At 35.9% G+C, this 57,671-nt stretch carries 40 protein-coding genes (2 of these 40 cut by a window edge); 13 read left to right on the top strand and 27 right to left on the bottom strand.

Annotated features, from left to right (window positions below; all coding sequences use genetic code 11):
* The 3 genes from IE051_RS10770 to IE051_RS10760 form a co-directional block, all read right to left on the bottom strand.
* Positions 1-50, bottom strand: the beginning of a protein-coding gene (locus IE051_RS10770; RefSeq protein WP_189360781.1) for an LETM1-related biofilm-associated protein. The gene continues 1,123 nt to the left of window position 1, outside the view; the window shows 50 of its 1,173 coding nt (coding positions 1-50); it begins with the start codon at positions 48-50; the stop codon falls past the left edge of the window.
* 118 nt (positions 51-168) lie between these two features.
* Positions 169-819 carry a TMEM175 family protein gene (locus tag IE051_RS10765; protein WP_189360780.1) on the bottom strand — a complete coding sequence of 217 codons (651 nt, stop codon included), beginning with the start codon at positions 817-819 and terminating at the stop codon, positions 169-171.
* Positions 820-1,117: 298 nt separating this feature from the next.
* Positions 1,118-1,753 (bottom strand): YceI family protein, encoded by a 636-nt coding sequence (locus IE051_RS10760; RefSeq protein ID WP_189360779.1) that lies wholly within the window; start codon positions 1,751-1,753, stop codon positions 1,118-1,120.
* A gap of 124 nt (positions 1,754-1,877) precedes the next feature.
* Here IE051_RS10760 and hemN point away from each other — a divergent pair, with 124 nt between their 5' ends.
* Positions 1,878-3,242 carry an oxygen-independent coproporphyrinogen III oxidase gene (gene hemN, locus IE051_RS10755; protein ID WP_189360778.1) on the top strand — a complete coding sequence of 455 codons (1,365 nt, stop codon included), beginning with the start codon at positions 1,878-1,880 and terminating at the stop codon, positions 3,240-3,242.
* 18 nt (positions 3,243-3,260) lie between these two features.
* A complete protein-coding gene (locus IE051_RS10750; RefSeq protein ID WP_189360777.1) occupies positions 3,261-4,094 on the top strand; it encodes a universal stress protein in 834 nt (277 codons plus the stop codon).
* A gap of 69 nt (positions 4,095-4,163) precedes the next feature.
* Here the strand turns inward: IE051_RS10750 and IE051_RS10745 are convergent, their stop codons facing one another.
* The 12 genes from IE051_RS10745 to IE051_RS10695 form a co-directional block, all read right to left on the bottom strand.
* On the bottom strand, positions 4,164-5,582 hold the full coding sequence (locus tag IE051_RS10745) for a TolC family protein (RefSeq protein ID WP_189360776.1): 1,419 nt from the start codon (positions 5,580-5,582) through the stop codon (positions 4,164-4,166).
* Positions 5,579-6,937, bottom strand: coding sequence for an HlyD family secretion protein (locus IE051_RS10740; protein WP_189360775.1), 1,359 nt, complete (start codon positions 6,935-6,937; stop codon positions 5,579-5,581). Before IE051_RS10740 ends, IE051_RS10745 begins: the two co-directional genes overlap by 4 nt.
* A 10-nt stretch (positions 6,938-6,947) precedes the next feature.
* Complete coding sequence (locus tag IE051_RS10735) at positions 6,948-8,606, bottom strand: peptidase domain-containing ABC transporter (protein WP_189360774.1); 1,659 nt, start codon at positions 8,604-8,606, stop codon at positions 6,948-6,950.
* A 2-nt stretch (positions 8,607-8,608) separates the two neighbouring features.
* Positions 8,609-9,283, bottom strand: a complete 675-nt coding sequence (locus IE051_RS10730; RefSeq protein WP_189360773.1) for a TetR/AcrR family transcriptional regulator — start codon at positions 9,281-9,283, stop codon at positions 8,609-8,611.
* 279 nt (positions 9,284-9,562) lie between these two features.
* The gene (locus IE051_RS10725) at positions 9,563-10,264 is read right to left on the bottom strand and encodes a sulfite exporter TauE/SafE family protein (protein WP_189360772.1); all 702 of its coding nucleotides are present in this window, start codon (positions 10,262-10,264) and stop codon (positions 9,563-9,565) included.
* Position 10,265: 1 nt separating this feature from the next.
* Positions 10,266-10,712: a FixH family protein gene (locus tag IE051_RS10720; RefSeq protein WP_189360771.1), complete on the bottom strand. Its 447-nt coding sequence runs from the start codon at positions 10,710-10,712 to the stop codon at positions 10,266-10,268.
* Positions 10,713-10,860: 148 nt separating this feature from the next.
* A complete protein-coding gene (gene ccoG / locus IE051_RS10715) occupies positions 10,861-12,285 on the bottom strand; it encodes a cytochrome c oxidase accessory protein CcoG (protein ID WP_189360770.1) in 1,425 nt (474 codons plus the stop codon).
* Positions 12,286-12,466: 181 nt separating this feature from the next.
* A complete protein-coding gene (locus IE051_RS10710; protein ID WP_189360769.1) occupies positions 12,467-13,408 on the bottom strand; it encodes a cbb3-type cytochrome c oxidase N-terminal domain-containing protein in 942 nt (313 codons plus the stop codon).
* Complete coding sequence (locus IE051_RS18615) at positions 13,405-13,593, bottom strand: CcoQ/FixQ family Cbb3-type cytochrome c oxidase assembly chaperone (protein ID WP_229796784.1); 189 nt, start codon at positions 13,591-13,593, stop codon at positions 13,405-13,407. The genes IE051_RS10710 and IE051_RS18615 overlap by 4 nt, the downstream gene beginning before the upstream one ends.
* A gap of 18 nt (positions 13,594-13,611) precedes the next feature.
* On the bottom strand, positions 13,612-15,804 hold the full coding sequence (gene ccoN / locus IE051_RS10705; protein ID WP_189360768.1) for a cytochrome-c oxidase, cbb3-type subunit I: 2,193 nt from the start codon (positions 15,802-15,804) through the stop codon (positions 13,612-13,614).
* Positions 15,805-15,806: 2 nt separating this feature from the next.
* The gene (gene ccoS, locus IE051_RS10700; protein ID WP_189360767.1) at positions 15,807-15,998 is read right to left on the bottom strand and encodes a cbb3-type cytochrome oxidase assembly protein CcoS; all 192 of its coding nucleotides are present in this window, start codon (positions 15,996-15,998) and stop codon (positions 15,807-15,809) included.
* A 76-nt stretch (positions 15,999-16,074) separates the two neighbouring features.
* Entirely contained in the window at positions 16,075-18,450 is a 2,376-nt protein-coding gene (locus IE051_RS10695) for a heavy metal translocating P-type ATPase (protein WP_189360766.1), read from the bottom strand.
* A gap of 106 nt (positions 18,451-18,556) precedes the next feature.
* On the opposite strand from IE051_RS10695, the gene IE051_RS10690 reads away from it, so the two are divergent.
* Positions 18,557-19,234: a Crp/Fnr family transcriptional regulator gene (locus IE051_RS10690; protein WP_189360765.1), complete on the top strand. Its 678-nt coding sequence runs from the start codon at positions 18,557-18,559 to the stop codon at positions 19,232-19,234.
* Between the two features lie 97 nt (positions 19,235-19,331).
* On the opposite strand, the gene IE051_RS10685 is transcribed toward IE051_RS10690, so the two are convergent.
* Positions 19,332-22,508 carry a VPS10 domain-containing protein gene (locus IE051_RS10685; RefSeq protein ID WP_189360764.1) on the bottom strand — a complete coding sequence of 1,059 codons (3,177 nt, stop codon included), beginning with the start codon at positions 22,506-22,508 and terminating at the stop codon, positions 19,332-19,334.
* A 108-nt stretch (positions 22,509-22,616) separates the two neighbouring features.
* On the opposite strand from IE051_RS10685, the gene IE051_RS10680 reads away from it, so the two are divergent.
* The 6 genes from IE051_RS10680 to IE051_RS10655 all read left to right on the top strand — a co-directional run bounded on the left by IE051_RS10680 (position 22,617) and on the right by IE051_RS10655 (position 32,437).
* The gene (locus IE051_RS10680) at positions 22,617-23,744 is read left to right on the top strand and encodes a vWA domain-containing protein (RefSeq protein ID WP_189360763.1); all 1,128 of its coding nucleotides are present in this window, start codon (positions 22,617-22,619) and stop codon (positions 23,742-23,744) included.
* A gap of 2 nt (positions 23,745-23,746) precedes the next feature.
* Positions 23,747-25,213 (top strand): MoxR family ATPase, encoded by a 1,467-nt coding sequence (locus IE051_RS10675; protein WP_189360762.1) that lies wholly within the window; start codon positions 23,747-23,749, stop codon positions 25,211-25,213.
* Between the two features lie 225 nt (positions 25,214-25,438).
* A complete protein-coding gene (locus tag IE051_RS10670; RefSeq protein WP_189360761.1) occupies positions 25,439-27,526 on the top strand; it encodes an HAD-IIB family hydrolase in 2,088 nt (695 codons plus the stop codon).
* Positions 27,527-27,546: 20 nt separating this feature from the next.
* Positions 27,547-28,827 carry a glycosyltransferase gene (locus IE051_RS10665; protein ID WP_189360760.1) on the top strand — a complete coding sequence of 427 codons (1,281 nt, stop codon included), beginning with the start codon at positions 27,547-27,549 and terminating at the stop codon, positions 28,825-28,827.
* 46 nt (positions 28,828-28,873) lie between these two features.
* Positions 28,874-29,755, top strand: coding sequence for a carbohydrate kinase family protein (locus IE051_RS10660; RefSeq protein WP_189360759.1), 882 nt, complete (start codon positions 28,874-28,876; stop codon positions 29,753-29,755).
* A gap of 303 nt (positions 29,756-30,058) precedes the next feature.
* The gene (locus IE051_RS10655; RefSeq protein WP_189360758.1) at positions 30,059-32,437 is read left to right on the top strand and encodes a zinc-dependent metalloprotease; all 2,379 of its coding nucleotides are present in this window, start codon (positions 30,059-30,061) and stop codon (positions 32,435-32,437) included.
* 114 nt (positions 32,438-32,551) lie between these two features.
* On the opposite strand, the gene IE051_RS10650 is transcribed toward IE051_RS10655, so the two are convergent.
* The 8 genes from IE051_RS10650 to IE051_RS10615 form a co-directional block, all read right to left on the bottom strand.
* Positions 32,552-33,118 (bottom strand): YdeI/OmpD-associated family protein, encoded by a 567-nt coding sequence (locus IE051_RS10650; RefSeq protein WP_189360757.1) that lies wholly within the window; start codon positions 33,116-33,118, stop codon positions 32,552-32,554.
* A gap of 3 nt (positions 33,119-33,121) precedes the next feature.
* Positions 33,122-34,768: a M1 family metallopeptidase gene (locus IE051_RS10645; protein WP_189360756.1), complete on the bottom strand. Its 1,647-nt coding sequence runs from the start codon at positions 34,766-34,768 to the stop codon at positions 33,122-33,124.
* 39 nt (positions 34,769-34,807) lie between these two features.
* Entirely contained in the window at positions 34,808-36,139 is a 1,332-nt protein-coding gene (locus tag IE051_RS10640; protein WP_189360755.1) for a M28 family peptidase, read from the bottom strand.
* A 99-nt stretch (positions 36,140-36,238) separates the two neighbouring features.
* On the bottom strand, positions 36,239-38,041 hold the full coding sequence (locus IE051_RS10635; RefSeq protein ID WP_189360754.1) for an acyl-CoA dehydrogenase FadE: 1,803 nt from the start codon (positions 38,039-38,041) through the stop codon (positions 36,239-36,241).
* 20 nt (positions 38,042-38,061) lie between these two features.
* On the bottom strand, positions 38,062-39,252 hold the full coding sequence (locus IE051_RS10630; RefSeq protein WP_189360753.1) for an acetyl-CoA C-acyltransferase: 1,191 nt from the start codon (positions 39,250-39,252) through the stop codon (positions 38,062-38,064).
* A gap of 3 nt (positions 39,253-39,255) precedes the next feature.
* The gene (locus IE051_RS10625) at positions 39,256-41,661 is read right to left on the bottom strand and encodes a 3-hydroxyacyl-CoA dehydrogenase/enoyl-CoA hydratase family protein (RefSeq protein WP_189360752.1); all 2,406 of its coding nucleotides are present in this window, start codon (positions 41,659-41,661) and stop codon (positions 39,256-39,258) included.
* A 10-nt stretch (positions 41,662-41,671) separates the two neighbouring features.
* Positions 41,672-42,115 carry a MarR family winged helix-turn-helix transcriptional regulator gene (locus IE051_RS10620; RefSeq protein ID WP_189360751.1) on the bottom strand — a complete coding sequence of 148 codons (444 nt, stop codon included), beginning with the start codon at positions 42,113-42,115 and terminating at the stop codon, positions 41,672-41,674.
* Between the two features lie 101 nt (positions 42,116-42,216).
* Positions 42,217-43,992 (bottom strand): AMP-dependent synthetase/ligase, encoded by a 1,776-nt coding sequence (locus IE051_RS10615; protein WP_189360750.1) that lies wholly within the window; start codon positions 43,990-43,992, stop codon positions 42,217-42,219.
* A gap of 441 nt (positions 43,993-44,433) precedes the next feature.
* On the opposite strand from IE051_RS10615, the gene pflB reads away from it, so the two are divergent.
* From pflB to ppdK, 4 genes are all read left to right on the top strand, one after another.
* Positions 44,434-46,659, top strand: coding sequence for a formate C-acetyltransferase (gene pflB / locus IE051_RS10610; RefSeq protein WP_189360749.1), 2,226 nt, complete (start codon positions 44,434-44,436; stop codon positions 46,657-46,659).
* Positions 46,660-46,714: 55 nt separating this feature from the next.
* On the top strand, positions 46,715-47,494 hold the full coding sequence (pflA, locus tag IE051_RS10605; protein ID WP_229796783.1) for a pyruvate formate-lyase-activating protein: 780 nt from the start codon (positions 46,715-46,717) through the stop codon (positions 47,492-47,494).
* A 53-nt stretch (positions 47,495-47,547) separates the two neighbouring features.
* A complete protein-coding gene (locus IE051_RS10600) occupies positions 47,548-48,816 on the top strand; it encodes an L-lactate MFS transporter (RefSeq protein ID WP_189360748.1) in 1,269 nt (422 codons plus the stop codon).
* A gap of 217 nt (positions 48,817-49,033) precedes the next feature.
* Complete coding sequence (ppdK, locus tag IE051_RS10595) at positions 49,034-51,763, top strand: pyruvate, phosphate dikinase (RefSeq protein ID WP_189360747.1); 2,730 nt, start codon at positions 49,034-49,036, stop codon at positions 51,761-51,763.
* Positions 51,764-51,915: 152 nt separating this feature from the next.
* On the opposite strand, the gene IE051_RS10590 is transcribed toward ppdK, so the two are convergent.
* The 3 genes from IE051_RS10590 to IE051_RS10580 all read right to left on the bottom strand — a co-directional run.
* Positions 51,916-53,295: a T9SS type A sorting domain-containing protein gene (locus tag IE051_RS10590; protein ID WP_189360746.1), complete on the bottom strand. Its 1,380-nt coding sequence runs from the start codon at positions 53,293-53,295 to the stop codon at positions 51,916-51,918.
* A gap of 67 nt (positions 53,296-53,362) precedes the next feature.
* Complete coding sequence (gene purL / locus IE051_RS10585; RefSeq protein WP_189360745.1) at positions 53,363-57,085, bottom strand: phosphoribosylformylglycinamidine synthase; 3,723 nt, start codon at positions 57,083-57,085, stop codon at positions 53,363-53,365.
* Between the two features lie 285 nt (positions 57,086-57,370).
* Positions 57,371-57,671, bottom strand: the 3' portion of a protein-coding gene (locus IE051_RS10580) for a DUF4345 domain-containing protein (RefSeq protein ID WP_229796782.1). The gene runs 95 nt beyond the window's last position; the window shows 301 of its 396 coding nt (coding positions 96-396); its start codon lies off the right edge, out of view; it ends in the stop codon at positions 57,371-57,373.

Raw genomic sequence — 57,671 nt, 5'->3', positions numbered from 1 at the left:
GGGACCTCATTGAGTATTTTTTTTATCCAACCAGTTGATGATGGGTTCATAACTTGTGTGCAATTATACTGTAAATGTAATAATTAAGGACAATACTTGTATTTCTAATTGAAACCTTTTAAAAATTATAAATCAAGCGTGCGTTTGATTACCCAAATGTAAGGGCCTTTAATTTTTTTTAAAGTATTTTATTTTAACTAATTTTTTTCTAAGCATGAATAAAACAGGAACTAAAATAAATGATATATCCCAAAGTATGGGGTTTAAGTAAACTAGTCCAGCAGCGAGAATGGCAATTAGAGGCTCCGTTAAAATCTGTAGTTTTGTATTTGAAATTAGTTCTTTAGAAATGTCATCATGGATAAGTTGATGCTTTGGGTTTGAGGCATAATTAAGGCTTAGAAAAGAAAAGAGCCCAATAAGTACCATATTAAAACTTAATAATACTTTTATAGCAATATTGTCAGGAAAACGATCCATGTAGGTGTTCCAAAATGGTATAAGCATGATAAAACTTAAAAATAGAAGTTGAAGCCAAATAAAATTTTGATCAACAATTTTAACACAGCTAAAATGTTCCAAATGTTTTAGCCAATATACTGCTATAACGATGAAGGAAATAAAAAAGCCTAGCATATTATTCAGTTCATTTATAAGGAATTTTGTTAGCGCACCGGCACTAGTAATGTGTCCAAAATCAGGAATATTAATATTTAAAATCATGATCGTCATGGCCGTAGCAAAAACAATATCACATAAAAATTTTAACCGATCGCGCCATTCCTGGATTTTTATACTGTCGTAGGAGTCATTACTCATTTTTATTGAAGTTAATTGATTGTTTTCGGAGGAAATTACAAAAAAAGAAGTTTCTATAACGCGGGCACAAGCTAAGCTGTCGTTTGTAAAATATGATGTTTCAGCAATTACATGAAATGATATTTGAATTATTGGCTTTAATAATCATTCCTATCCCCAACTTTCATGATACACTTAAATGGACTAATATTCATAAATCCCAACACTTCTTAATTCTACAAATTTAATGGAGAAATGCTGGGACTATTTTACGTTTATAAGGCCATACTAAGTTTAATTATGGCCTGAATTCTTCTTCTTAACTTTTACGTAAAAAGGTGTTCACTTCAATAGCCACATCTTCCCAAGTTTTACTCACGCCATCAGGTCCTTTATGCAAATCAAAGCACACTTTATTTAGTGCAGCAAGGGCATCTAATGCATTCCAATCTGCAAGATTCATAGTGCCTGTAATAGAAACACGTCTTTCATCAGTGATTATAATATCCATGGGTAAATTATGGGTAACGCCATTCATGTTAAGAGCAACAACTACAATATCACTTGCGTCTTCATAGGTAATGGTTCCTTTAAGTAAGTCTGTGTCTAACATTTCACCAAAAAATGATGTTTTAATCTTTCCATCCCTAGTGTTTGTTGGGTCATTGGTAAATAAACTGCTAATAGGAATTGAAAAACTTAATGTATTTAATGCTTCCTGTGGCGTAGATCCTGATTGTTCCTCAAAATTTATAGTGGTAAATTCACCACCAACACCAATTTTATCAGTGGTCTTGTATGCAGTCCATGTTACTGAGGTGGCCTCTGGTTTTATTATAAATTTTTCAGATGTTGTTGCTTCTACATTAGTATCGGTATTACTTTCTTTTTTTTCGTTTTTACACGCTGTAAACCCTAAGACTAAAACAATTAGTAAGATGCTTAATTTTTTCATTTTTCGATGTTTTTTATTTAAGCGAAAGTTACGGGATATATGAACCAATTGCAAATATCTCCCATGACATATATCATATTTTAAAGGCATTAAAAAATGTAATTTTGAGGTTTAAATGTTAGGTATGTTTAATTCATTAGTCAATAAATATAATATTGCGGGTCCTCGCTATACCAGTTATCCAACGGTTCCTTATTGGGATAATGCAACTTTTTCTTTGGATAAATGGAAAAGTTCTTTAGTGAAATCGTTTAAAGAAAGTAACAGCAAGGAGGGCATAAGTCTCTATATTCATTTACCATTTTGCGAAAGCTTATGTACGTTTTGTGGATGTAATAAACGTATCACTAAGCAGCACAGTGTTGAGTCGCCTTATATTCAGGCTGTTTTAAAAGAATGGCATTTGTATTTAGCCTTATTTGATAAGAAGCCCATTATAAAAGAACTGCACTTAGGTGGTGGAACCCCCACGTTTTTTAGTCCAGATCATTTAAAGGTTTTGATTAAGGGGATTTTAGAAGGAGCAGAACGCGCGGGGAATTATGAGTTTAGTTTTGAAGGGCATCCTAATAATACAACTCGAGAACATTTACAAGCCCTTTATGATTTAGGGTTTAGGCGAGTAAGTTATGGTGTTCAAGACTATAACCCAACAGTGCAAAAAGCTATTCATAGAATTCAACCGTTTGAAAATGTAAAAGCGGCCACTGATTTAGCTCGAGAAATTGGTTATACCTCGGTAGGACATGATATTATTTTTGGTTTACCTTTTCAAAGTTTAGCACATGTAAAGGAAACAATTTTGAAAACTAAATCTTTATTGCCTGATAGACTTGCTTTTTATAGTTATGCGCATGTACCTTGGATAAAGGGAAATGGACAACGCGGGTTTAACGATAGTGATTTACCTTCAGCCGATTTAAAAAGAAAGCAATACGAACTTGGTAAGCAATTATTGGGACAAGTAGGTTATGAAGAAATAGGGATGGATCATTTTGCTTTGCCTACTGATGGATTGCATAAATCCATGTTAGATGGTAATTTGCATAGAAATTTTATGGGCTATACAGCCTCTAAAACGCAAGCTATGATTGGCTTAGGTGTATCATCTATAAGCGATAGTTGGTATGGCTTTTCTCAAAATGTCAAGGATATTGAAAGTTACTATAAGCTATTAGAAGAAGATACTATTCCGGTATATAGAGGACACATATTAAATGAGGAAGATCTGAAAATAAGAAGACATATTTTAAATTTAATGTGTCAATTTAAAACCTCATGGCATTCTGATGATTTATATTTTACAGAATTACCTGATAGTTTAATTCTTTTAAAAGAAATGGAAAAGGACGGATTACTTCAAATAGGAAATAGAACTATAGAAGTTACTTCAAAAGGTCAGCTATTTGTGAGAAACATTTGTATGGCATTTGATGTGTTATTACAGAGAAAACAACCGGATTCACAGTTGTTTTCAATGACGGTTTAACCAATTAAAAACAGAGACATGAAAAAAATTATTGTACCTATAGATTTTTCTGAACATTCGGAATATGCTTTAAAAACAGCTGCTAAATTAGCAAAGCAATATAATGCGGAGTTAATGGCGTTGCATATGTTAGAAATGTCCGATGTTATGCTTTCGGCTTCAGATGGTTTACAGAACCAGAAAGCTGCCTTTTTCTTGCAATTAGCAGAACAAAAGTTTGAAACGTTTTTGAATAAAGCGTATTTGAAAGGTGTTAATGTCTCGCCCATAATCAAACACTTTAAAGTCTTTAGTGAAGTTAATGACGTTGCCATAAAAAATGATGTCGATTTAATAGTTATGGGGTCTCATGGTGCTAGCGGGATGAAAGAGTATTTCATAGGATCAAATACTGAACGGGTAGTGAGAAATGCAGATATACCAGTTTTGGTTGTTAAAAATGAATTGCACGATGTGAATTTTGGAGTCGTTGCTTTTGCATGTGATTTTTCAGAAGAATGTATTAAGTCTTATTTAAATGCGACGAGTTTATTCAATAAAATGAACTCCAAAGTTTATATGGTCTACGTGAATCTGCCGAATGACAGGTTCAGAAATTCACTAGAAATTGAAAAACGCGTTGTAAATTTCTTTACAAAGGCTGATGGCAATTTAGATAAAATGAAAGATGTCCATTACGTTTCTGATTATAACGTAGAAGACGGTGTGTTGACTTTTTCAAATAAAATTGGTGCCGATTTAATTGCGGTTCCAACGCATGGCAAAAAGGGACTTGCTCATTTTTTTGAGGGTAGTATTGGTGAAGATGTTGCCAATCATGCTACGCTTCCAGTAATAACATTTAAAATTTAATATAGAATTTTTAGAAGGATATACTAAGTTGAAAAGGAGGTGGTTTTTGAAACCCCTCCTTTTTTATTATTAATAAGTTGAAAGTGCAAGAACATTGAATAAATTGGCTTTTGAATTGAAGAATTCATTTTCAATAGAAATGGCCTTGAGTTTGGCATCTATTAATTTAGATTCTCTGGAGTTTACTAAAAATAAAGAGCTTTCCCCTAAAAAGAATTTACGTTCTTCGGCTGTGAGCATTTTGTCATAATCATCCACAATTATCTTGGTGTAATCATTTTGTAATATAAAGGAATTCAATTCTTGATTAATGGCACTAATTTTATTTTTTAAGGCGACTTTGGTCGATTGAATTTCATACTCGGTATCTTGTATTTTTATTTTGGCAAGCTTTAAATCACCACGCTCTTTTCTTAAAAATAAAGGGAAACTTATGTTTACACCACTTTTATAGTTTGCCGAATTAAAAGAGTTTAAAGATTCAGGGGTTTCAGATAGAAAATTGTACTGTAAATCAATTTGAGGTAATAGGTTGTTCATTTTTAAACGTTTTTCTATCGTTAAACCTTGAGATTTATAACCTAATGATTGAAGTTTAGGATGCTCATCTAAATTCATGTTTTCAATATCCAAAATGGATGTATTAAGCGTATTATCTATGGTGTCAAAGGTGTTGATGTCAGGAATAACACCATCGTTAATTTCAATGGGTGTATTTTCGTTTAACCAGAGATAATTAGATAATTCTAAGGTTGACTTTATGAACTTAATTCTTGATTTTTCAAGATTTAACCTTCTGTTATTTAAAGTGATCCTAGCTTCAAGCGTATCAATAGCTGGTTTGTCACCAACCTCATAACTCTTTTTAATGCCATCAAAACGTATTTGCGCATTACCCAAAAAATCCTCAAAAACGCGTTTTTCGTTATACCTTTTTAACCAATTAAAATAGGCTACCGTAGCATCAAAAAGAATATTATTAATAAGCAATTGACGATCTGCTTTAGCTTGATTAACAAAAATTTTGGCCTGCCTTAACATAGCCATTCGTCTATTGGTTAAAAGTCCTTTAGCTACAGAAACTGATACACCTACACTGTATAAACCATCGGCAGGGACAGTAGATTCAGGGTTTAAATAGGCTCCAGTATTTTCTTCAAAATTTCCTTTAAGCTCAATGCCGTACCATGTTGGGATTTTAAATGCTGCATTAAGTTTATCGTAATACTCGGTGTTTTTAAACTTTTTTCGGTCAAAATCTACCTCTAGTTTTGGGTCGAAAGCGCCCCTAGATTTCATTAATTTGGCTTCACTTTCAGTAATGATTAGGTTGGCTTGTTTTACAATGGGATGAAATGCCTTTATGTATCCGAGATACTCAGACAAGCCTATTATGGATACACTATCTTTTCCAAAAACAGGAAAGTTGTCCTGCGCTGAAAGTATCATACAGGAAAACATTAGAATGTTTAAGAGGATTGCTTTCATTTTTTATCTTTTTTTGAAGCTGTTTTGTTACCTTCAGGTTGATAATAATTAGGCGGGAAGCTGTTAATCTGGCGCCAAAGCTCAAACCAAATAGGTACATCTTCTAATAAAGCTATTGTTTTTGCACCAGAGCCAACACGAACAGCATTTGGCCATTTATGGTCCGTTTCATCGGGCGCTAATAAAATTCTGTATTTTCCATTAGAACTTATAAAGCGTTCAATGGCGACTACTTTTGCACCATAAGTTCCATATGATACATTGGGCCAACCACTAAAAACAATTGCAGGCCAGCCATCAAATTGAACACGTACTTTTTCGTTTATATGAATTAGGGGTAGGTCTATAGGTCTAACAAAAGTTTCTACCGCCATATCATAATTGGCAGGCATTATACCTACTAATTCAGTGCCTTCTTTAAAAGTAACACCAATACCGCCGGTCATTACTTTATTGATATACCCGTCTTGAGGTGCTGTAACATATAATAAGCTATTTCTTCTTTTGTAGTTAGAGTAGGCGTTTTCTAGCTTTGTAACTTGAGCCTGTGTATCAAAACCACTAGATTGTGCCGTGTACATATCACTTTGGGCCTTGGAGATTTTATCGGCAAAAACGGCGTTGGTTCTTGAAAGCTCTATTCTGGCATTAATGACTTCATTTTGGCTGGTAAGATATTTATTGTTTTGAGAAATAAACTTAGCCTGACTTTCCTGAAGTTTTAAACGTTTTTCTTCTACATCTTTAACCGCTTTCAACCCTTCTTCTTGTAGAGTTTGAATACGATTAAATTGGGTTTCGGCAATTTTTAAGTTTGTCTTAGTAGCTTCTAAATCAATGCTATCACTTTGAACTTTTAATCGTGATTGCATGAGCTTATTTCTAGTTTGCGCTATCTTTAGTTTTTGCTCTTCTTTAAGGGCGTCAATCTGTCTGTTTAGTGCCTCTACCTTGCCTTCATAAGCGGTAACTGAAGAAGATTTCGCTTGAATTTGATCATTTGTTCTTTCTACTAACTTATCATCAAAGTAGTCACTTTTTATTTCAGAAATTCTTACTATGGTGTCACCTTTCTTTACAAAATCGCCTTCTTGAACAAACCATTCTTCAATTCTACCAGGTATTTGAGATTGTATATGTTGCGGACGTTGATTAGGTTTTAAGGTGGTTACAACACCTTGTCCTGTAATGTTTTGTGTCCAAGGTAAAAACAAAACGATAAACAAAATTATGGCAGCCGCTAAAAGAAAACGATTAAAGTATTTATAATAAACTTTACCCATTAAATTTTGGCCTGACTTAAATTGGGAAAGGTCTATTTTTTTATTTAATTGGTTATGAGATATATTGAGCATAGTCTGTCTTTTAATTTTTAACGCTTCCTTTTTCTAAGGTTATCACCTTCGTACATTTTTTAAGCCAAGCATCACTACTGCTAACTACAACTAAAGCCCATGGTCGGTCTTTATGTGCGATATAATCAATTATAGCGTTTGTTTCGGCTTCATTAAAACGGTCTAGGGCATCTTCAAGTATTAATACTTTAGGTTGTTTTAAAATGGCGCGCGCCAAAACTATTTTTTTAGCAAGGGTAAATGACATTTGTCTACCATCTGGATAGAGTATGGTTTTTAGACCATTAGGTTGTTCTTTAATAAAATCTTTAAGGCCTACTATTTCCAGTATATGGCGAATTTCTTCATCAGTAATGTTTTTATTTCCAAATGTAAGATTCTCTTTTATGGAGCCTTCAAAAGGGGTTTCATCCGACAATGATAATCCTAGTTGGGACCTGTAATAGTTTAAATTCAAACTATTGATGGACATGTCATTGATGTAAAGGTTTCCTCCTGTAGGCTGAACAACGCCAGAAATTAAACGCAGTAAGGTTGACTTTCCTGAACCGCTTTCTCCTCTGACAAGAATACGACTTTCTGGCTCTATTTTCAACTCGATATCTTTTAAGATGTGCTTATCTCGATTAGAAACTTCATAAGTGACATGGTCTAATTCAATATGAATGCCTTTGCTTAGGGTAGGTGTTTCACCATCTTGACTTTCCATTTTTTTGTCTACAATCTGTCCAATTTTTTCCAGAGAGGTTAGTGTATCATAAAAAGATTCTAAGCCAAGAATGAGTTTTTCAACCGAGGCAATTACGAGAAGAATAATAATCTCTGCTGCAACAAACTGCCCAATATTCATTTCTTGATTTAGTACTAAGGCACCCCCTATCAATAACAAACTAGCTGTTACAATGACTTTGAAACTTATCATTTGAATGTATTGGAAGATCAATACTTTAAAATGACTTTCTCTCGCCTTTAAGTACTCATTGACTAGAACATCATTTTTTTCAATCCCTAAATTTGTACTACCCGATAATTTAAAACTAATCACAGAACGGGCAATTTCTTGTATCCAATGCGCCACTTTATATTTGTTTTTTGATTCTTTTAGGCTCGTGTCTAAACCTTTCTTTGCTGTAAATTTAAAAACTACAAAGATGAGGACTAAAAGGAGTAATCCAAATATGATGAAGAATGGATGGTAAAATGATAATAGGATGAGTGCAAAAAGAATTTGCAATACGGCGGTAGGAACATCTATAAGTATTTTAGAAAGACTTTTTTGAATGGTTAAGGTATCAAAAAAGCGATTCGCAAGCTCTGGCGGATAATAATTACGCAGTTCAGACATTTTTATTTTGGGGAATCGGTAGCTTAATTCGAATGATGAACGCGTAAAGATGCGCTGTTGAATGGTCTCAATTATTCTTAATTGCATAAGTTGTAAGGCCCCAGCAAATGCGACACCTATTGTAACTAGTGTGACTAGTACTACCCAAGAGGTGGAAACCTGAGCACCTTGTATTAAGTTTATAATGGCTTGAATACCTAGAGGTAAAGAAAGTGAGATTGCACCCGAAAAAACGGCATAATAAAAGATTTGTAGAATGTCTTTTTTTTCTAATTGCAATAATCCCAGTAATCTTTGCCAAGGGGTCATAGACGGTTGTGCCATAATTATAGTTTTAGGGTGTTTAGGGTTAAGTCAATATAGAAGTCTACAGGTGAAATATCTTCTTTACAGTCGGTCATAGAAGAAAAGTGGTCTTTTAAAAAGTGTTGATGTAGACTGCCCTCAATAATAGTACTTGCCAAAGATGACGGATACTTATAATTAGGAGTAGCTTCTGTAATAATATCTCTTAAACGGTGTATTACGCGTTTGTAGATAACAAAATAACCGTCTCTATTTTCTTGATCAACTTCTTTGGTTAAGAAAGATTTTGAATTTTCATTAATGATGATTCTATTTAATACAATTTCATTAATGTGTGTAAAGTTGGTATCTTCTTTTGTAGCTCTGCATAAAATACTAATTGCTTTTTTTAATTTTTGTGTGGTATCATTAATACTGTAGGTTTCAAATACCAATTGGTATTCAATCCATGCCCAATACCAAGAAGATAAGTAAAGTAATAACTTGTGTTTGCTCTCAAAATAGCGATAAATGGAGCTTTCATTAGAACCAATTATTACCCCTAATTTTTTAAATGTAAAACTATCAAAACCTATTTCATTAATTAATAAAATACTATTCTCTATAATGCGTTTCCCGAGTGAAGAGGATTCTGGGTCTTTTACAAAGATTTTTTCGGGTACTGCAATTTTAAGATTTGAAAGTAGATTATGCATAATTAAAGTATTTGTCTTCAAATATAATAGTATTACTATTATTAATGAAAACAAAGCTATTGTTTTTATCAATGTACAATCAGGAATTACTATGATGATAGAAGAATATCTACTTAAATTTGCAGTTATGGTATTGCTTAGGTTGATTTTAGGTTATTGATTGTTAGTAGTTTATGGGTCTTGAGGTAATTAGAATTGCCCAATGTAGGAGTGTCAATAACATCGAGTTCCTAAGTTATAGAACTTTTGAACCTAAGATGTCTCAAATAGTCTGGACGCTTAATGACAATCTATACCACTCGATACAGTGTCCAGAATTGGAGCAGGGGATAAGTAAGGAATGCCTAAGCCTAAGCCTCTAACAATGAAAAGTAAACCAATTAGAACAACAAAAACAGGAATTATTTTTTGAATACGCTGTCTAGTAGTGCCTTTTAGAACGTTACTCAAATAAATTGCAGTGGTCATCAAGGGGATTGTTCCTAAACCAAAAACAGCCATATATAAGCTGCCATTTAACGCACTACCAGATCCAATGGCGGCAAATACGGCCATATATACCAGTCCACAGGGGAGAAATCCATTTAAAAAGCCAATAGTTAAAAAAGTATCTAGTGATTTCCTTTTCATAGCTTTTCCCAGCCAAGATTTCACATTGGATATGAGTCCGTAAATAGGTTTTGAAAAATTATATTTGCTTAAAGTTTTTTGTGGAATAATAACAATCAAGATCATAATAACACCAATAGCTATGGAAAGTTGTTGCTGAAAACCGAAAAGATAAAGGCCTTTTCCTATGAGTCCAAAAACAAGACCTAATACGCTATAAGTGAGTAGTCTACCAATATGGTAAATTGCAATTTGAGATACTTTATTTATTTGGCTGCTGCGGTCTACAGGTAACATAAAAGCAATTGGGCCACACATGCCTACGCAATGAAAACTTCCTAATAGTCCCAATAAAAATGCCGAAATAAGCATATTAATAAGTTATCGACTCTTTAAATAAATAAGATTTTCCCTTATATTGCCAATCTATTTTAATGTTCCAACGACCATCTACCAAACGATTGTCAGGTATGAGCAAATAAGAATTAGACAATGAAATAGCAGTTTCAAAGTCTAGTTGTTTGTTAGATGGTCTATATAGGAACACTTTTCCCGTAATACTTTTATAATCTAGATTTTCTGGGAAGTTAATTGTTAACCCTGCGGAAGATCTATGATAAGCTATATTTTCACTTAGGGATTTGGCATGATTTAATTTGTCTATATCATCTTGATATTTCAACTCATCTGCATAATAATCTTCGCTCACCAGTTCGTGCTCAAAGCGTTCATCAGTCATCATGGTTATGATGAAATATAAGATAAACGAGATAAATCCTATAAACGCAAAAACAATACCTGTACCCCAGTTAAACTTCATTATTTTTTAATTTTCTGGCATTAGCCTTAATTCTCTATTACAGGCACAATGCTATATTTCCTGCTTGAAAAGTAAAAAGAGGGTTTATTCATGCCTTAATTTACAATTCGGTCAATACTCTCAATCAAAATTCCCAATAAGATGCGCCTTACTTAAAACTTCTAGGGCCAAGAAAATTAGCCGTAGTTGTTTCAATTAATTCATCACCTTGATAAATTCCAATTTTAATTTTATTTCTATCTCCAGATAAATCTGAATTATTAATTTCTATAAATAAGGTACCTTTTGCAATCTCCTGTTTTGGGACATTAAAACTATCGCTTGTCGCTACAAGCTTTAGAATCCCCTTATGCGACATAAGCTTCATGCTCACATTGTCAATGTTATTAGATGTTTTATTTACCAATTTATAAGTAAATACATTGCTAATAATATTATTGTCTTTGTGTTCATATAACTGTCCTGGTAACCTTAAAACAGTAGCTTCTAGATCATTTCTTAAAAATAACATACCTATTAGAAGTCCGGTCATTATAGCCAATACAGCGATGTAGCCTTTCATTCTAGCTGTTATTTTAAAAGGCGCTTTCTCATCAATGTTTTCTTCACTTGCATAACGGATAAGTCCTTTTGGCAAGTTTATACTTTCCATAATATGGTCGCACTCATCAATACAAGCCGTACAATTCACACACTCAAGCTGCGTCCCATTTCTTATGTCTATACCCGTAGGGCATACATTAACACATTGCATACAGTCAATGCAGTCACCATGTCCTAAAGCTTCTCGGTCTTCATGCTTTCTAAATTTTTTCCTACCCGATTCAGCTTCTCCACGTTTGTGATCATATGCCACAACAATAGATTTTGTGTCTAATAAAACACCTTGTAGTCTTCCGTATGGACAAGCAATTACACAAACTTGCTCTCTAAACCAAGCAAACACAAAATAGAAAACTGCTGTAAAAATAAGTAGGGATACCAGTGTGCTTAGATGTGAGGTTGGTCCATCTGTTATGTAAGCAATAAGTTTATCACTGCTTATTAAATAGGCCAAAAAAACATTAGCGATGATGAAGGATATAAAAGCAAAAATTATAAATTTTAATCCTCTCTTTTTTATTTTTTCTGCATTCCAAGGTTGTTTAGCTAGGCGCATTTGTTTGCCTCGATCGCCTTCAATCCAATATTCAATTCTCCTAAAAACCATTTCCATAAATATGGTTTGCGGACAAATCCAACCGCAAAAAATACGTCCAAATGCTACGGTAAATAGGGTAATAAAGATTACAAAAATGAGCATTGAAAGTACAAATAGGTAAAAATCTTGTGGCCAAAACGGGAATCCGAAAATGTTAAATCGGCGTTCTAGGACGTTGAACATTAAGAATTGGTTCCCATTTATTTTAATGAATGGCGAAAAGAGAAGAATACTTAGTAAAAAATAACTGACTAACTTTCTGTAATTATAGAATTTGCCAGAAGGCTTTTTAGGAAATACCCAAGCCCGTTTTCCGTCTTCAGTAATCGTACCGATACTGTCTCTGAATATTTCGTTTTCTGGGGTTTCCAAACCGTTATCCTTTTTATTTAGTAAACATAACCTTGTTTAATTCTAAGATATGCTCTAAGTGCTTTTTGGGTATATCCTTAATAGAATTGTATCTACTATTATCCTATATATTGCCTTAAACAAGGACGCTTAATCCTTTGGTTTCAGGTGATCTAATTTTCTAATGTTATTAGCGTTCTATCTATTGTACCTCAACTGCGGGTGTTTCACTACCTTCAGTCTGAGCTTCTTCAGGACCTTCAGGATCTTCAGTGTTAATCATTATTTCTCCTTCAGGAGCCTTAGGATTAGCTGGTGTGGTACCTTGAAAGGTCATAACATAACTAGCCACTTGAGCCATTTCAAGAGGTTTTAATTGTGCTTTCCATGAAATCATACCTTTACCTGATCGGCCACCTTCAGAAATAGTTTTAAAAATGCTTTTAATATCACCACCTAAAATCCAATGCTCATCAGTAAGGTTTGGCCCAATACCTCCGCCGCCATCAGCCATGTGACAAGCCACACAATTGGCCTCAAAAACTTTCTTACCCGCAGCTAAATCTCCCGCTTCAGTAAGTTGGGTTACAGTATTAATATCAACCAAGCCTTTTGCTGTTTTTTTATAGGCTTCAATGGCTGTTTTAGCTTCAGCTAACTCTGTATCTAATTCTTCTATTTGATTTGGACCATTAAACACATGGTATCTTAAAAGGTAAACGGCTGCAAAAATGATGGAAATATAGAACCCATAAAGCCACCATGGTGGTAAATCATTATCTAGCTCTTTAATACCATCATAGTTATGATCTAAAATGATTTCACCTTCTTCTTCTATGGGTTTTTGTCCAAGAAGTTTAGTGTAGGTTTCACTTAACCATGTTAGTTTTACTGAACTTTCTTTCTCTGCTAGGAAACGTGCCTTAGCCTCTTCATCAAGTTTATGAAGCATGACATTTTCTAAGGCTCCAATAATAGCTTCAATGGCAATTAATATTAGTAAGACTAAAAGTAGGAATAATAAAACTACAGGGTATTCTACAAATGCAGGCTTATCTCCGGAGTCAATAAAGAATTCTACAGCTCCAAAAATGATAAAAAATACTATTGGAACTCGAATCCAGGATGGAACTAAATTTCTCATAATATATCGTCGTTTTGTTGGTTGTCTAAAGGAATGTTACTAACGGTTTTTATATAGTCTTTTTTAGCTGTAAACACCCAAAGAAATAGTGCTACAAAGAAGATAAAAAAGATTAGTAAAGAGATAATCGGGTAAATTTCAATACCTGCGATACTCTCCATATGATTTTTTACAAATTTTAACATGGTTAATAGTTTACAGGGTTATTGTTGTGCAACGTCAACTTTAATATCAGTTCCTAATCGCTGTAAATAAGCAATAAGCGCAACGATTTCTCTATTTTTCATTTCCACAAAATCTTCGCCATTAGCTGAAGCCGATTTTTTATCAGCTTCATAAGCGGTCACAAAATCAGGGTCAGAATAAAGGTTCTTTTCAATTTGCGCCCCTTGTTCAAGCATACTCGCTTGCGCATTGGCGATATCCTCTGGCGTATAAGGCACGCCTAATGTAACCATAGCTTCCATTTTAGCCTCAGTCTGAGATTTGTCTAGTGTGCTACTGCTGCCATTGATTAACCAAGGGTAGCGAGGCATAATAGATCCTGACGACGTACTTTGAGGATCATACATATGATTAAAGTGCCAATTGTCTGAATATTTCTGACCTAAGCGATGTAAATCTGGTCCAGTACGTTTACTTCCCCAAAGGAATGGATGGTCATAAACATATTCACCTGCTTTAGAGTATTCTCCATAACGTTCTACCTCATGCCTAAATGGACGTACCATTTGCGAATGACAGCCAACGCAACCCTCTCTAATATAAATATCACGGCCTTCTAATTCTAAAGGAGTGTAGGGTTGTACACTGGCAATAGTTGGAATATTAGATTTCACCATAATGGTAGGTACTATTTGAATAACACCTCCAATTAATATAGCTACTGTAGCTAATAAAGTTAATTGAATTGGTCTACGTTCTATCCAAGTGTGCCAGCCTTCATTAGCAGTTCGTTTGTTGGTTACTTTTTCTAAAGCCGGAGCTTCAGCAAGTTCGTCTTCAACTTTAGAACCTTGTTTTACAGTAACAATGATGTTGTATACTAAAATAAACATACCAATAATATACAAGGAACCACCAATAGCACGCATCCAGTACATAGGCATGATTTCTGTTACGGTTTCTAAAAAGTTTCCGTATACTAAAGTACCGTCAGGGTTAAATTGTTGCCACATGGAATACTGAGTAAAACCAGCAACATACATTGGTAATGCATATATAATGATACCTAAAGTTCCTAACCAGAAATGCAGATTAGCTAAAGCTAAAGAGTAAAGTTTTGTTTTAAATAGCCTAGGAATTAAATAATATATAATACCGAATGCCATAAAACCATTCCATGCTAAGGCACCTACGTGGACATGGGCTATAATCCAATCGGTGAAGTGCGCAACAGCATTAACACTTTTTAATGATAGTGTTGGTCCTTCAAAGGTGGCCATACCATAACCCGTAATGGCTACAACCATAAATTTTAAAACGGGATCTACACGTACCTTATCCCAGGCGCCACGCAAGGTTAAAAGGCCGTTTATCATACCTCCCCATGAAGGCATAAGAAGCATAACTGAAAATGCAACGCCTAAATTTTGAGCCCATTCAGGTAATGCTGTATATAATAAGTGATGCGGTCCTGCCCAAATGTAAATGAAAATTAATGACCAAAAGTGAACAATAGATAGTCTATACGAGTAAACCGGTCTATTTGCTGCTTTAGGTACAAAGTAGTACATCAATCCTAAAAATGGCGTGGTTAAAAAGAATGCCACGGCATTATGACCATACCACCATTGAACGAGTGCATCCTGAACTCCGGCATATACCGAGTAACTCTTCATAGCGCTAACAGGGAGTTCTAAACTATTGAATATATGCAGTACAGCAACGGTGACAAATGTGGCTATATAAAACCAAATAGCAACATATAAATGACGTTGTCTACGTTTTAAAATGGTCCATATCATATTAACACCAAAAACAACCCAAATAAGTGCAATGGCAATATCAATGGGCCATTCCAATTCGGCGTATTCTTTTGATGTAGAATAACCTAAGGGTAGTGAAATGGCGGCAGCGACAATAATTAATTGCCAACCCCAAAAGTTAATATTACTTAACAGGTCGCTAGCCATACGTGCTTTTAATAATCGTTGTAGCGAATAATAAATCCCTGCAAACATGGCGTTTCCTACAAAGGCAAAAATAACAGCATTGGTATGTAAAGGTCTTAGCCTACCAAAACTTAGCCAAGATATGCCATCTGTAAGGTTAGGGAATAGAAACATAAAGGCGAGTAGTAAACCTACTGCCATTCCTACAACGCCAAAAATTATAGTCGCATAGAGGAACTTGGTCACGATCTTGTTATCGTAATGAAACTGTTGCATTTCCATAATTAATTATTAGTCTTTTTGGTTAGTATTGTTTTTTCTGGTTTTTCTTTGATTAGTTCGTCTTCAAACAACATTCGGACGGAAGGGGTGTAGCTGTCATCATACTGACCGCTTTTTACAGCGACAATAAAAGCTATAAAAAAGCCAATAGCAACTATGATGCTGATTGCTAGCAAAATATATATAACGCTCATACCTATTTGAAGTTATGTTTCAAAAGTACTTTTATACCCATTTGTAAAATATGATTTTTGTCATGTTTTTCCAAGCTTATTTTAGTTTTTTGCCTAATAAATTTGTGGCTATTGTTGTAAAACCAACAATACTTATTGAGCTTAATGGCATTAAAATGGCTGCAATAACAGGTTTTAATTGACCCGTAACCGCAAAATATAATCCGATGGCGTTATAAATAAATGATAATACAAAACTCCATTTGATAATTTTAATGGCAGATTTTGAGGCTTTAATAAATTGATATAAGTTATTAAATTTGGAAGCATCTAAGATGGCATCACAGGCCGGTGAAAAAACATTCACGTCTTCAGAGATAGCAATGCCTACATTACTTTGCGCAAGTGCTCCAGCATCATTCAAGCCGTCACCTACCATCAATACTTTTGCTCCAGAGATTTGATGATGTTTTATATACTCTAATTTATCTTCTGGCTTTTGATTAAAGAATAGCTTAGTTTTTGCAGGTAATAATTTAGTTAGATTTTCCTGCTCCCCAGAATTATCACCAGATAGAATGACCAGATCATTTTCCTTTTTTAACTGATTAAAGAGTTTAGAAAGTCCCTTCCTGTATTGATTGTAAAATGTGAACTTACCCTTGTAAATGTTATTGCTACTTACATGAACGGCCGTATTTAAAACCCTGTTTTCAGGACTTAGACCAACATAAGAGGCAGACCCCACTTTTATTGAATCTTGATTTTTTTGCGATTCAATGCCTTTACCTATGTATTCTTGATAGTTATCTAAAGTGATGATATCATGTTCATCAAGAAGGTTGTAAAGCGACCGGCTTAATGGGTGATTAGAGTTTCTTAAGGTGCTTTTAAGTAGTATTTCTTCGTCAGTGGATAAGTTATAGCCTTCATAGGTAATGGCTGTTTCTTTATTGGCAGTTATGGTACCTGTTTTATCAAAAATGATGGTGTTAATTGCTGCCAACTGTTCAATGACCAAGGCGTTTTTTGCATATAATTTCTCTTTTCCAAAAATGCGTAATAAATTCCCAAAAGTAAAAGGTGCAGCTAATGCAATGGCACATGGGCAGGCGATGATTAAAACAGCGGTAAATACATTTAATGCCTTAGAACTATCCGCAAATAACCAGTACGTTGTGGCAACAATAGCTATAGCTAATAAGGCTATGGTAAATCGCTTGCTAATCATGTTGGTTATATTGGTAAAACCATCCGCTTTGTTCTTATTAAAAACGTCATTACTCCAAAGTTGAGTTAAATAACTTTGCTCTACTGTTTTTAAAACATCAACTTCTATACTGCCTTGCAATTGTTTGCCCCCTGCGAATAATTTATCCCCAGATTTTTTCGAAACGGCTTCTGATTCGCCGGTTACAAAACTATAATCAATTTGAGCTTTGCCTTTAATTAAAATGCAATCTACTGGAATCAGCTCTTCATTTCTTATGAGTAATCGATCGCCTTTCTTAATGTCATACACCTGAACAGATTCCTCTTCACCACTGTTTTTGATTTTAGTAATACCAATAGGGAAATATGATTTATAATCTCGTTCAAACGACAAAAAGCTATAGGTCTTTTGCTGAAAGAATTTACCAACTAAAAGGAAAAATATTAATCCAGATAAGCTGTCAAAAAAGCCTGTGCCCAAATTTAAAGAGATTTCAATGGTACTTCTAATGAAAAGAACCGATACACCTAAGGCTATCGGCACATCAATATTCAGAATTCCAGAGGTTAAACCTTTGTAAGCTGAAATAAAATAATCTCGAGCACAATAAAAAACAACAGGAAGTGAAAAACTAAACATGAGCCACCTAAAAACAGGTGCGTATTGTTCAATCCAAAATCCGTTCACTTGAAAATATTCGGGAAAGGATAAAAACATGATATTGCCAAAAGCAAAACCGGCAACCCCAAGTTTGTAAATAAGTGACCGGTCTATATTTTTTTTTCCAATACTATAGTCGTCTAGACTAATAAAGGGTTCGTAACCAATTTTACTTAATAGTTTGACTAGGTTTTTTAAGCTGAGGTGATCACTTTGATATGTGACTCGAACATTTTTCTTACCAAAATTTACGATGGATGCAGAAATGGCAGGGTTAAGTTTATTTAAGTTTTCAAGAATCCAAATGCAGGAGCTGCAGTGAATATGTGGGATGTACAGGGTAACAATTTGTGTTTTGTCATCGTTAAATTCTAGTAGGCTATCAACAATTTTTTGATTGTCTAAAAAGTTGTATTTGCCCTCTACTTCCTTAGGCGTGGCTCCTGGAGAATCTTGTAAATCGTAATAGCAGGTTAAATCATTGGCAGAGAATATCTCGTACACGGTTTTGCAACCGTTACAACAAAAAGATTTATTATCATAGACTACTTCAGAATCAGAAAAATCTAATCCACAGTGGAAACATGATTTATGCTCCATAAAAATTTGCTCAATTATACCTATTACAAAAGTGATAAGTTAATGAATAATTAAATATGATATCTGTCATGTTTTATTTATTTTTACGCTATTATAATTTATTCCTATGAGCAAATGTGAACAATGTATAATTAAGCAGTTTAACTCTTTAAAAGCGCTTACAAAAGATGAGCTTGTGCGTATTTCTGGATGCAAAACATCAAGAATTATTAAAAAAGGCGAAATTATTTTTGATGAAGGAGAAACATTAAACGGTGTTTTTTGTGTTAAAGAGGGCATTTGTAAACTGTCTAAATTAAGTGAAAACGGGAAAGATCAGATTGTTAAAATGGTAGTTAAAGGCCAACTTCTTGGTCAACGTTCTTTGATTAGCGAAGAGGCCTCTAATTTACAGGCTATCGCTTTGAATGATATGGAGGTTTGCTTTATTCCAAAAAGTGAAATTTTTGCAGATTTACAAAAGAACTCAAAGTTTTCTTTTGAGGTGTTAAAGGATATGGCTCATGATTTAAGAGATTCAGATGATATTATTGTTAATATGGCACAAAAATCTGTGAGGCAACGTTTAGCAGAAACTTTGGTCTATATAAGAGATAGTTTTGGTACTAATCCAGATGGCACTTTAAGTGTGCTATTATCTCGTGAAGATTATGCGAATATTGTAGGTACTGCTACTGAATCTGCCATTAGAGTACTTTCACAATTTAAAAAAGAGAAATTAATTTCTACTGTTGGGAAGTATATTAAAATTGAAGACTTGGCAGGATTAAAACGCGTTGAATAGAGATTAAAATCTAAAAGCGATCTGCACAGTAATAAAGTATAAAAATAAAAAAGACTCTAATTTTAGAGTCTTTTTTATTTATTCTATGCTTGTTTTCTTACTTAAAACTTTTTAGTGTTTGGAAAGGAGATGTTTCTACGTTTTCCATTAACTCTTGATATGCATCCCATGAGGTGTTGATGAGTGTATTGGTTTTTTCAAGACCATGGTCTAAAGCATCTTTTGCCTGTTTAATCAACTCGTTTTCTGTTTTTGTGATGCCGTTTACTCGGCTTTCTACATAATATCGGGCAGATTTTAATCTAGAATTTATATTAGGAATAGGGCTTCTTACAATGCCCTGTCTTTTGTCCTGTTTTCCTAAAAACAAGTCTATGACGGCATTTATTTCTTTTATTATTTCATTTGAAGCCTCAATTTCTTTTTTATATTTTTCCTTGTCTAATTCCTGGAAACGAACTTTAAAATCTTTTGCTATTTTTTTTCTTTGATTCAACTGTTCTAGGGCATCGGCCATAGTTTTTTGCATGCTTTCAATAGTTTTACCGCTTTCATAAATGGCATTAATTGATGCAAGGGTTTGTTCAATCCTAGGATCTTTTTTTACGGTGATCCAAGCTTCGGATGTAAGGTCCTTATAATGGAGTACAATTTTGTATTTCCCAGGTTTAACTTTTAGACCGGAAGGTTCTTCTTTGGTTTTAGAGATTTCTCGAGTCGCTTTCTTTGGACCTTTTTCCTTAAGTTTCCATTGTATTTTATGTAGCCCACTTGCTTTGGGAGCGACTTCCTTTTTTGTTCTAATTAAGCGATCACCGTCATAAATTTTTAATGTGATAGAATCTTTTTTAATCACTTTGTTTTCGGTCTCAGTACTATCTGTTACTGTAGAAGCCTCGTTTTGGTCAATGGTTATTAAATACGATAATTCAGCACCTGTTTTCCTATTATCACCATTGTAAATGGCATCTGCTCCAAAGCGTGATCCAGAAGGTCTTTGAAGGGCAGCTAAATAGGCAGCAGGCGGGGTAAATAGTTTTAATTCTGTTTTTAAAACTTCGTTATTTATCGCTATTTCTCGTAAGGGGCGAATATCATCTAAAACCCAAGCTGCACGGCCAAACGTACCTATAATTAAATCATTTTCTCGTGGATGAATAACTAAATCTTTTACGGGTACCGTTGGAAAGCCTTCAGTCCATTTTTGCCAATTGGTTCCAGCGTCAATTGAGACATATAAACCATCATCAGTTCCTAAAAATAAAAGATTGCTAGTTTCAGGGTCTTCAACTATGGCTAAGGCATAACTTTTAACATCAGTGGCATCTACTATTCGTTTCCAGGTTTTACCGTAATTAGTCGTTCTATACGCGTAAGGCATATAATTAAAGCGTCTATAGTCATTGGCTATAAGCAATGCTTCTCCTTTGTTTTTATTAGAGGCTTTTATCTGTGGTATCCAACTGCCTTTAGGAAGATCTTTAATGTTTTGCGAAACGTCTGTCCAAGTATCACCGCCATCTTTTGTAATATGCACTTTGCCGTCATCTGTACTTACCCAAAGCATATCATTTTCAATAGGCGAAGGTTCAATGACCAGTATGGTACAGTGGTTTTCAGCCCCAGTAGCATCAATTGTCAATCCGCCACTATTTCTTTGATTAAGCTTATCAGGATTGTTAGTTGTTAAATCTTCTGAAATGATAGACCATGTTAAGCCTTTATCGGTAGATTTATGAACGAATTGACTCCCAAAATACAACGTGTTGTAGTCATAAGGATCCATGCTTATGGCAGCGTTCCAATTAAACCTTAAAAGTATATTGGGATCTGGGTGTGTAGGTTGTACTTTAATATTATTACCCGTTTCAGAATCATAATAGCTAACCGAGCCCTGTTGGCTCATAGACCAACCATATCTTGAATCTTCTTTATCAGGAATAACATCAAACCCATCACCAAATGAAATTTCTTGCCAGTATGCATTTCTTATGCCTTGATGACGCCAAACATAGGCAGGTCCTTTCCAAGAACCATTGTCTTGCATGCCACCATAAACGTTGTAAGGAATCTCGTTATCTACATTAATATGGTAAAACTGAGCAACAGGTATATTACCAATAAATCGCCAAGTTTTACCACCATCATGAGAAATGTTTAAGCCACCGTCATTACCATCAATCATAAAATTTCCATGGTATGGGTGAATCCAAAAGGCATGATGGTCTGGGTGTACACCGCGGTCTGTATTATAAGCTGGCATAAGTTGACTAAAATGTTTTCCGCCGTCCTGACTGACATTAACATACGTGAAAATGGAATAAACCCGATTTTCATTTTGTGGGTCTACATAAATTTCAGAATAATAAAATGGACGGTCTCCTTTGTCTTTTTTATCATTTACTAGATGCCAATTAAAACCGCCATCCTCACTTTTATAGAGTGCATTCTTTTTTGCCTCAACAAGGGCGTAAATAACATCAGGTTTATTAGCTGCAATGGCAATACCAATCCTTCCTAAATCACCCTTAGGGAAGCCGTCGTCTTCAGTGATTTTTTTCCAAGTATTACCACCGTCATGTGTAATGTGAAGCCCTGAACCTTCCCCTCCTGAATTAAAAAACCAAGGGTCTCGCTTATGCTCCCACATCGCGGCGATCAATTTATTAGGGTTTTTTGGGTCCATAACCAAATCTGCCGCTCCCGTTTTATTATTAATAAATAGTATGTTATTCCAGGTTTTACCACCATCCGTTGTTTTGTAAACACCACGCTCAGGATGTTTGCCCCATGGTGATCCTATCGCTGCGGCATATATAATGTCTGGATTATTTGGGTCTATTATAACACGATGAATATGTCGCGTCTGTTCAAGTCCCATTAAAGTCCAAGTTTTTCCGGTATCTAATGATCTATAAATACCGTAACCGCCATTTAAACTATTCCGAGGATTACCTTCTCCGGTACCCACCCAAATAACACTTGGGTTTGATTGTTGAATGGCAACCGCTCCAATCGATGCTGTAGCCTCTTTTTCAAATATGGGAGTCCATTTAACACCGCCCGATGTAGATTTCCATAATCCGCCAGAGGCAGTGCCAACATACATAATATCCTCATTACTGTTAACAACATCTATGGCAGTAACTCTTCCAGACATACCTCCTGGACCAATATTCCGAGGGGTCATGTCTTTAAATAATTCCATTTCTAATTTTTGTGCAAATAAACTTGTTGATATAAAAAGAGATATCAGTAGGTAGGTGTATTTCATGTGGCTATTTTTTAGTCGAATAAAAATAATAAAAACTTATGAAGTCATTGTATAAATAAATGTTAACGCCTGAATAAAGTTTGTGAAAAGCACTATTTTTATAACGCTATGGATAATAAGAAAAAGAAAAGAAAGGGTTTTGTATTCAAAAAGTATGAAGCGCCTCATCAATCACCTTTTGATAAACTATTTGAGATATTTAAAGAACTTATAACGCACACCTCGGGTGATTTTGATGAAGCCATGGATTGGCTTCGTGAATTAGACAAAGAGTATAAACTAACAACTCCTGAATATACCTTAGAAGACTTTATTGAAGATTTAAAGAAGAAGGGGTTTATTAAAGAAGAAATTGATCCTGATGGCAATGGCGGAATGGCCATTACAGCAAAGACTGAACGTGCCATAAGGCAGCAGGCACTTGATCAAATATTTGGAAAAATTAAGCGCAGCGGACAAGGTAATCATAAAAGTAAAAGTCCTGGTATTGGCGATGAACATACCGGAGATTTTAGGGGGTACCAGTTTGGAGATGCTTTAGATAAGGTGTCTATGACCGAGAGTTTAAAAAACGCTCAAATTAGTCATGGTATTGGTGATTTTACTTTATCTGAAGCCGATTTGGTAGTTGAGGAAACCATGCATAAATCACAGATGAGTACGGTGCTTATGATAGATATCAGTCATAGTATGATTTTATACGGTGAAGATCGCATTACACCGGCCAAAAAAGTGGCTATGGCTCTTGCTGAACTCATTACAACGCGTTACCCAAAAGACACGCTGGATATCATTGTTTTTGGAAATGATGCATGGCAAATAGAAATTAAGGATTTACCCTATTTAAAGGTTGGTCCATACCATACCAATACAGTAGCAGGTTTGCAATTGGCTATGGATTTACTGAGACGAAAACGGAATACGAACAAGCAAATTTTTATGATTACAGATGGAAAGCCAAGTTGTTTAAGGCTTCCTGACGGCGAATACTATAAAAACAGCATGGGTTTAGATACCCATATAGTGAATAAGTGCTATGCCATGGCGCAACAGGCGAGAAGGTTACACATTCCAATAACAACATTTATGATTGCACAAGATAACTACCTCATGCAATTTGTAAGAGAATTTACTTATGCCAATCAAGGAAAAGCATTTTATACTGGTCTTAAAGGACTTGGAGAAATGATTTTTGAAGATTATGAAACAAATAGAAAAAAAAGAATTAGAGGATAAATATGAAAATAGAAAATATAAAAAGTTTAGGTGACTTAAAAGAATTTGGGTACACGAGTAAAACAATCAAGGATGAATTGAGAGATAATTTAATTCAAAAGATAAAAGACAAAGAAACCACTTTTGAAGGTGTTCATGGTTATCAAAACACTGTTATTCCGGAATTGGAACGCGCTATATTGTCTAGGCATAATATAAATTTATTAGGCTTAAGAGGGCAGGCAAAAACACGTTTAGCACGCCTAATGTTAAACTTGTTAGACGAATATATTCCCTATGTTAAAGGTTCAGAAATTAATGATGACCCATTCAACCCCATTAGCAGATATGCCTTAGAGCTTATTACAAAGGAAGGTGATCAAACACCAATTTCATGGTTGCATAGAAGTGAGCGTTTTGCTGAAAAGTTAGCAACACCAGATGTTACAGTTGCCGATATTATTGGCGATGTAGATCCAATAAAAGCCGCAAATTTAAAACTGAGTTATGCGGATGATCGTGTGATACATTATGGGATGATACCAAGGGCTAACCGTTGTATTTTTGTAATTAATGAGCTTCCTGATTTACAGGCAAGAATACAGGTAGCACTTTTTAATATTTTACAGGAGGGTGATATTCAAATAAGAGGCTTCAAGCTAAGGTTGCCACTCGATATTCAATTTTTGTTTACTGCAAATCCAGAAGATTATACCAATAGAGGCAGTATTGTAACACCTCTTAAGGATAGAATTGGTTCGCAGATTTTAACGCATTACCCTGAAGATATAGAAACAGCTAGAATGATAACACAGCAGGAGGCGAGTATTGTAGAAAGTCAGAAGAGTACTGTTATTGTTCCTGATTTAGCGAGAGATCTATTAGAGCAAGTTGTTTTTGAAGCTAGAGAATCAGAATTTATAGATGCTAAAAGTGGCGTAAGTGCGCGGTTGAGTATAACGGCTTTAGAAAACCTCTTAAGTACAGCCGAAAGGCGTGCATTGATTGCTGGAGATCGGTTAACATGCTTACGTTTATCAGATTTTGTTGGCATTATTCCTTCCATAACGGGTAAGGTTGAGTTGGTTTATGAAGGCGAACAAGAAGGCGCAGCCGTAGTGGCTTATAATTTAATAGGAGAGGCAGTTAAAAGTTTATTTCCAGAGTTTTTTCCTGGCATTGAAAAACTTAAAAAACAGAATGAAGAAGGTCCTTATGACGATATTATTTCTTGGTTTTTTAATTTAAAGGATGGTTTTGAGCTTATGGACGATTTACGGGATAAGGAATATATGGATTTGTTAGATTCCGTCACACCTTTAAATGATTTATTGGGAGAATATCAACCAAATTTGTCAAAACAAGACAGTTATTTTGTAAAGGAATTTGTGCTATGGGCATTGGTTGAATTTAAGCAATTGAGTAAAAAAAGATTTACAGAAGGCATTCAGTTTAAAGATCCATATGGTAGTTTTATAAATGGAATTTAGAAGGTTTTAAGGTTTTCAAATTCATATTTTAATGCCGTTTAATTTTATTATATGTATTTACAACCCGGTATTTTGTTATTCTCTTAAAAATAATATTCATACACATTATAAAAGCGATTTTTAACGATTATGGGCAATTTTTGGCTAAATTAAGTCAATAATCGTTCGTTTTTTGTGATTTTTTAGTTGAAATTCACGTAAAACGATAAATCATGTTTTTTATATATGGATGCAAATCTTGCCAAGAAGAGTGCTATAAAGCTCTTGTCTTTTGATATTGATAACACATTAATAGACTTTCATACGTATAAGAGTAATTTTCGTAAAGTTTGGAAAAAGTATAAGCCTTCCAAGGATGTATTATTAACTTATAATACTGGTCGATTAATTGATGATGTGCTCCACCTCATTGAGACGCGTGTTCTACCTGAGCCAGACTATATTATTTCGGGTGTTGGTACACATATTTATAATTTCAAAACAAAAAGTCTGGTCAAAGAATTTAATGATGTCTTAGATGACGGATGGAATTTGGAGGCCGTTGAAGAGGTTATAAAGAATATAGAGCACCCCATTAGTGAACAGCCAACTAAATTTCAGCATTCATATAAACGGAGTTACTTCTTTCATAATGCTACTGTAGCCTCTATTGAAAGTGTGGAACAGGGTTTTGTGAATGCCAATATGGATATTAATGTTGTGTATTCTGGTGACAAGTTTTTAGATATACTTCCAAAATTTGCAAATAAGGGTAATGCCCTGCAGTGGTTACTTAAGAAATTGGATATTAAGTCATCCGAAACTTTGGTAGCTGGTGATAGTGGCAATGACTCTGCCATGTTTGACTTAAGGGATGTAAAAGGCATTGTTGTTGCTAATGCACACGAAGAGTTGTACCAATATACCAAGCACCGTCAAGTTTATCATTCAGAAAAAGAGAAAAGTGATGGTATTATTGAAGGTTTGGTCTATTATGAAATACTTTCTGAGGACGCTATTATTGCAAGCAATGTTGATCATACTGATGACTTTTTTATAAAGCAAGAATTAAGTCATGTGGCTGATGAAGATGAGGATGAGAAGGTCGCTTTTATTAGAGAAGGCTATAAAAAAGCTATTGATGCTTTAAAAAAGAACATAACACCTTTAGGTTTTTCGGCATGTTCAATAAAAGACAATGTGGCTCATGGTACTGATGAAAATTATTATAGTGTTTGGGCGCGTGATGGGGCCATAACCGTAATAGGAGCCTTGCCTTTAATTTATAAGGATGAGGAGATACATCAATGTGCCCGTCAAACGCTTATAACTTTATTTGAGCATATTTCTAGAAACGGACAAATTCCATCAAATGTGCGTATTAAAGATAATATTCCCGATTACTCGGGGGTAGGAGGTATTTGTTCTATTGATAGTGGTATTTGGGTAGTTATCGCGTTTTACGAGTATGTGAATGTGACTAAGGATATTGAATTCCTTAGAAAATATATTTCTGATATAAAGGAAACCATGCGCTGGCTAGGAGCTCATGATAGTAATAATGATGCTTTGTTAGAAATACCAGAAGCAGGCGATTGGACCGATTTATTTGGAAGAAGTTATAATATTCTTTATGATGAAATTCTTTGGTATCGCTCTAATGTGTGTTTCGGGCGTATGTTAGAAATGCTCGGCGATTCTGAGCAAGCAGGAGAGTTCATTCGCTGGTCTCAAGTCATTAAAAAAGAGATTGTTCAAAATTTTTGGCCTTCTACACAACAACAATTATTTCAATCTGTTTCTTTTGCCGAAAAGCAATTTACTCTTGGGGATACATCCTATTTAATTGCGCAAACTACACCTTTTGATTTTAGTTGGAGATGTGATGTTTTCGGTAACGTACTAGCCTTTTTACATGGCACTATAGACGCAGAAAAAGCGCACCAAACCTTTCGTTTTATGCTAGGAGTTGGTGTGAATGATCCGTTTCCTGTAGCCAATGTTTACCCTGTAGTAAGTCCAGGAGATCCAGATTGGCGACCATACTATACAGTAAACTTATTAAATCTACCAAATCATTATCACAATGGGGGAATATGGCCGTTTGTTGGCGGTTTTTGGGTGAAGTTTGTTAATAAACTAGGCTTTAAGGAAATGGCTATTTCAGAATTGTATAAACTGGCTCAAATAAATAAAGAAGGTATTACAGAAGAGTGGGAGTTTACAGAATGGGCACACGGCACTACCGGAAAACCAATGGGGAAAGCGTATCAGGCATGGTCGGCGGCTCAATATATATCTGCCTGCCATGATTTAAAGATTATAAAAAAATAAATTAAATTAAACTAAATATTATGAAGTCGATACTAATGATCTCCTTACACGGATATGTTGCTGCAAACCCAGAACTTGGAAAACCAGATACAGGTGGCCAAGTGGTTTATGTTTTAGAATTAGCTGAGCGCTTTAGTCGGCTTGGTAAACGCGTAGATCTGGTAACACGGCAGTTTGAGGATCAACCCGAATATGATGTTGTTGATGAAAATTACAGTATTTGGCGCATTCCTTTCGGAGGCAAGAATTTTATCCGAAAAGAAGATATGCACGAGCACTTGAAAAAGTTTGTTACCAATACGCTGGCAGCCATCAAAAAGGAAAACAAAAAGTATGATGTTGTGTATTCTCATTATTGGGATGCCGGTTGGGCTGGACAAAAAATAGCCGAAGAATTGGGGATATCGCATGTGCATACACCACATTCGGTGGGATGGTGGAAACAGCATACCATGGGAAGCGATATGGATGAGAAGGAAATGGAGAAAACGTATCGTTTTAAAGAACGCATTAGAAAAGAGTATTTTGTATATCAAATGTGTAACCATATTATTGCGACAACCTTGCCTCAGGTAGATTTGTTAACCAAGCAATATGATGTACTGCCAAAAAACTGTACCATGATTCCTCCTGGTATTGATGAGAATCGTTTTTTTCCTGTGCCTTCTAAAGAGAATGATAAAATACGGGTGAAGTATGACATTCATCCCACTGATATATTAACCTTGGGTAGAATGGCACATAATAAAGGTTATGATTTGTTAATACAAGCATTACCTACCGTCTTCGAATTATGTCCTGAGGCACGCTTGGTGGCTGCCATTGGAAGCGATAATTCCAATCAAGATGATCAAGGGGTGAAAACCCTCAAGAAACTGGCAACGGAATTAGGTGTGATGGATAAAATAAAATGGAAAAGTTATATTGCTGATGAAGACTTAGCGAATGTGTATCGCTCGGCTAATATTTTTGCTATGCCTTCGCGTTATGAACCTTTTGGGATGGTAGCTATTGAGGCTATGGCTTGTGGTACGCCTAGTGTGATTACGGTACATGGCGGCCTTTACGATTTAATAGACTTTGGGAATCAAGCCCTCTTTGCAGATCCACATAGATCAAAGGAATTTGGTGCCATGATGGCTATGCCATTGCTATACCCTAAAATGCGTAATGAATTATCAGTTGAGGGGGCACGCTTCGCTAGACGAAATTTTGGATGGACCGGTATTGCTAAACGCATGATTCAAGTATTTAAGAGCTCTATTAATCAAAATACAATGGAGGCCAACATATTTTATTAGACCGATAATTTTTTAAGTAATTTTAAAGCATTGAATACACAAAACAATGAGTCACATAGTTTGCTTTGGCGAAATTTTATGGGATATTTTTCCTGATACTAAAAAAATTGGTGGTGCACCCTTAAATGTGGCTTTGCGTTTGGCATCCTTTAATCAAAGGGTGAGTATGATTAGTGCGGTTGGTCAAGATCGTTTAGGTGATGCCTTAATCACCTATTTAAAAGATAATCAGGTGGAGTCTGAATGTATTCAGCAATTGAATACCTTTAAAACGGGAGAGGTATTGGTAAAGCTCAATGCTAAAGGGGTGGCCACTTATAACATTGAATACCCTTGTGCATGGGATCGTATCGCGGTTACAGAGTCTGCAACTGCAATTGTAAAACAGGCCGATGCTTTTGTTTATGGAAGTTTAATAGCAAGAGATAACGTCTCTAAAAACACCTTATTTACTTATTTGGAATTGGCCAAATATAAAATATTTGACCTTAATCTTAGAGCACCATTTTATTCTAAAGTACTATTGCAGGAATTGATGCAAGTAGCGGACGTTATTAAATTTAATGATGAAGAACTCTTTGAGGTAAGTGCTTTTTTAGGTTCGCCATATCGAGGTTTAGAACAGAACATAAATTATATTGCCCGAAAAACAAATACTTCAAGTATTTGCGTTACTAAAGGGGCTTTTGGTGCGGTATTGTTGCACCAAGAACGGTTGTACTATAATAGCGGATACAAAGTTGAGGTTGTAGATACTGTTGGGGCAGGTGATTCTTTTTTAGGAACCCTTGTTAGTCACCTCATGGATGAGGTGTCTCCTCAAATGGCCATTGATATGGCCTGCGCTGTTGGTGCTATGGTGGCTCAAAGTGAAGGTGCCAATCCTAAAATAAGTGTCTCCGAGATTACGGACTTTATGGGAGAATGACTATATAGTTATACAGATTTTGAATACTCTACTTTTTCTTAAGGAAAACTCCTGAAAGAGGGTTTATGTGCAAGTCTCTTTACGTATATTTATATGGTTTTATGTCAAGGATAATCATTTTAAACGGTTTTTATTTAGCATCATTAGTTATACATTGGTGGGGTATATGACAGTTTTAAATATTCTTTTTAGTGACATAGGTTTATCTTAGAAGTGCCTACAGTTTTATGATGTGTGCTGTTTGGATATAACCAGTTTACCAACCGTATTTGGGTATTCTCAGAATAAATTATTACGAACACTATGAAAAACACGCTATTTCTTATTTTATTTAGTCTTTCAATTTCAGCGCAACAATATAACGGCCTGTTCAACTTTACCTATTCAGAGAAAGGATCCCCTTATAATGAAACTGGGACTACTGAAAGTTTAATCCTTGAAGTCAATGACTTAGAATCTAATTTCCTCTATGTAAACTACCTGAGTCAAGGCCTTGGTAATAATGATTTAGGATTAGATAGAGGGAAAATTGGGAGTCAACAAATTGTCTACTTTCAAAAAGCAGGAAACAAACTCCTGCTTATTCAACCTAACCTTAAGTTTCGTGCAACTACAAAAAACCAACTCGAAAAAGCATCAGTAGAGCAAGCTTTTGGGAAAAGTGTTTTGTTTGGTTTTCCAATTTTAGGTAAAACCGAAAAAGGCTATGAAATTGATTTAACGCCTTTTTTAATGCAAGATGTCTTTAATGTAGCAGGTCAATTACAAAAAAGTAAACAAGGAAATTACAGTATTAATAAACAACGTTCTGCTTTGAATTTAGAGCGAACCAAAGCATTTCCTAAGAATGTTGAATTCGAAACGTTAATTACACTACAAGGTAAGCCCACGGGGACTAAATTGAAATCGGTTGTCCCGAATACCCATTATGTCACCACTTACCAGCACCACTCATTTATTGCCTTGCCTGAGCCCGGTTATGAAACCAGAGCGTACCACCCCAATTGTGGATCATGGGATTTTAGTTACTACGATTATGCAACACCTATTGAAGAAAATATTAAAAAACAACTTATCGAGAGACATCGTTTGGTAAAGAAAAACCCTGAAGAGGCCATTTCTGAAGCCGTAGAGCCAATCATATATTACCTTGACAATGGAACCCCTGAACCAGTTCGTTCAGCCTTATTGGAAGGAGGAGCTTGGTGGAATCAAGCTTTTGAATCAATTGGCTATAAAGATGCTTTTCAAATTAAAATATTGCCTGACGATGCTGACCCTTTGGATGTGAGGTATAATGTTATTCAATGGGTTCATAGATCGACCAGAGGTTGGAGTTATGGCGCATCTATAACAGATCCTAGAACAGGAGAAATAATAAAAGGACATGTGAGTCTAGGTTCTTTGCGTATTAGACATGACTATATGATTGCCAAAGCTATAAGTAATAAACCTTATGCATCAACAAACAACAAAGAGCAAGAGATGTTGAATATGGCTGTTGCAAGAATTAGACAACTCTCTGCGCATGAAATAGGGCATACATTGGGGTTTCAGCACAATTTTGCGGCTAGTGTTAATGACAAAGCTTCTGTAATGGATTATCCGCATCCTACTTTTGAATTGCGTGGTGATGAAATCACTTACAATGCTGCATATGCCACAGGTATTGGTAAATGGGATAAAATTGCTACGGCTTTCGCCTATGGCACCGGAAGTCATTCAGAGCGCGTAAGCAGTCTTAATAAAGCATTAAAAGACGGCTTTAAAAACATGAGCGATAGTGACGTTATTCCCGGGGGAGTTAGCAGCACGGGCCACCGTTGGGACAATGGTGCAGATGCGACGGCCGAACTAGAACGTATTTTAACTGTCCGTCAAGTTGCAATGCATCAATTCTCTATTGATAATATTGATGAAGGTGAAGCCATAAATACATTAGAAGATCTTTTTGTTCCCATCTACTTTATGCATCGCTACCAAATCGAGGCAGCCGTTAAATCTGTTGCCGGAATGGACTACCACCGTGCCACTAAAGGTGATGGTGGAAAGGCTGCCAGCATCCTACCTAAAAACCAACAATTATCAGCCTTAAATGTAATTTTGAAAAGTATTAGTCCTAAGGAACTTGCTATACCAATAACACAATTACCCCTTTTTCCCCCACGCCCTTCTGCGACAAAGTCTAACGAAAATTTCAAAGGAACTACAGGTATTGCTTTTGATGCCATAAGCGCAACTACAATGAATGTTTCCCATACACTTAAACTACTCTTGCATCCCCAACGGGTTTCGAGATTATATCAACAGCACGTGCTAGATAATGAACAATTGGGATTAGAAGAAACCTTAGATACTATTTTAGTAAATAGTATCTATACCGCAATGCATAAAGATAGCTACTACCAAAGCATCCAACAAAATACAAGCTACATAATATTAGACCTATTGATGGGCTTATCTCAGAGTGATAAGATCTTACCACAGGTGAAGAGCATAATTGACCATAAGCTCAAGGAGGTTCAAAATCAATTAGCTAAGACCAAAAATAAATCGGTATTTAGTTTAGCTATTCAAGAACGTATAGCCAACTACTTTGAGCATCCAAATGCTATTAAGTCCTATAAAATTCCAGATATACCAATGGGATCACCTATTGGGTCATATTGTGATACCTATTAAAATAATGTTTGATTCCCTTGGAAATTGAAACGAACTAATTGATCAAAATACGATTTGCCTAACACCAAATTCATTCAAACGCCTTAAGGCAGACTTGATCTGCCTTCATTTAAGTTACCGCGATTTAATATTAGCCTCACAGAGCCTTATGATTTCCTTTATCCGTTTTTGGATAGTAGCTTCTCGCTTGGCATTTTTTATCCAGGATAAGTAACTTTTTTGATACCCTTTGGCGAAGTTTTGGTAGTTCTCAAAGGCCTTAGGATTGTTGTTAAAAGCAGCTTGTAAATTATCCGGGATAACGCCATTTTCTACATCATCCATCGCGGTCCATGTCCCTGTTCTCTTAGCTAATTCAATCATTTTATAGCCAGATTCTTGCATTAATCCGTCTTGGATTAAAGCCGTTACATATTTTTTGTTCAGCGCACTCCAAGTGCTTTTAGGATTTCTTGGGCAGAAATATTGCCGTCTTTTACCATGGCCCAAACTTTTTACAGTAGAATCTATCCAGCCAAAACAAATGGCGACTTTTACAGCTTCGTCCCACCGCATCGTTGGTATATTCATTTCAAGTTTGTAAAAAATAAGGTAAACCGCTTTTTCCTTATCATGATTTTTTAGCAACCATGCATACCAATCCGTATCACGTTCAAAGTGTATTTCTTGAAAATCTGACAAGGCTTATAGTTCTTTATGGTTTACATAAAAATCCTCGTCAATACTGAAGGCTGATATCTTTGAATCGGTTTTAAGTTGTTGCCATTCTGAATTTGGATACAACCATTGTTCAGTGCCATTAATTTTAATTTGAATAGGCATATCAAAGTCATTAACAATATTAGTCCATCGGTATTTTATTTCATTTTTATCAATGGCGTACTCTAATGCGGGGATTTGAATTGTTCTCAAGTATTGATTAAAAAAAGCCGTTAAATCAATCTCAGAATGTTCACTAATATAGTTTTCAATCGCTTTAGTAGTTACTGTTTTATGATAAAAGGTCATATTCAGTCCTCTCAATATTTTGCGCCATTTTTCATCATCTTCAATCAACTGTCTTAATGTGTGCAGCATATTGGCGCCCTTGAAGTACATGTCTGGTGATCCTTCTTTATTCACATCATACACTCCAATAATTGGTATTTCGTTAGCAATACTCTTTCGGGTGCCAATAACATATTCAGAAGCAGCCTGTTTCCCATAATAATAGTCCAAAAACAAACTTTCAGAATAGGCTGTAAAACTCTCATGAATCCATAAATCGGCAATGTCTTTTGCTGTTATGCTATTTGCAAACCATTCATGCCCGGATTCATGAATGATGATAAAGTCAAATTTTAGGCCCCATCCAGTACCCGAGAGGTCTCTGCCCAGGTAGCCGGTCTTATATTTATTTCCATAAGTCACTGAACTTTGATGCTCCATCCCAAGATAGGGCACTTCTACTAATTTGTAACCATCTCTATAAAATGGATATTGTCCAAACCAATATTCAAAAGCTTTCATCATTTTTGGAGCATCCTTGAAGTGTTCCTTAGCCTTTTCAAGATTATATTTCAATACGTAATAATCCATATCTAAAAGGCCTCCCATGCCATTGTATACTTCAGAGAAATTTGTGTAATCTGCAATATTTATATTGACGCCGTAATTATTAATAGGACTTTTAACAATCCACGTATAAGTTTTAGTGTCATCAATACGTTCCACACGTCTTAGTCTGCCGTTTGAGACATTCATTAATTTTGCGGGCACATTGACACTTATTTGCATACTGTCTACTTCATCATACATATGGTCTTTACATGGCCACCAAACACTTGCACCTAAGCCTTGACAAGACGAGGCTACAAAGTGATTGTTATTTTCATCTTTTTTCCAAGATATACCGCCATCCCAAGGCGCATTTACGGCTTCTTTTGGATGCCCTTCGTAATACACATCTAGGCTATTAATGGCTGCTAATTCTTGCTTGCTGTCTAGGTGAATAAAATGTGCATTACCATCATGTATTATTTTTAGTTCCTTTTCATTTTGAACCGCTTTAATAAGGGTTAATGGCGCTTGCAAATCTATTTGCATGATAGAATCTTGTTTCAATACTTTATATTGAATGGTGTTTTTACCAGAGATAAATTTCTCATCAGGATTGACTTTTATGTCTAAATGATAATAGGTTAAATCCCACCATTCGCGCTCAGGGGTAATACTTCCTCTTAAGGTATCCTGTCTAGTGAAGTTGGACTTATCCGAAAGTAGATTTTGAGCATGGCCAATTTCAAATAAAAAGAAAAGCACTAAAAATGAGCGTAGAAATTGTTTTTTCATATTGAACTATAAAATTTTAATGTAAAAATTAATTGAAACTTATCGCATAATTTGATTAGGAAAAGTGACTACACTTTCAAAGTTGTTTTCGCCAATAGCACTTACACCGAAAAAGTAGTTATCAATAACGATACCTTCAAGTGTAAATTCCGAAATATCACCCACAGTTCTGCTGTGATCCCAAGTAGGGGAAGTAGTATCACGCCAATAGATTTTATAACCTGTTGCACCGTCAACCTTGTCCCATTTTAATTTTACAGAAGCTTCTACAATACCTCCAATGGCAACCGTTTTTGGCGCTGGAGGAGCCCAAGCTAAACTGGCAAGGTTAATTGCATTTACAGCCGTTAATTTTTTGGTGTAGCCAAAGTTAACATGCTCAATAACGTCCCCGTATTTAATGCCGTTTTCTTCCCTAATATCTTGATGCTGTTGTGTGTAGTTTTCATGAGCTTCCATAATACGTATGCCGGCAAAACCTAAATCATTAAAAGGCCTATGATGACCACCTCGGCCAAAACGATCCAGCCTATAAACCATCATGGGATTCATTTCTGGTAAATAGGTTTTTGTTGTTTTGTGAATGTAACGGGCCAGTTGTCTTGAAATACCATCTACTTCACCGCCATAAAACCGTCTAAGACGTCTTTGTTTTTCTGTTTCATTAGGGGGTGTAGGCTCAGAAAAAATTCTGAAGGTTCTATTATCAATAATGCCATCTACACCCTCTATATTACCAATCATATCATTGTTTAGAACGCCAATAATATCCCAATCTTTATTCTTAGCATATTGGGCTAACCCTTTGCCCCCAAATAAACCTTGTTCTTCTCCAGATAGTCCAACATACACAATGCTGTTTTCAAATTTGTACTGACTTAAAACTCTGGCAGCTTCTAGGGTGCCAGCCATGCCAGTGGCGTTATCATTGGCACCAGGAGCATCGGTTGTGAAGTCCATAGTGTCACTTGCTCTTGAATCAATATCCCCGCTCATTATAATATATCGGTTTGGGTATTTAGTTCCCTTTTGAACCGCAACAACGTTGACAACCCAAGCATCATGAGGAACCCTGCTATTTCCTTCTTTGGTAACAAAATCTTTTTGGTAGAAAACTTCCAGGCAATTATCACATGAATTAGAAATGGTTTCAAATTCCGATTTTATCCAGCGCCTAGCAGCACCTATTCCGCGTGTGTTAGATAGGGTGTCGCTAAAGGTGTTTCTAGTTCCAAAGTCAACCAAGGTCTGTACCTTATTGCGTAATTCATCTTCAGAGATATTATCAATGATTTCATAAATTTTTGGAGAGGTTTGACCCCAAGTAAAACTAAAACAGCAAAGCGTAAAAAAGGTAAGTATGAATTTCATTTTTTTTTGTTTAAAAATAGCGAAAATAAAAACGCCCCGAAATAAATTCAAGGCGCTTTTTAAAATTGAGTTAGTCACTACTCTAAATAAATTTTTCTTTTAAAAACAGTATTTGTTTTCTTTAATTACTTTTTCAGCAATAATATGTCTTAATTCAATAATATTTGGCATGTTTACATACTTAATATAACGTTTTAAGCCCATAAGCATCATACGTTGTTCGTCCCCTGTAGAGAATGAGATAATGGAATGTTTTCCAGCAGTTTCAATAACATCAATAGCATGAAATAAATTAAGTTTAGCCATGGCTATTTGTTCCTTAGCTGAATCTTCTCCATCTTTCTTGGCCATTTTCTCAGCCCTAAGAATAGCGGACTCCGCTAAGTATATTTGAATTAATATATCAGAAGCTGCCAGCATTAATTGTTGCTGTTGTTCAATTTTTTCTCCATATTTCTGAAGCGCGGCACCTGCCACCATTAAAAACAATTTCTTTAAGTTTTTAATAATATTTTTTTCTTCAGAAAATAACTCAGAATAGTCAGGTACTTCAAAAGATGGTATGCCAACCAACTCATCTTTTACGGCCATAGCAGGAGTTAACACATCAACATGGCCTTTCATCGCTTTTTTTATGAGCATGCCAATGGAAAGCATTCTGTTAATTTCATTAGTACCTTCATAAATTCTCGCGATTCTGGCGTCCCGCCAAGCTGATTCTATTGGCGTTTCCTCAGAGAAGCCCATACCACCATAAATTTGAATGCCTTCATCAGAACATTTTTGAATAAATTCGGATACTGCTACTTTAAGAATAGAACATTCTATAGCATACTCTTCAACACCTTTTAGTTCGGCCTCTTGATGCGAGTCTTTGCCATTGTTTTTTCTTAATTCAATTCTGTCTTCAATATTTTTGGAAGCGCGATAGGTAGCAGCTTCGCCAACCCAACAGTTGGTAGCCATTTCAGCTATTTTTTGACGAATGGCACCAAAACTCGATATTGGCGTTTTAAATTGAATACGCTCATTCGCGTAATTAACAGATTCTGAAATGACACGCCGTTGCGCATCTAAACAGGCTGCTGCCAATTTAATTCTACCTACATTAAGCGCATTCATGGCTATTTTAAATCCGTTACCTCTAGTAGAAAGCATATTTTCGACAGGAACCACCGTATCATTAAAAAACACTTGTCTAGTAGACGACGCGCGAATTCCTAATTTGTGTTCTTCTTCCCCCATGGTAATTCCGTTAGGTGCATCGGGGTTATATTCAACAATAAAACCTGTAATGTTTTTATCATCTTCAATACGAGCAAAAACAATCATTAGATTGCAAAATCCAGCATTTGAAATCCACATCTTCTGGCCAGTAATTTTATAGGTCTTACCGTCTTCTGAAAGTACTGCTTTTGTTTTACCTGAATTGGCATCACTACCCGCACTAGGTTCCGTTAAGCAATAAGATCCAAACCATTCTCCTGAAGCTAGTTTAGGAACGTATTTTTTCTTTTGTTCTTCATTCCCGTAAAGCGTAATAGGCATGGTGCCAATACCTGTATGTGCACCAAAGGCCGTACTAAAAGAACCTGTTGCGCCTGAAATATAATCACAAACGAGAACAGTGTCAACAAATCCCATGCCCATACCTCCATATTCCTCAGGAACGGCTATGCTAAGAAATCCAAGATCTCCAGCTTGTCGCATACAAGATTCGGTTAACGCATAGTCCTTTTTTTCAAATTGTGCTTTTTTAGCCCAAACCTCTCTATCGATAAATTCGGTTACTGCTTCTTTCATCATTAGCTGATCTTCATTAAAGTCTTCGGGTGTGAAAATATCTTCACATTCGATTTCTTTTACCAAGAATTGACCGCCACGTAAAATGTCTTTTTCCATTACTTATTTTTTTGTTTTTTTTAGTTTAAAAATTCGAAGATGCCACAAGCGCCTTGTCCAGTACCAACGCACATGGTTACAGCGCCATAGGCTCCTTTCATTTCTCTTTTTCGCATTTCATCAAAGAGTTGAACAGAAAGTTTTGCTCCTGTACAACCTAGGGGGTGTCCTAGAGCAATGGCTCCCCCGTTAACATTAATTATATCTGGATTTAAGTCTAACTCCCTTATTACCGCTAAAGATTGTGAAGCAAAAGCTTCGTTGAGTTCTACTAATCCTAAATCTTTTTGTTGTAAACCGGCCTGTTTTAATGCTTTAGGAATAGCTTTTACAGGACCAATACCCATGATTCTTGGTTCAACACCTGCAGCTGCATAACTAACCAACCGCGCAATAGGTTCAAGGTTTAATTCTTTTACCATGTCTTCACTCATTACCATTACAAATGCAGCACCATCGCTCATTTGAGATGAGTTACCCGCAGTAACGCTACCACCTTGAGCAAAAACAGCTCTTAATTTTGCTAATGCCTCTATGCTAGTGCCTGCTCTTGGGCCTTCATCTTTATTGACCGTATAGGTTTTGGTTGCTTTTTTGCCGGATGCATCAATATATGTTTGTTCAACATCAATAGGTACAATTTGATCTTGAAAGCGATTTTCTGCCTGTGCTTTTAATGCTTTCATATGCGAATTAAAAGCAAACTCATCTTGATCTTCGCGAGAGACTTTAAATTGATTGGCCACGGCTTCTGCAGTATTACCCATACCCCAATAGTAATCTTCATGTCCGGCGCTTATAGTGTCATAATTCAATTCTGGTTTAAAACCAGTCATTGGAACAGAACTCATACTTTCTGAGCCTCCAGCGATTATACAATCAGCCATTCCAGCCTGGATTTTTGCGGCAGCAATGCCAATAGTTTCAAGTCCTGAAGAGCAAAATCTATTTACGGTGACACCGGGAACATCGATGCTGTTTAATCCAATCAATGAAATAAATCGTGCCATATTTAAGCCTTGAGAACCTTCAGGCATGGCATTACCTACAATAACATCATCAATCCTGCTGACATCAAGGTTAGGAAGTTCTTTCATCATGTGTTGAATGGTTTCAGCACCTAATTCATCTGCTCTTTTGAAGCGAAAAACACCTTTAGGCGCTTTTCCAACTGCGGTTCTATATGCTTTTACTATATATGCTTGTTTCATGGCTTAATTTCTTAAAGGTTTTCCTGTTTTCAACATATGTTGAATACGTTCTAAAGTTTTGCGTTCGGTACAAAGACTCAAAAAGGCTTCACGTTCTAGGTCTAATAAGTACTGCTCATTCACTAAGGTAGGCTCCGATAGATCACCACCTGCCATGACATAGGCCAATTTATTAGCAATCTTTTTATCGTGAGCACTAATGTAATTGCTGTCTTCCATAGCATCAGTGCCCACTAAAAACATTCCTAGGGCTTGCTTACCTAGTACTTTAACATCCGTGCGTTTTACAGGTTGTGTATAGCCCATATCGGCCATTAATTTGGCTTGCTGCTTTGCTACTGCTATTTGACGGTCCTTATTAACAACTACAATATCTTTTCCTTTTTGAAGTACCCCTAAATCAAAGGCTTCATATCCTGAGGTGGATACTTTTGCCATACCAATAGTTAGGAAATATTCTTGTAAAGTGTTTAATTCAACATCGCCTTTTCTGAAAGTATCTGAGGCTCTTAATGCCATTTCTTTAGAACCAGCACCTCCGGGAATGACACCCACACCAAATTCTACTAGACCCATGTATGTTTCAGCCGCGGCCACAACTTTATCGGCATGCATGGAGAGTTCGCAGGCACCACCTAAGGACATCCCATGCGGCGCAGAAACCGTAGGAATTGATGAATAACGCATGCGCATCATGGTGTCTTGAAAGTATTTAATGGCGGCATTAAGTTCATCATATTCTTGCTCTACCGCCATCATGAAAATCATACCAATATTGGCACCAACTGAGAAATTGGCACCCTGGTTTCCAATAACTAATCCCTCATAGTTTTTTTCGGCTAAATCAACAGCTTTATTAATGCCAGCTAAAACATCACCGCCAATGGTGTTCATTTTTGACTGGAATTCACAATTCAAAATACCATCACCTAAGTCTTCAATTACAACCCCTGAGTTTTTAAAGACTTCGTTAGAGGTTCTAATATTATCCAGTATGATAAAGGCATCTTGACCAGGAATTTTTACCTGTGCTTTAGTTTTTATGTCATAACAATAAGAAGCGCCATTGTTCACCGTATAGAAGGATGCACTCCCAGAAGCTAACATGTCAGAAACCCATGAGGCCACCTCTAAGTTTTCTTCCTTTATTAGTTCGAGCCCTTTATCAACACCTATGGCATCCCATATTTGAAAGGGGCCATGCTCCCAACCAAATCCAGCTTTCATAGCATCGTCTATCTTATAGAGGTCATCCGAAATTTCTGGAATACGATGACTCACATAGGCAAACAATGCAGCAAATGTTTTTCTGTAAAACGTTCCAGCTTTATCTTTACCAGCTATTAGAACTTTAAAACGGTCTATAACTTTATCAATAGGTTTGGTGAGATCTAGAGTCGCAAATTTTGCTTTTTTAGATGCTCTGTATTCTAAGGAATTCAGGTCTAGGGATAAGATTTCTTTTTTACCATTAGACACCTGTTTTTTGTAGAAACCTTGGCCAGACTTGCTTCCCAACAAGTTGTTTTTCATCATGGTATCAATAAAATCAGGAAGCTTAAAAAGCTCAAGACGTTCGTCGTTTTTACAATTATCGGCAATACCATTAGCCACATGAACCAAAGTATCTAATCCAACAACGTCCACAGTTCTAAATGTGGCAGACTTAGGTCTTCCAATTACTGGACCTGTTAATTTATCGACTTCTTCAATGGTTAATGCCATGTCTTTAACGGCGTGGAAAAGGCTCATAATACTAAAAATGCCAATTCTATTACCAATAAATGCCGGTGTATCTTTAGCTACTACAGATGTTTTTCCTAAAAATTGTTCGCCATACCCATTTAAAAAGTTTAAAACAGCGGCATCTGTCTTAGGGCCTGGAATAATTTCAAAAAGTTTTAAATAGCGTGCGGGATTGAAAAAATGAGTACCACAAAAATGCTTTTGAAAATCCTCACTTCTGCCTTCGCTCATGAACTTAATAGGAATACCTGAAGTATTTGAGGTAATAAGCGTACCAGGTGTTCTATGTTTTTCAAGGGTTTCAAAGACTTGCTTTTTGATATCAAGACGCTCAACAACAACTTCCATAATCCAATCGACATCTGCGACTTTAGATATATCATCTTCAATATTTCCAGTGGTTATCCTACTGGCGAACTTTTGATGATAAATAGGGGACGGTTTGGATTTTAAGGATGCTGTTAAGGCATCATTCACCAATCTATTTCTAACTACTTTATCCTCTAAAGTTAAACCCTTAGCTTTTTCTTTGGCGTTAAGTTCTCTTGGAATAATATCCAGCAATAGAACCTCCACGCCAATATTAGCGAAATGGCAAGCAATACCACTTCCCATAATCCCAGAGCCTACTATGGCTACTTTTTTTATTCTTCTTTTGCTCATTTTTTTATTGCTAATCGTTTTGATTGTATATTTTTTTACTAGACACAAGTTCATTAATAACTTCAGCTACTTCATAAAAATGGTCCAGTTTTTCTTCGGGTACTGTTTTCCTGATGGCCTCATTAAACAGCAATACTTTTTCTCTGGAATAATCTCTGTTTTTAATGCCAAATTCGGTTAAAGAAATAATAACGCCTCGTCCATCAGCTGGATTTGGCTTACGTTCAATTAAACCTTTGGTTTCCATGGTTTTTAGAATTCTGGATAAGCTCGTAGCTTCCATACCCATTTTAGGCCCCAAAGCGGTTGAAGGGGTGCCCGTTTCTGGGTCTATACTTAATAGTGTAAATCCAGTAGCCATAGTACTTCCAAATTTATAGGCCTCCTCATTATACATTTTTTGAACGGTTAACCATGTGGTTCTAAGAATGTAATCGATGGTTTTGTCTTTCATTTTTTTTGGTAGGTTTTCCCAAATATATAAAAATATATTATGCACGCATAATATATTTTAGAAAAAATACCAAGACCGTATTAAAGTAGGAGTGTTGTCGGCTATTTTGCCGGTCTATAGATGGATTCTATAAGGTCATGGTATTTCTCCTTGATAACACTTCGCCTCATTTTCATGGTAGGGGTAAGGTGTCCAGAGTCAATACTCCATTCTTCGGAAGTTAATCTAAAAATTTTGATTTGCTCCCATTTACCAAATTTTTGATTGCATTCATCAATTTCTTTTTGAATCCTTTGTTGTACAATTTCGGAATTCGCGATGGCTTCAAAGGAATTCTCAATGGGATGATGCTTAAGTGTAACCCACTCATGAACAAATTCAAAATTAGGTTGAATGAGTGCGGCAGCCATTTTTTCGCCCTCACCAATCACCATAATTTGTTCAATAAAGAGCGATTGTTTTAATTCGTTTTCCAGGAGTGTAGGCACAATATACTTACCTCCTGAGGTTTTAAACATTTCTTTCTTTCGTCCTGTTATTTTTATAAAACCTTCAGAATCAATTTCACCTTTATCACCGGTATGGAAATAATCACCGGTCATTACTTCTTTTGTTTTTTCTGGATTTTTGTAATAGCCCATCATAATATTCGGCCCTTTACAAAGTATTTCACCATCTTCAGCAATCTTAACTTCTACATCATCTACAGCTTTTCCAACGTATCCAATTTTCCAGCCGCCATTTCTTCTATCACTTACAGAAATACCAGGAGAGGTTTCGGTTAAGCCATAACATTCCATTATGGGCATGTTTGCAGCTCCAAAAATATGGCCCAATCTAGGTTGTAATGCCGCGCTTCCAGAGGCCATAAATTCAATATTACCACCTAAAGCTTCTTGCCATTTGCTAAAAATAAGTTTTCGAGCTAATTTTAATTTTTGTTCATAAAACCAACCATTTTGTCCGTAGGGTTGATATTTAGTGCCCAGTTCTACGGCCCAGAAAAACAATCCCTTTTTTATACCTTTTAAATCCTGACCTTTGGCAATAATTTTATCAAAAACCTTTTCAATTAATCGAGGAACAACGGTAATCATACTCGGCTTTACCTCTTTAAGGTTATCCCCAATTTTTTCTATACTTTCAGCAAAATGAATGGATAAACAGCAGTATTGGCATAAATATAGAAATGTACGCTCAAAGATGTGGCATACAGGAAGGAAGCTTAGTATTTTATGATTTTTTTCAAGTGGAAATTTTTTTTCCACAGCAAATACGTTCGATACTATATTGTTATGAGAAAGCATAACACCTTTGGGTTTACCCGTAGTCCCTGAAGTGTAAATTATGGTTGCCAAATCTTCTGGCTTAACTGCATCCTTTCTTTCTTCAACAATATCCTGATTAGAAGGATCATTACCTAATTCAATTAATTCTGCGTAATTCTTACAGCCTTCAATATCCTCAAAAGAATACACTTCTTTTAATTTTGTTTTAGATTTTATCTTATTTATTTTTTCTAAAATGACATCATCAGAAACAAAACAATAAATAGATTCACTATGGTTTAATATGTATTCATAATCTTCAGAAGAAATGGTAGGATAAATAGGAACCGTTTGTGCACCCGTTTGTAGTGCCCCTATATCCACAATATGCCATTCCGTTCTATTCGTGGTAGAAATAATTGCTATTTTATCATCTTTATTAACACCTAATTTTACTAAAGCCCTACTTAAAGCATTAGCTTTATCTAGGTATTCTTTGGTAGAAGTATTGACCCATTTATCATTATGCTTGGTCACCAAAGCATTATCTAAAGGATTATTTTCTAGCTGATAATATGGAAATTCAAATAGTCTTGTTATCTCTGTCATGGATTGTTTTTATAACATGTAGTAGTGCAAAATAGGAAAATAAAAAGTCTTTTCAAATGGCAAAGCCATATGATTAACATTTATTTGGGTTCTTTTTTTAGTTCATCGAATTGTTAAACCAATAATAAATAGGCTATTTAAAGCTATAATAGATAAAATTACCGCTTCATTTTTGCGAATATTTCAATAACTTTAAGTCTTTTCTTGGGTTATTTATTGCAAATAACAATATTGTTTAAGGTTTATTTGATAAATCGATCAAGTGTTTGAATAATAATTTGTCAACCTTATTTTACTTAAACGTTTTCGTTACTTTTTTTTGTGAATTTAAGTCACTGTTTTTCTGTTAACTGACTTTTGTCATCTTTCTGTTTAAAGTTGGTATTTATCTTTGATATGTAAAACAGAACGGATTTTTTCAAAATATTAATACATACTAAAATGGAAGTAAAACAATTTAAAGACGGAATTTGGACAAAACAAGTCAATGTTAGAGATTTTGTAATAAATAACATTACTCCTTACCATGGAACTCATGAGTTTTTGGTTGGACCAAGTGCAAGAACAGAACGATTATGGGACGTTTGTAAAGCGGCAACCCAAGAAGAGCGAAAAAATAATGGTGTACGTTCTGTAGATACAGAAACTATATCAACAGTGAGTTCTTTTGCTGCTGGATATATTGATAAAGACAATGAAGTAATTGTTGGTTTACAAACCGATGAGCTATTAAAAAGAGCCATGAAGCCTTTTGGAGGTTTTAAAGTGGTTCAAAAAGCATTGGCAGAACATGGTGTAAAACCAAATGATACCTTAACCGAATTATTTTCTAAATACGTAAAAACACATAATGATGGTGTTTTTGATGTGTATAATGCTGAAATAAGAAAGTTTAGGTCTTTAGGATTTTTAACGGGATTACCAGATAATTATGCGAGAGGTAGAATTATTGGTGATTATCGTCGTGTAGCACTATACGGAATTGATTTCTTAATTGAAGAAAAACAAAAAGATTTAGCAAATATTACGGGTCCTATGACAGAAGCTGTCATTAGATTACGTGAAGAAGTTTCTGAACAAATTAGAGCATTAAAAGATATTATTGCTTTAGGTGATAAATATGATTTAGAGTTAGGACGTCCTGCTGAAACGGCTAAAGAAGCTGTACAATGGACATACATGGGGTATTTGGCTGCTGTGAAAGAACAAGATGGCGCTGCAATGTCCTTAGGTAATACGTCTACGTTCTTAGATATTTATATTGAGAATGACTTAAAAGAAGGTCTTATCACAGAAGCAGAAGCTCAAGAATTTATTGATCAGTTTGTCATGAAATTGAGAATGGTGCGTCATTTAAGAATGAGCGCTTATGATGAAATTTTTGCAGGAGATCCAACATGGGTTACAGAGGCTATTGGCGGTATGTTCCAAGATGGAAGAACAAAGGTTACTAAAACATCGTTCCGTTTCTTAAATACTTTATACAATTTAGGCCCTTCACCAGAACCTAATATGACTATTCTGTGGTCTAAAGATTTACCTGAGAATTTTAAAAATTACTGTTCTAAAGTTGCTATTGATACTTCTTCAATACAATTTGAGAATGATAATTTAATGAGAGCACAACGTGGTTCTGATGACTACGGCATTGCTTGCTGCGTATCGTACCAAGATTTAGGTAAATCTATACAGTTCTTTGGAGCACGTACCAACTTAGCAAAAACATTATTGTTGGCTATTAATGGTGGTCGCTGTGAGAATACCGGAAAGCTTATGGTAGAAGGTATTGAGCCATGCAACTGTGAAGTATTAGATTATGATAAAGTCATGGCTAATTTCAAAATAGCTATGAAGGAAGTAGCAAGAGTGTATAACGATTCAATGAATATTATCCACTACATGCATGATAAGTACTACTATGAAAAAGCACAAATGGCTTTAATTGATACCAATCCAAGTATCAACATCGCTTATGGAATTGCTGGCTTATCCATTGTAGCAGATTCATTATCGGCAATAAAATATGCTATAGTTAGACCGGTAAGAAATGAAGAAGGTTTAACGGTTGATTTCAAAGTTGAAGGTGATTTCCCTTGCTATGGTAATGATGATGATCGTGTGGATAATTTAGCAGCACAAGCTGTAGCTGATTTTAATGATGAGTTGAAAAAACTTCCAGTATATAAAAATGCTGAGCCAACGATGTCTGTTTTGACTATTACATCAAACGTGTCTTACGGTAAGAAAACAGGAGCTACACCAGATGGAAGAGCTAAAGGCATTCCTTTTGCACCTGGAGCTAACCCAATGCACGGACGTGATTGTAACGGGGCTATTTCTTCATTGAATTCTGTAGCTAAGATTGATTATAAAGATTCTTTAGATGGTATTTCAAATACCTTCTCAATAGTGCCAAAATCATTAGGTGCTGATAAGTCTGAGCGTATAGAGAATTTAACCTCTATTATAGATGGCTATTTTATAAACAAGGCACAACACTTAAATGTGAATGTTCTTGATAGAGAAATGCTTCTAGATGCTATGGAGCACCCAGAAGAGTATCCACAATTAACTATACGTGTATCTGGTTACGCTGTAAACTTTGTTAGATTAACAAAAGAACAGCAAATGGAAGTAATCACACGTTCGTTCCACGAATCCATGTAGTTTTATTAATATTTTGATGGCATCTGAAAAGGGAGTTTTATAACTTCTTTTTCGGATGCTTAATTTAAATACTAAATCTAAAAGTATCAAAACACAAGATAACATATTAAACGTGCACTCTATTGAGTCCTTTGGAACTCATGATGGGCCAGGTATACGAATGGTGGTTTTTTTACAAGGATGTAAATTAAAATGCTTGTATTGTCATAATCCTGATACCATAGATACCCATGGTGGTAAACCTTATGCTATTGAAGACCTTGTTGCAATGGCTATAAAAACAAAACCTTATTTTGGTAAAAAAGGCGGCGTTACTGTTTCAGGAGGGGAACCACTGTTACAATCAAAAGCTTTAATTCCTTTTTTTAAGAGACTCAAAGAAGAAGGCATTCATACCAATATTGATACCAATGGTAGGCTTTTAAATCATTTTACCGAAGAATTATTAGATAAATATGCTGACTTAGTGATGCTTGATATTAAGCACATGACAGAAGAAGGCTATGCGTATATAACCGGGCAGCGCAATAAAGAAACTACATTCAATTTTGCAAAACATAGAGAAGCTTCGGGAAAAAAGATGTGGTTGCGTTATGTTTTAATTCCTGGCATTACAAATACTCCGGAGTTGTTGCATGCTATGGGTAACTACTTCAAAGATTACAAAACCATAGAAAAAATTGAGTTACAACCCTATCATAAATTGGGCGTTCATAAATGGGAAGCCTTAGGTTGGGACTATGAATTAAGCGATGCACGTGAAAATACACATGAAGAACTTGAATCAGCGAAATCAATTTTAAAAAACTATTTCAAAGAAGTGAAAGTAAACTAAGTAAAATAAGTATGCTAAGCGAACTAACTAGCAGTACTTAAACCATATAAATTATGAAAACACAAAAACTAAAAAACCGGTGGTTAATAGCTGCTTCGGCAGTAGGTATCCATATATCAATAGGATCTGTTTACGCTTATTCTGTGATGACAAATCCCGTTAAGGATGTATTTGATGTAGATGGAAGTGTCATAAAATGGGCCTTTAAAATCGCTATTTTATTATTAGGTCTTTCGGCGGCCTTTTTAGGGCGATGGGTGGAAAAAGTTGGACCCAAAGTGAGTGGAACAACAGCCGGTATATTTTATGGTGTTGGTATTTTGGGCTCGGGACTAGCCGTTCAATTGGAGTCTTTGTGGCTGTTTTATTTATGCTATGGTGTTATAGGTGGTATCGGACTAGGTTTAGGGTATATCACACCAGTAAGTACCTTGGTGAAATGGTTTCCAGACAGACGTGGCTTAGCAACCGGAATGGCTATTATGGGCTTTGGTTTTGCAGCATTAATATTTGGGCCTGTTATGCAATCTTTGTTTGACTCAGTGGGCGTGGCCAATGCATTTTACGTATTGGGTTTAATTTATATGGTACTAATTTTGTCTTCTGCGAGATACATAGAACGACCACCAGAAGGCTATTTACCTGAAGGTTTTAAACCTGGTGAAGGAAAGACTATAAAGGCAGACATGGCTAATATTGATGCCAATGCCTCACTAAAAACAAAACGATTCTACTTCATGTGGATCATGATGTTTATTAATATTTCTTGTGGTATTGCCATTATATCGGCCGCAAGTCCTATGATGCAAGAGAAGCTTAATTACACGCCTATGCAGGCAGCGGCAATAGTTGGTTTTATTGGTGTATTTAACGGTTTAGGGCGACTGGCTTGGTCAACCTTATCTGATTATTTAGGCCGTGCGAATACCTTTATTATTTTCTTTGGTTTTCAAATACTGGCATTCTATTTCTTACCTCAAATAACGGTAGAGATTGGGTTCTTAATCGTGCTCTTTACGGTTATCACGATGTACGGTGGTGGTTTTGCTACGTTACCAGCATTCTTAGGTGACTTATTTGGAACCAAGCAATTAGGAGCCATCCATGGTATGGTATTGGCTGCTTGGGGATTGGCAGGTGTTGTAGGACCTACCATATATGATGTTGTGAAAAATACAACCGGGTCTTTAGACGTGACTTTAAAAGTATTCTCAGGGTTGTTTGTAATTGCTTTGATTGTATCAATTCTTATGAAAATTGAAGTGACAAAAGCCTATAAAAAAATGGATAATGTTAAAAAAGGTAAATTGAAATTTGCCTGAAAAAATATATAGTTGATTGGTTAGTTAAAAAAGATGCTTTGTTGGTGAGAGAACAAAGTGTCTTTTTTTTTGCATTATAATTACTTCAAAGGGCATTAAAATCAGGTCAGATTTTAATGCTATCCGCCTCCATAAATGATATATATCATTATTCATTTCAGGCATATTTCCTAATTTTATTAAATGCCCGTTAATACGAATTTTAATAAGAAACATTATGGAAGTACTTGAAAAATTAAAAGCTAGAGTTTACCGATTTGGAAGCGAAAGTGCCGACGGTAATAGGACAATGAAAAACCTTTTGGGAGGTAAGGGGGCCAATTTGGCAGAAATGAGTTCGATAGGAATACCAGTTCCTCCAGGTTTTACCATCACCACGGAAGTTTGTACGGAATATAACGTGTTGGGTGAACAGGTTGTTCTCGATATGATCAAAGAGGAGGTTGAATCCTCAATAAGTAATATTGAGACTATAATGGGGACAACTTTTGGGGATGAAGCTAATCCATTATTAATTTCTGTTAGATCGGGAGCTCGGGTATCTATGCCGGGAATGATGGATACGGTACTTAATATAGGTATGAATGATGAGGTTGTCCTCGGATTAGCTATGAAGACTAAAAACGAGCAATTTGCTTGGGATTCTTACCGGCGTTTTATTCAAATGTATGGCGGTGTTGTTTTGGGTATGAAACCAGCCTCAAAAGAAGATATAGATCCTTTTGAAGAAATCATGGAACACCTTAAAGAAAAACGAGGCATTCAATTGGATACTGAATTTACTATTCAAGATTTAAAGGACCTTGTTTATGACTTTAAAGAGGCTATTAAAAAGCGTACGGGGCATGATTTTCCATCCAATCCTTGGGATCAATTATGGGGTGCTATTATCGCTGTATTTAATAGCTGGAATGGCGAACGTGCCGTATACTACAGAAACATGCATGGTTACCCGGCGGATTGGGGAACCGCTGTAAACGTACAGGCTATGGTTTATGGTAATATGGGTAATAATTCAGGAACTGGGGTTTGCTTTACACGTGATGCAGGAACGGGTGAGAATGTGTTTAATGGGGAATATTTAATTAATGCACAGGGTGAAGATGTGGTGGCCGGTGTTAGAACGCCACAGCAAATTACAAAATTGGGCTCTTTAAGATGGGCGGAATTAGCAAAAATTGACGAGGAAGATAGGGTTGAAAATTACCCTTCATTAGAAGAGTTGATGCCATCTATTTTTGAAGAATTAAATACCTACCAAGATATATTAGAAAAGCATTACCGTGATATGCAGGATATGGAGTTTACCATTCAGGATGGCAAACTTTGGATTCTTCAAACAAGAAACGGTAAGCGCACTGGTGCGGCCATGGTGAAAATAGCAATGGATTTATTAAAAGAGGGGATGATTGATGAAAAAGAAGTTTTACTTTTAATTGAAGCCAACAAGTTAGATGAATTGTTACATCCTATTTTTGATCCAGATGCATTGAAAAGGGCCCATGTAATAGCGCAAGGCTTACCTGCTTCTCCCGGAGCAGCAACAGGGAAAATAGTCTTTTTTGCTGATGAGGCTAAGAAGTATAAAAATAGTATTCTAGTTCGTATTGAAACTTCTCCTGAAGATTTAGAGGGTATGAATATTGCGAAGGGTATTTTAACGGCTCGTGGCGGTATGACATCTCATGCTGCTGTTGTAGCTAGAGGTATGGGTAAATGCTGTATTTCGGGAGCTGGAGCATTAAAAATTAATTATAAAACCAGAACGCTTACCGTAGGAAAACAGGAATATCATGAAGGCGACTGGATTTCATTAAACGGTTCAACAGGAAATATTATAGAGGGCAAAGTAGCTACTATTGAACCTGAGTTGAGTGGTGAATTTGCTGAAATCATGAAGTTGTCTGATAAGTATGCAGAAATGAAAGTTCGTACAAATGCCGATAGCCCGAAGGACGCAAAAGTAGCACGTAGTTTTGGAGCCAAAGGCATTGGGTTGACTAGAACAGAACACATGTTTTTTGAGGTGGATAGAATTAAAGTCATGCGCGAAATGATTTTAGCCGATACTTTAAAAGGTAGAAAGCAGGCTTTAGAAGAACTATTACCAATGCAGCGTGCAGATTTTGAAGGCATTTTTGAGGCTATGTCAGGTTTGCCGGTAACTATTCGTTTGTTAGACCCACCTTTGCATGAATTTGTGCCACACCAATTAGAAACACAAAGAAGTTTGGCTGAAGACTTACATATTTCATTAGAGGCCGTAAAAATAAAAGTGGCAGAATTAGAGGAGTTTAATCCTATGTTGGGTCATAGAGGCTGTAGACTAGGCAATACGTATCCGGAAATTACAGAAATGCAAACACGGGCAATTATTGAAGCCGCTCTTAATTTAAAGGAAAGAGGAATTCCCTGTAAACCTGAAATTATGGTGCCTTTGGTTGGAACAGTAAAAGAGTTTGAGCTGCAAGAGGAAATCATTAGAACTACAGCCAATACCATATTTGAAGAACGACAGGATACTGTGGAGTATTTGGTAGGCACTATGATAGAAATTCCTAGGGCGGCTATAATGGCTGATCTCATTGCTGAAAAGGCAGATTTCTTTTCATTTGGAACCAATGATTTAACGCAAATGACTTTTGGATATTCTCGTGATGATGCAGGTAAGTTTTTACCAGTATATTTAGAAAAGGGAATTTTAAAAGCAGATCCTTTTGAAGTTTTAGATCAAGCTGGTGTCGGACAAATAGTAAAAATGGGAACAGAACGCGGTAGACGTGTAAAACCTAATTTAAAAGTAGGTATTTGCGGGGAACATGGGGGTGAACCCAGTTCTGTGGAGTTTTGTTATAATGTAGGGATGAATTACGTGAGTTGCTCGCCTTATAGAATACCCATTGCTAGATTGGTTTCTGCGCAAGCAGCTATAAAAGCAACGGTATGATTTTTAAAGTTAAAAAAGCTGATAAAAAATGGATAATGTTAAAAAAGGTAAACTCCAAGTTGCCTAAGCATTATAAAGAATTATAGTTGATTGGTTAGTTAAAAAAGATGCTTTGTAGGTGAGAGCACAAAGTGTCTTTTTTTTGTTTTTAACTAGTTTTTTACAATTTTAAACGTGTTGATTAGTTTGTTGGCCTCTACTTCTAAAATGTAGAGACCAGGGGGTAAGCTAGAAATGTTTATGCTTCCATTACTAGCATTTCCTGTATGCATAAGTTTTGATTCAAAATTATAAAGGCTATACTTGAAATTCTTAATATTATAATTCTTTATACGTATTATATCTTCTGCTGGATTAGGGTAAACATAAGGTTTAGTAACGGTATTGGTGGCTAAACTAGGAATGCTTTTATTATTACAAGAGTAATTTAAATAAGTTTGTATATCATACCTATCATGTGTTTTTTCATAACCTAAATTTTTAGCTTTTTCAAGCAATTTGCAGGATGTCTTATATTCACCCAAATCATGATAAATCAATCCAAGATTTCTTAAGGCAAAACTGTTATCTGGGTTTATCCGTAGTGCCTCTTCTAAATCTGATATACCTTTATCAGATTCACCTAATTTATGGTACACAAGACCACGAATGGTACGTAAATCTCTTTCTGGATTGCCAACACCACGTTTATACAAAGTTGCCTCGTTTTTAAAAGCTATGTTTACACAGGTCATGGCCTTATCATAGTTTTCTAAATCGGAATAAGCTGCAGAAAGCCCCCAATACGCGAATGAATGCCCAGGAACCATTTCTATGGCCCTATTTAAAAAGGTAATACCTAATCTATAATTTTTAGTTTTTATTAAATAATTACCAATATTATAATATAGTCTGCTTTCTTTTGGAGAGGCTATTATGGCTTTGAATTTATAATGAACGGCGTGGTTTTCCATTTCATAATAGGAATAAATACTACCTAAGTGGTCATAAACACTTCCAACTAACTTTTCAGGCAATTTATTAGTTTCCTGAATTTTAAGCATTTTTTTTTCGAGCCTTTTGTAATCATACAGCGCCAATGTATAATTGCCCAAATAATGCCTAATTCTAGCGCGTTGCCCATGTAGTTTTACGCTATTAGGGTTTTCTAGAATAGCCTGATTGAGTTCTTTTAGCTTCTTATGGTAAGCTTTAACCTTTTCTTCATTTTTTTTGTTAAATTCTAGAATATGGTCATTACGGCTTATTAGTCTTCCGTTTTTAAAATTCCAAGTGGTAAGCTTTTCTCCCTTTTTATTGAATTTGTACGATTTACCATTTAATTTACCATTGGCAAAAACAAAATCTTCATTCGGATGGCCTGATTTATAAAAGGTCTTAATTCTATAAATCTGTTTGTTTTTGTCATACCATTTAATTTGAGATATAACTTTATCTTTAAAGTAGAATGTCCTTTTTAAGTCGGTTCCTGATTCGGCATTCAAGATGTTCGCTTGAGCCAACACATTAATATTGCAAGAAAAATTATACATGCAAAAATAATAATAGCGTTGAATTTCAAACCAATTAGTCTTAACAGAAGGCTTCGATTTAAAAATATTAATTATTCTCAATCCATAAACGCGCATTTACAAATGCCTCTAACCAAGGGGATACTTCATCGTTTCTGCCATCTGGATAATTAGCCCAGTTCCATTGGAATGTTGAACGCTCTATATGTGGCATAGTGACTAAATGACGACCTGTTTTATCACTCATCATAGCGGTGTTAAAATCTGAACCATTAGGATTATGAGGGTAGCCTTCATAACCGTATTTAGCAACAATATGGTATTGGTCCTCAGCATATGGTAAATTAAATTTACCCTCGCCATGAGAAATCCAAACGCCTAGCGTTGTACCAGCAAGTGTAGATAGCATCACAGAATGGTTCTCTTGAATTTTTACAGAGGTAAATGAGCTCTCATGCTTATGCGAGTCATTATGATGCATTTTTCCGTGAACATCATGGTCAGGATTTATTTCCTCAAGTTCCATGAATAATTGACAACCATTACAAATACCAACAGACAAGGTGTCTTCTCTATCGAAGAAGTTTTGAATGGCTTTATTAGCCTTTTCGTTATATTTTATAGCACCTGCCCAACCTTTGGCAGAACCTAAAACATCGGAGTTAGAAAAACCACCAACAGCACCTAAAAACTGAATATCTTCTAAAGTTTCACGACCAGAAATTAAATCGGTCATGTGTACATCCTTCACATCAAAACCTGCTAAATACATGGCGTTTGCCATTTCACGCTCGGAATTAGATCCTTTTTCACGCAGAATGGCAGCCTTGGGACGTTGTTCGTCATTGCGAGACGCTTGCGACGTGGCAATCGTTTCATTTTGGGCAGATTGCTTCGTTCCACTCGCAATAACATCTTTAAGTTTACCAGTAAAATGTTTTGGGAATGTATATTGTAAAGGCTGATTTTTATAATTATCAAAGCGGTCCTGTGCTAAACCGTTAGCCGTTTGTTTTTGGTCTAATAGGAACGATGTTTTATACCAAACATCACGCAATTCTGAAACGGTTAAAGTAAATACATCCGCATTATTAGTGATACTTAAGGTATCACTTTCAGTAACCTTTCCAATATTATAAAATGCAATGTTAGCATCAGCTAGTACTTGCTCTATAGCATTATCTTTCGCCTGAATTACAATTCCTGTGTTTTCAGAAAATAATAGTTTAACTGAATCTTTTTCAGCTAAAGCAGAAAGGTCTAATTCGGCACCTAAATTAGTATCGGCAAAACAAAGTTCTAAAAGGGTTGTAATTAAACCTCCAGAGGCCACATCATGTCCTGCAACTATTTGTCCATTTCTAATTAAATCTTGGATGGTGTTAAATACGTTTTTCACATAGGCCGCATCTTTTACATTTGGAGCATCGTTTCCAATCTTATTAAGCACTTGTGCAAATGAACTTCCTCCAAGTTTAAAATCATCTTGAGAGATGTTGATGTAATAAATACCACCGGCATTTTTATTAAAAACAGGCTCAACCACTTTAGTAATATCATTGCAATTGGCTGCTGCCGAAATAATAACTGTACCCGGAGAAATCACATCTTCATTAGGGTATTTCTGCTTCATTGATAATGAATCCTTCCCTGTGGGTACATTGATACCTAAATCAATGGAGAATTCTGAAATGGCTTCAACGGCTTCATACAAACGCGCGTCTTCCCCTTCATTTTTACAAGGCCACATCCAGTTTGCAGATAAGGATACGGATTGTAAACCATCTTTTAAAGGGGCCCAAATAATATTGGTTAAAGATTCAGTAATGGAATTTCTACTACCAGCAACCGGATTAATTAAACCAGAAATAGGGGAGTGCCCTATAGAGGTTGCAATACCTTCTTTGCCTTTATAATCTAGGGCCATCACACCCACATTGTTTAATGGAATTTGCAACGGACCAACACATTGTTGTTTTGCTACTTTACCCCCAACACAACGGTCTACTTTATTTGTTAACCAGTCTTTACAGGCCACAGCTTCAAGTTGTAATACCTGCTCTAAGTAGTCTTGGAAATTATCAGTGTTATAAGTGACCTCACTATAGTTGCGAGCAACCGTTTTATCCGTCATCACCGTTTTTGGCGAACTACCAAACATATCTTCCATAGCTAAATCCATTGGCGTGTTGCCTTTGGTTTTAGATTGAAATGTAAAGCGGTCATCACCAGTAACATCACCAACCGTGTACATTGGCGACCGCTCACGGTCTGCTATTTTATTAAGTGTCTCTATATGCTTTTCTCCAATAACCAATCCCATACGTTCTTGAGATTCGTTACCAATTATTTCTTTGTCAGATAGGGTAGGGTCTCCAACAGGTAAAGCATCTAAATCAATTTTTCCTCCAGTATCTTCAACCAGTTCAGATAAACAGTTGAGGTGTCCGCCTGCACCATGGTCATGTATAGAAACAATGAAATTTTCATCACTTTCTACCATCCCACGTACCGCATTGGCAGCACGTTTTTGCATTTCAGGGTTAGAACGTTGTACCGCATTCAATTCAATACCAGAAGCAAAAGCACCAGTATCTGCTGATGATACCGCAGCACCACCCATGCCAATACGGTAATTTTCACCACCTAGAATGACAATTTTATCACCTGTTTTAGGGATGTCTTTTAAAGCTTGGTCTGCTTTTCCGTAGCCAATACCGCCGGCTTGCATAATGACTTTATCGAAACCTAGTTTTCTAGCCTCTTCTTCATGTTCAAAAGTTAGTACCGAACCACAAATAAGCGGTTGCCCAAATTTATTACCAAAATCTGAAGCCCCATTGGACGCTTTTATCAAAATATCCATTGGCGTTTGGTATAACCAATCGCGTTCGGCAACCCCCTTTTCCCAAGGTCTGTTTTCCTCAAGTCTAGAATAAGAGGTCATATAAACGGCAGTACCCGCTAAAGGTAAAGAGCCTTTTCCTCCTGCCAGTCTATCTCTAATTTCACCGCCCGAACCTGTTGCAGCGCCATTAAAAGGCTCAACCGTGGTTGGGAAGTTGTGTGTTTCTGCTTTGAGCGAAATCACAGAATCAAAATCTTCTGTGGTGTAATAATCAGGAATATCAGCACGTTTAGGTGCAAATTGTTCCACTTTAGGGCCTTTAATGAAAGCCACATTATCTTTGTAGGCCGAAACAATATCATTAGGATGTTGTTTCGATGTTTTTTTGATTAATTTGAATAAAGAGGTTGGTTTTTCTTCGCCATCAATAACGAATGTACCATTAAAAATTTTATGGCGACAATGTTCAGAATTCACTTGAGAAAATCCAAATACTTCAGAATCTGTTAATGGACGGCCAATTTTCTTTGCAACCCCATCCAGATAGGCCACCTCTTCATCACTTAAGGATAAACCTTCCTGTACATTATAGGCAGCAATGTCTTCAATATTGAGAATAGGTTCTGGCTCAATATCAATGGTGAAACTGTCCTGATTCAATCCCTTAAATATCTCTGAAATCATAGGGTCAAAATCCTTAAAGTCTTCTGCAACCGCTGAGAATTCCTCAATTCTAATGATGTCTTCAATCCCCATATTTTGGGTGATTTCTACAGCATTAGTACTCCATGGTGTTATCATTGCAGCACGAGGCCCAACAAAAAAAGCATCTAAAGATGCTTGCTCTATTTTGGGTTGGCCTGCAAAAAGCCATGTTAATTTTGTTATGGTATCGGTTGATAATTCTTTTGTTGTTTGAACGGCAAAAACTTTGCTGTTTACGTTTCCAAAGAAATGAATCATTGTATCAGGATTTGTGTATAATTTAGAAAAGGCAAAAATACACTTTTTTAACGATTCAATCTTGCTTTTTTTTTGAAAGGCGTACTTGTTTTCAACAGTATAATAAACAAAGCCCATGGCGTGCGTAAAAGGCGGATTTTTAAGATGGATTCATTAGGCCCTTTCAGCAATTTTGTCCCATGCTGTATACTCTAGCTCAAGCCTGTATGTTCCTTTGATGTAAATGGCTTGATGTGCTTTGTTTAAGGCTTAAGTGTTTTATTAAAATCCAAGATCTATTGGCTTTTATCGGGCTTTATCGGTAATAATTAACCTTAACCCGAGAAATCCAAAAAATAATTCTAAAAACAGATAAGCGATTAGTAGCCAGTGGACCCTACCGTCTATAGTTAGGCTTAAAACCCTACCTCCGGCTAGGCCTAGCATAAAGACTACCATACCGTATATGGCGGGTGTTCTAAATTTTGGATAAGCAAACCCAAGAAACCAAAGGATAGATTGAGCAAAATATAAGCCCATTATGGCGCGCATAATATGTTTAAGGTTGACGTTACTAGCATCAAATCCGTAAAGTGGTGTTAGGGTT

The organism is Algibacter mikhailovii (assembly GCF_014651495.1).
In the GTDB taxonomy this organism is placed as follows: Bacteria; Bacteroidota; Bacteroidia; order Flavobacteriales; family Flavobacteriaceae; genus Algibacter_E; species Algibacter_E mikhailovii.
This window is presented reverse-complemented; position numbering and strand designations above follow the sequence as displayed.

Bases quoted from the DNA above. Each gene is read 5' to 3' on its own strand.
- IE051_RS10600 (WP_189360748.1), top strand. From the start codon at position 47,548: ATGAAAACACAAAAACTAAAAAACCGGTGGTTAATAGCTGCTTCGGCA.
- IE051_RS10695 (WP_189360766.1), bottom strand. From the start codon at position 18,450: ATGGAGCATAAATCATGTTTCCACTGTGGATTAGATTTTTCTGATTCT.
- IE051_RS10720 (WP_189360771.1), bottom strand. From the start codon at position 10,712: ATGAAGTTTAACTGGGGTACAGGTATTGTTTTTGCGTTTATAGGATTT.
- IE051_RS18615 (WP_229796784.1), bottom strand. From the start codon at position 13,593: ATGTTAAAATTTGTAAAAAATCATATGGAGAGTATCGCAGGTATTGAA.
- IE051_RS10680 (WP_189360763.1), top strand. From the start codon at position 22,617: ATGGATAATAAGAAAAAGAAAAGAAAGGGTTTTGTATTCAAAAAGTAT.
- IE051_RS10660 (WP_189360759.1), top strand. From the start codon at position 28,874: ATGAGTCACATAGTTTGCTTTGGCGAAATTTTATGGGATATTTTTCCT.
- IE051_RS10735 (WP_189360774.1), bottom strand. From the start codon at position 8,606: ATGGCACAACCGTCTATGACCCCTTGGCAAAGATTACTGGGATTATTG.
- IE051_RS10590 (WP_189360746.1), bottom strand. From the start codon at position 53,295: ATGTATAATTTTTCTTGCAATATTAATGTGTTGGCTCAAGCGAACATC.
- hemN (WP_189360778.1), top strand. From the start codon at position 1,878: ATGTTTAATTCATTAGTCAATAAATATAATATTGCGGGTCCTCGCTAT.
- pflB (WP_189360749.1), top strand. From the start codon at position 44,434: ATGGAAGTAAAACAATTTAAAGACGGAATTTGGACAAAACAAGTCAAT.
- IE051_RS10725 (WP_189360772.1), bottom strand. From the start codon at position 10,264: ATGCTTATTTCGGCATTTTTATTGGGACTATTAGGAAGTTTTCATTGC.
- IE051_RS10760 (WP_189360779.1), bottom strand. From the start codon at position 1,753: ATGAAAAAATTAAGCATCTTACTAATTGTTTTAGTCTTAGGGTTTACA.
- IE051_RS10625 (WP_189360752.1), bottom strand. From the start codon at position 41,661: ATGAGCAAAAGAAGAATAAAAAAAGTAGCCATAGTAGGCTCTGGGATT.
- IE051_RS10765 (WP_189360780.1), bottom strand. From the start codon at position 819: ATGAGTAATGACTCCTACGACAGTATAAAAATCCAGGAATGGCGCGAT.
- IE051_RS10640 (WP_189360755.1), bottom strand. From the start codon at position 36,139: ATGAAATTCATACTTACCTTTTTTACGCTTTGCTGTTTTAGTTTTACT.
- IE051_RS10750 (WP_189360777.1), top strand. From the start codon at position 3,261: ATGAAAAAAATTATTGTACCTATAGATTTTTCTGAACATTCGGAATAT.
- IE051_RS10730 (WP_189360773.1), bottom strand. From the start codon at position 9,283: ATGCATAATCTACTTTCAAATCTTAAAATTGCAGTACCCGAAAAAATC.
- ccoN (WP_189360768.1), bottom strand. From the start codon at position 15,804: ATGGAAATGCAACAGTTTCATTACGATAACAAGATCGTGACCAAGTTC.
- IE051_RS10670 (WP_189360761.1), top strand. From the start codon at position 25,439: ATGGATGCAAATCTTGCCAAGAAGAGTGCTATAAAGCTCTTGTCTTTT.
- IE051_RS10690 (WP_189360765.1), top strand. From the start codon at position 18,557: ATGAGCAAATGTGAACAATGTATAATTAAGCAGTTTAACTCTTTAAAA.
- purL (WP_189360745.1), bottom strand. From the start codon at position 57,085: ATGATTCATTTCTTTGGAAACGTAAACAGCAAAGTTTTTGCCGTTCAA.
- IE051_RS10685 (WP_189360764.1), bottom strand. From the start codon at position 22,508: ATGAAATACACCTACCTACTGATATCTCTTTTTATATCAACAAGTTTA.
- ppdK (WP_189360747.1), top strand. From the start codon at position 49,034: ATGGAAGTACTTGAAAAATTAAAAGCTAGAGTTTACCGATTTGGAAGC.
- pflA (WP_229796783.1), top strand. From the start codon at position 46,715: ATGCTTAATTTAAATACTAAATCTAAAAGTATCAAAACACAAGATAAC.
- IE051_RS10615 (WP_189360750.1), bottom strand. From the start codon at position 43,992: ATGACAGAGATAACAAGACTATTTGAATTTCCATATTATCAGCTAGAA.
- IE051_RS10675 (WP_189360762.1), top strand. From the start codon at position 23,747: ATGAAAATAGAAAATATAAAAAGTTTAGGTGACTTAAAAGAATTTGGG.
- IE051_RS10740 (WP_189360775.1), bottom strand. From the start codon at position 6,937: ATGCTCAATATATCTCATAACCAATTAAATAAAAAAATAGACCTTTCC.
- IE051_RS10665 (WP_189360760.1), top strand. From the start codon at position 27,547: ATGAAGTCGATACTAATGATCTCCTTACACGGATATGTTGCTGCAAAC.
- IE051_RS10620 (WP_189360751.1), bottom strand. From the start codon at position 42,115: ATGAAAGACAAAACCATCGATTACATTCTTAGAACCACATGGTTAACC.
- IE051_RS10630 (WP_189360753.1), bottom strand. From the start codon at position 39,252: ATGAAACAAGCATATATAGTAAAAGCATATAGAACCGCAGTTGGAAAA.
- IE051_RS10745 (WP_189360776.1), bottom strand. From the start codon at position 5,582: ATGAAAGCAATCCTCTTAAACATTCTAATGTTTTCCTGTATGATACTT.
- IE051_RS10710 (WP_189360769.1), bottom strand. From the start codon at position 13,408: ATGAGAAATTTAGTTCCATCCTGGATTCGAGTTCCAATAGTATTTTTT.
- ccoS (WP_189360767.1), bottom strand. From the start codon at position 15,998: ATGAGCGTTATATATATTTTGCTAGCAATCAGCATCATAGTTGCTATT.
- IE051_RS10635 (WP_189360754.1), bottom strand. From the start codon at position 38,041: ATGGAAAAAGACATTTTACGTGGCGGTCAATTCTTGGTAAAAGAAATC.
- IE051_RS10655 (WP_189360758.1), top strand. From the start codon at position 30,059: ATGAAAAACACGCTATTTCTTATTTTATTTAGTCTTTCAATTTCAGCG.
- IE051_RS10645 (WP_189360756.1), bottom strand. From the start codon at position 34,768: ATGAAAAAACAATTTCTACGCTCATTTTTAGTGCTTTTCTTTTTATTT.